The organism is Chromobacterium violaceum ATCC 12472 (genome assembly GCF_000007705.1).
Lineage (GTDB): Bacteria > Pseudomonadota > Gammaproteobacteria > Burkholderiales > Chromobacteriaceae > Chromobacterium > Chromobacterium violaceum.
In genome coordinates this window covers 1,234,996-1,292,666 of record NC_005085.1, presented here as the reverse complement: position 1 = coordinate 1,292,666, position 57,671 = coordinate 1,234,996, and the positions used below count along the sequence as shown (strand labels likewise).

General features: G+C 62.6%; 47 protein-coding genes, 2 tRNA genes and 1 pseudogene (2 of these 50 only partly in view). 20 read left to right on the top strand and 30 right to left on the bottom strand.

Annotated features, from left to right (window positions below):
* From cas1c to CV_RS22725, 10 genes are all read right to left on the bottom strand, one after another.
* Positions 1-860, bottom strand: the 5' portion of a protein-coding gene (gene cas1c, locus CV_RS06005) for a type I-C CRISPR-associated endonuclease Cas1c (protein WP_011134784.1). Its footprint begins 181 nt before the window's first position; the window shows 860 of its 1,041 coding nt (coding positions 1-860); its start codon is at positions 858-860; the stop codon falls past the left edge of the window.
* A gap of 1 nt (position 861) precedes the next feature.
* Positions 862-1,488 (bottom strand): CRISPR-associated protein Cas4, encoded by a 627-nt coding sequence (cas4, locus tag CV_RS06000; RefSeq protein WP_011134783.1) that lies wholly within the window; start codon positions 1,486-1,488, stop codon positions 862-864.
* A gap of 11 nt (positions 1,489-1,499) precedes the next feature.
* Positions 1,500-2,366 carry a type I-C CRISPR-associated protein Cas7/Csd2 gene (gene cas7c / locus CV_RS05995; protein WP_011134782.1) on the bottom strand — a complete coding sequence of 289 codons (867 nt, stop codon included), beginning with the start codon at positions 2,364-2,366 and terminating at the stop codon, positions 1,500-1,502.
* A gap of 10 nt (positions 2,367-2,376) precedes the next feature.
* Complete coding sequence (gene cas8c, locus CV_RS05990) at positions 2,377-4,152, bottom strand: type I-C CRISPR-associated protein Cas8c/Csd1 (RefSeq protein WP_011134781.1); 1,776 nt, start codon at positions 4,150-4,152, stop codon at positions 2,377-2,379.
* Positions 4,149-4,817, bottom strand: a complete 669-nt coding sequence (gene cas5c / locus CV_RS05985; RefSeq protein ID WP_043597473.1) for a type I-C CRISPR-associated protein Cas5c — start codon at positions 4,815-4,817, stop codon at positions 4,149-4,151. The genes cas8c and cas5c overlap by 4 nt, the downstream gene beginning before the upstream one ends.
* A 313-nt stretch (positions 4,818-5,130) precedes the next feature.
* Positions 5,131-7,338, bottom strand: coding sequence for a CRISPR-associated helicase/endonuclease Cas3 (locus tag CV_RS05980; RefSeq protein WP_043595621.1), 2,208 nt, complete (start codon positions 7,336-7,338; stop codon positions 5,131-5,133).
* Positions 7,339-7,993: 655 nt separating this feature from the next.
* Entirely contained in the window at positions 7,994-9,487 is a 1,494-nt protein-coding gene (locus CV_RS05975) for an aldehyde dehydrogenase (protein WP_011134777.1), read from the bottom strand.
* Positions 9,488-9,559: 72 nt separating this feature from the next.
* Positions 9,560-10,306 carry a class I SAM-dependent methyltransferase gene (locus CV_RS22735; RefSeq protein WP_011134776.1) on the bottom strand — a complete coding sequence of 249 codons (747 nt, stop codon included), beginning with the start codon at positions 10,304-10,306 and terminating at the stop codon, positions 9,560-9,562.
* Positions 10,303-10,998 carry a helix-turn-helix transcriptional regulator gene (locus CV_RS22730; RefSeq protein WP_011134775.1) on the bottom strand — a complete coding sequence of 232 codons (696 nt, stop codon included), beginning with the start codon at positions 10,996-10,998 and terminating at the stop codon, positions 10,303-10,305. The genes CV_RS22735 and CV_RS22730 overlap by 4 nt, the downstream gene beginning before the upstream one ends.
* A gap of 30 nt (positions 10,999-11,028) precedes the next feature.
* Positions 11,029-12,324, bottom strand: a complete 1,296-nt coding sequence (locus CV_RS22725) for an MFS transporter (protein ID WP_011134774.1) — start codon at positions 12,322-12,324, stop codon at positions 11,029-11,031.
* Between the two features lie 366 nt (positions 12,325-12,690).
* Between CV_RS22725 and CV_RS05965 the strand changes: the two genes are divergently transcribed.
* Positions 12,691-13,098, top strand: coding sequence for a hypothetical protein (locus CV_RS05965; protein ID WP_011134772.1), 408 nt, complete (start codon positions 12,691-12,693; stop codon positions 13,096-13,098).
* Between the two features lie 26 nt (positions 13,099-13,124).
* Here CV_RS05965 and CV_RS23355 read toward each other — a convergent pair whose 3' ends face one another.
* Entirely contained in the window at positions 13,125-13,355 is a 231-nt protein-coding gene (locus tag CV_RS23355; RefSeq protein ID WP_147296209.1) for a hypothetical protein, read from the bottom strand.
* A gap of 133 nt (positions 13,356-13,488) precedes the next feature.
* Between CV_RS23355 and CV_RS05960 the strand changes: the two genes are divergently transcribed.
* The 3 genes from CV_RS05960 to CV_RS05950 all read left to right on the top strand — a co-directional run bounded on the left by CV_RS05960 (position 13,489) and on the right by CV_RS05950 (position 15,576).
* Positions 13,489-14,442: a DUF932 domain-containing protein gene (locus CV_RS05960; protein ID WP_043597466.1), complete on the top strand. Its 954-nt coding sequence runs from the start codon at positions 13,489-13,491 to the stop codon at positions 14,440-14,442.
* 79 nt (positions 14,443-14,521) lie between these two features.
* The gene (locus tag CV_RS05955; protein ID WP_011134770.1) at positions 14,522-15,016 is read left to right on the top strand and encodes a DUF3768 domain-containing protein; all 495 of its coding nucleotides are present in this window, start codon (positions 14,522-14,524) and stop codon (positions 15,014-15,016) included.
* The gene (locus CV_RS05950) at positions 15,016-15,576 is read left to right on the top strand and encodes a hypothetical protein (protein WP_011134769.1); all 561 of its coding nucleotides are present in this window, start codon (positions 15,016-15,018) and stop codon (positions 15,574-15,576) included. The genes CV_RS05955 and CV_RS05950 overlap by 1 nt, the downstream gene beginning before the upstream one ends.
* An 8-nt stretch (positions 15,577-15,584) precedes the next feature.
* Here the strand turns inward: CV_RS05950 and CV_RS05945 are convergent, their stop codons facing one another.
* Entirely contained in the window at positions 15,585-15,932 is a 348-nt protein-coding gene (locus CV_RS05945) for a helix-turn-helix domain-containing protein (protein WP_011134768.1), read from the bottom strand.
* Between the two features lie 164 nt (positions 15,933-16,096).
* Here CV_RS05945 and CV_RS05940 point away from each other — a divergent pair, with 164 nt between their 5' ends.
* The 3 genes from CV_RS05940 to CV_RS05930 all read left to right on the top strand — a co-directional run bounded on the left by CV_RS05940 (position 16,097) and on the right by CV_RS05930 (position 18,700).
* Positions 16,097-17,107 (top strand): toxin-antitoxin system YwqK family antitoxin, encoded by a 1,011-nt coding sequence (locus CV_RS05940; protein WP_011134767.1) that lies wholly within the window; start codon positions 16,097-16,099, stop codon positions 17,105-17,107.
* A gap of 51 nt (positions 17,108-17,158) precedes the next feature.
* Entirely contained in the window at positions 17,159-17,674 is a 516-nt protein-coding gene (locus tag CV_RS05935; protein ID WP_147296210.1) for a hypothetical protein, read from the top strand.
* A 144-nt stretch (positions 17,675-17,818) separates the two neighbouring features.
* On the top strand, positions 17,819-18,700 hold the full coding sequence (locus CV_RS05930) for a GTPase family protein (RefSeq protein ID WP_011134765.1): 882 nt from the start codon (positions 17,819-17,821) through the stop codon (positions 18,698-18,700).
* Positions 18,701-18,880: 180 nt separating this feature from the next.
* Here CV_RS05930 and CV_RS05925 read toward each other — a convergent pair.
* The 5 genes from CV_RS05925 to CV_RS05905 all read right to left on the bottom strand — a co-directional run bounded on the left by CV_RS05925 (position 18,881) and on the right by CV_RS05905 (position 24,284).
* Positions 18,881-18,957, bottom strand: a tRNA-Met gene (locus CV_RS05925).
* Positions 18,958-19,392: 435 nt separating this feature from the next.
* A complete protein-coding gene (locus CV_RS05920; protein ID WP_011134763.1) occupies positions 19,393-20,019 on the bottom strand; it encodes a VC0807 family protein in 627 nt (208 codons plus the stop codon).
* Between the two features lie 154 nt (positions 20,020-20,173).
* Entirely contained in the window at positions 20,174-20,359 is a 186-nt protein-coding gene (locus tag CV_RS05915) for a hypothetical protein (protein ID WP_011134762.1), read from the bottom strand.
* A 451-nt stretch (positions 20,360-20,810) separates the two neighbouring features.
* Positions 20,811-22,880: a methionine--tRNA ligase gene (metG, locus tag CV_RS05910; protein WP_011134761.1), complete on the bottom strand. Its 2,070-nt coding sequence runs from the start codon at positions 22,878-22,880 to the stop codon at positions 20,811-20,813.
* Positions 22,881-23,024: 144 nt separating this feature from the next.
* Positions 23,025-24,284, bottom strand: a complete 1,260-nt coding sequence (locus CV_RS05905; RefSeq protein WP_011134760.1) for an MFS transporter — start codon at positions 24,282-24,284, stop codon at positions 23,025-23,027.
* Positions 24,285-24,556: 272 nt separating this feature from the next.
* Between CV_RS05905 and apbC the strand changes: the two genes are divergently transcribed.
* The 6 genes and pseudogenes from apbC (at position 24,557) to CV_RS05875 (ending at position 29,111) form a co-directional block, all read left to right on the top strand.
* Positions 24,557-25,708, top strand: a complete 1,152-nt coding sequence (gene apbC, locus CV_RS05900; protein ID WP_080509111.1) for an iron-sulfur cluster carrier protein ApbC — start codon at positions 24,557-24,559, stop codon at positions 25,706-25,708.
* A gap of 8 nt (positions 25,709-25,716) precedes the next feature.
* Positions 25,717-26,496, top strand: coding sequence for a glutamate racemase (gene murI, locus CV_RS05895; RefSeq protein WP_052278771.1), 780 nt, complete (start codon positions 25,717-25,719; stop codon positions 26,494-26,496).
* Between the two features lie 64 nt (positions 26,497-26,560).
* A complete protein-coding gene (locus CV_RS05890; protein WP_011134757.1) occupies positions 26,561-27,004 on the top strand; it encodes a ribonuclease domain-containing protein in 444 nt (147 codons plus the stop codon).
* On the top strand, positions 26,995-27,273 hold the full coding sequence (locus tag CV_RS05885; RefSeq protein WP_043595607.1) for a barstar family protein: 279 nt from the start codon (positions 26,995-26,997) through the stop codon (positions 27,271-27,273). The genes CV_RS05890 and CV_RS05885 overlap by 10 nt, the downstream gene beginning before the upstream one ends.
* Before the next feature lie 394 nt (positions 27,274-27,667).
* Positions 27,668-28,901 (top strand): annotated as a pseudogene (locus CV_RS05880) (dicarboxylate/amino acid:cation symporter).
* Between the two features lie 120 nt (positions 28,902-29,021).
* A tRNA-Ser gene (locus CV_RS05875) sits at positions 29,022-29,111 on the top strand.
* 190 nt (positions 29,112-29,301) lie between these two features.
* Here the strand turns inward: CV_RS05875 and CV_RS05870 are convergent.
* The 5 genes from CV_RS05870 to CV_RS05850 form a co-directional block, all read right to left on the bottom strand.
* On the bottom strand, positions 29,302-30,444 hold the full coding sequence (locus tag CV_RS05870) for an osmoprotectant ABC transporter ATP-binding protein OsmV (RefSeq protein ID WP_011134752.1): 1,143 nt from the start codon (positions 30,442-30,444) through the stop codon (positions 29,302-29,304).
* Complete coding sequence (locus CV_RS05865) at positions 30,444-31,073, bottom strand: ABC transporter permease (protein ID WP_085953310.1); 630 nt, start codon at positions 31,071-31,073, stop codon at positions 30,444-30,446. The genes CV_RS05870 and CV_RS05865 overlap by 1 nt, the downstream gene beginning before the upstream one ends.
* A 29-nt stretch (positions 31,074-31,102) precedes the next feature.
* Complete coding sequence (locus CV_RS05860) at positions 31,103-32,032, bottom strand: glycine betaine ABC transporter substrate-binding protein (RefSeq protein ID WP_043595605.1); 930 nt, start codon at positions 32,030-32,032, stop codon at positions 31,103-31,105.
* Between the two features lie 28 nt (positions 32,033-32,060).
* Positions 32,061-32,777 carry an ABC transporter permease gene (locus tag CV_RS05855; protein ID WP_011134749.1) on the bottom strand — a complete coding sequence of 239 codons (717 nt, stop codon included), beginning with the start codon at positions 32,775-32,777 and terminating at the stop codon, positions 32,061-32,063.
* Between the two features lie 554 nt (positions 32,778-33,331).
* Positions 33,332-33,919, bottom strand: a complete 588-nt coding sequence (locus tag CV_RS05850; RefSeq protein WP_011134746.1) for a HupE/UreJ family protein — start codon at positions 33,917-33,919, stop codon at positions 33,332-33,334.
* Positions 33,920-34,237: 318 nt separating this feature from the next.
* Between CV_RS05850 and CV_RS05845 the strand changes: the two genes are divergently transcribed.
* Entirely contained in the window at positions 34,238-38,380 is a 4,143-nt protein-coding gene (locus tag CV_RS05845) for a response regulator (protein WP_158303301.1), read from the top strand.
* A 3-nt stretch (positions 38,381-38,383) separates the two neighbouring features.
* On the top strand, positions 38,384-39,403 hold the full coding sequence (locus CV_RS05840; RefSeq protein ID WP_011134744.1) for a response regulator: 1,020 nt from the start codon (positions 38,384-38,386) through the stop codon (positions 39,401-39,403).
* Positions 39,404-39,442: 39 nt separating this feature from the next.
* Here the strand turns inward: CV_RS05840 and CV_RS05835 are convergent, their stop codons facing one another.
* Together CV_RS05835 and aroC are read right to left on the bottom strand one after the other, a co-directional pair.
* Positions 39,443-40,870 carry an EAL and HDOD domain-containing protein gene (locus tag CV_RS05835; protein WP_043595603.1) on the bottom strand — a complete coding sequence of 476 codons (1,428 nt, stop codon included), beginning with the start codon at positions 40,868-40,870 and terminating at the stop codon, positions 39,443-39,445.
* 56 nt (positions 40,871-40,926) lie between these two features.
* Positions 40,927-42,027: a chorismate synthase gene (gene aroC / locus CV_RS05830; RefSeq protein ID WP_011134742.1), complete on the bottom strand. Its 1,101-nt coding sequence runs from the start codon at positions 42,025-42,027 to the stop codon at positions 40,927-40,929.
* Between the two features lie 185 nt (positions 42,028-42,212).
* On the opposite strand from aroC, the gene eat reads away from it, so the two are divergent.
* Genes eat through eutC form a run of 3 tightly spaced genes read left to right on the top strand, consistent with a single transcriptional unit; the run spans position 42,213 to position 45,810 of the window.
* Complete coding sequence (eat, locus tag CV_RS05825) at positions 42,213-43,634, top strand: ethanolamine permease (protein WP_011134741.1); 1,422 nt, start codon at positions 42,213-42,215, stop codon at positions 43,632-43,634.
* A complete protein-coding gene (locus CV_RS05820; RefSeq protein WP_011134740.1) occupies positions 43,631-45,013 on the top strand; it encodes an ethanolamine ammonia-lyase subunit EutB in 1,383 nt (460 codons plus the stop codon). The genes eat and CV_RS05820 overlap by 4 nt, the downstream gene beginning before the upstream one ends.
* Positions 45,010-45,810: an ethanolamine ammonia-lyase subunit EutC gene (gene eutC, locus CV_RS05815; RefSeq protein WP_011134739.1), complete on the top strand. Its 801-nt coding sequence runs from the start codon at positions 45,010-45,012 to the stop codon at positions 45,808-45,810. The genes CV_RS05820 and eutC overlap by 4 nt, the downstream gene beginning before the upstream one ends.
* A 336-nt stretch (positions 45,811-46,146) precedes the next feature.
* On the opposite strand, the gene CV_RS05810 is transcribed toward eutC, so the two are convergent.
* The 4 genes from CV_RS05810 to CV_RS05795 form a co-directional block, all read right to left on the bottom strand.
* Entirely contained in the window at positions 46,147-46,776 is a 630-nt protein-coding gene (locus tag CV_RS05810) for a 2OG-Fe(II) oxygenase (RefSeq protein WP_043597445.1), read from the bottom strand.
* A 414-nt stretch (positions 46,777-47,190) separates the two neighbouring features.
* The gene (locus tag CV_RS05805; RefSeq protein ID WP_011134737.1) at positions 47,191-48,462 is read right to left on the bottom strand and encodes a RidA family protein; all 1,272 of its coding nucleotides are present in this window, start codon (positions 48,460-48,462) and stop codon (positions 47,191-47,193) included.
* A 705-nt stretch (positions 48,463-49,167) separates the two neighbouring features.
* Positions 49,168-50,085, bottom strand: a complete 918-nt coding sequence (locus tag CV_RS05800) for an alpha/beta fold hydrolase (protein ID WP_011134735.1) — start codon at positions 50,083-50,085, stop codon at positions 49,168-49,170.
* Between the two features lie 58 nt (positions 50,086-50,143).
* Positions 50,144-51,361 (bottom strand): MFS transporter, encoded by a 1,218-nt coding sequence (locus CV_RS05795; RefSeq protein ID WP_011134734.1) that lies wholly within the window; start codon positions 51,359-51,361, stop codon positions 50,144-50,146.
* A 121-nt stretch (positions 51,362-51,482) separates the two neighbouring features.
* On the opposite strand from CV_RS05795, the gene CV_RS05790 reads away from it, so the two are divergent.
* Both CV_RS05790 and CV_RS05785 read left to right on the top strand, forming a co-directional pair.
* Positions 51,483-53,141 carry an ABC transporter substrate-binding protein gene (locus CV_RS05790; RefSeq protein ID WP_043595594.1) on the top strand — a complete coding sequence of 553 codons (1,659 nt, stop codon included), beginning with the start codon at positions 51,483-51,485 and terminating at the stop codon, positions 53,139-53,141.
* A 108-nt stretch (positions 53,142-53,249) separates the two neighbouring features.
* A complete protein-coding gene (locus CV_RS05785) occupies positions 53,250-53,675 on the top strand; it encodes an Hsp20/alpha crystallin family protein (RefSeq protein WP_011134732.1) in 426 nt (141 codons plus the stop codon).
* Between the two features lie 72 nt (positions 53,676-53,747).
* On the opposite strand, the gene pepN is transcribed toward CV_RS05785, so the two are convergent.
* Positions 53,748-56,366 (bottom strand): aminopeptidase N, encoded by a 2,619-nt coding sequence (gene pepN / locus CV_RS05780; RefSeq protein WP_011134731.1) that lies wholly within the window; start codon positions 56,364-56,366, stop codon positions 53,748-53,750.
* Between the two features lie 94 nt (positions 56,367-56,460).
* A protein-coding gene (locus tag CV_RS05775; RefSeq protein ID WP_011134730.1) for a M61 family metallopeptidase crosses the window boundary here: on the bottom strand, positions 56,461-57,671 show its 3' portion. The gene runs 583 nt beyond the window's last position; 1,211 of the gene's 1,794 nt are visible here — the last part of the coding sequence; its start codon lies off the right edge, out of view; it ends in the stop codon at positions 56,461-56,463.

Genomic DNA, 57,671 nt, shown 5'->3' with positions numbered 1-57,671 from the left:
AGCAGCACGCCGCCGTTGTCCTGGCCGCGGAAATCCTTGGCCGCCAATTGCCTGCGGTTGAACAAGGACAAGGCCAGGCGGTCGGCCAGAACCGGCCGGAACTCCTCCACCAGATCCAGTGCCAGGCTGGGACGGCCTGGGCGGTCCCGATGCAGAAAGCCCACCGTAGGGTCCAGCCCCACGCTCTCCAACGCGGAACGGCAATCATGCGTAAGCAGGGTATACAGGAAGGACAATACGGCGTTGACCGGATCCCGCGGCGGCCGGCGGCTGCGGCCGGCAAAACGCAAGGCGGGGTCGTCCATCCGCAACAAATGCGGAAACACGGCGAAATAGTTCTGCGCCGCCTCGCCTTCCACCCCGCGCAAGGCGTCCAGATCGTCGACATGCCATAGTTTGTCGGCCAGCCGACTCAACCGTTTGCGCGCTTGCTCCAGTTCGCTGCGGGCTTCATTTTTTAGCCCTTCGCCATGGTCTCGCAGCGCGCGCGACAGCACCGCACGCTGGTTGTGCAGCTTGCCTAGCAGCAGGTGCCGCGCCAGCGACGCGCTGGCCGGCCCATCGTCGCTGGCGCGGTATTGCGCGCGGCGCAGCAGCACATTGCCGGAAACCGGCCCTTCCACCCGCGCCAGGAAACGGCCATTTGGGCTCAAATAGCTGATGACGATGCCGCGCTCGGCGCAAAATCCCATCAGCGGCGGCGATACCAGCACGCGGCCGAAGCAAACCAGGCCTTCCAGCATATGCACTGGCAGGCGGGCGCGCTCGCTGCCTTCCACTTCCATCACCAGATTCTCGCCGTCCTTGCGCAGCCACGCGCCTTCCGTGGTGACGTAAACTGTGTTGAGCTGTCGTCTCATCTCAGGCGTCCCATTGCTGTTTTAGCCATTGGTCCACGCTCTGGGCGCGGTCCAGCAGGCGCGGCTGGCAGCGCTCCAACAGCGAGCAGGCGTCGCAGCGGCGCGCCTCGTAGCCCATGCGCGGCGTCTGCCGGCTATCGAACATCGCGCGCGCGGCGGCTATCGTTTCCAGCGTCAGCCGCCGCAAGGCGTTGTCGAACGCAACCGGCCGCCGTCTGCGCGTTTTGCCGTAATACAGCGCGCCTTCCGGTATGGCCGCGCCCAGCATGTCTTCCAGGCACAACGCCTGGGCGCAAAGCTGCACTTCGTCTGCGCGGTGCGCCTTGGGCCGTCCGCGCTTGTACTCCACCGGATAAGCCCGCTCGCCATCGGACCAGTCGTGGAATTCGACGATGTCGGCGACGCCGGCGATGCCCAGCCTGGGCGAGGCCAGCGCCATGGCGCTGGCGGTGCGCACCCCGCGCCGCGTTTCCATGGCCGGCTTATCCGCCCGCTCGTGCAGCAAGCGCCCTTCGGCCGTTTGCGCATTGTCTTCCCACTGCTGCTCCAAGTGGATCAGCGCGCATTGCCGAGGACAATACAGATAGTGCTGCAAGGCGGACAGCGGGAGCAGGTCGTCGTCTTCCATCGAGCGTCCTCCTACAGCAGCTCCAGCACCTCCACGCCTGCGGGAAGGACGGCGCGGTCCAGTTCCACCCGGTAATCGGTGAAACCACGCGCCGGACTGTCCCCAGCGCCGTCCGCCCGGCTCACGCGGACCGAATCGAACAGGCGATGCGCCGGCGCGTTGCCCAGCGCGCACTCGTGCTTGAACGCGATCAGCTTGCGCGCCGTCATTTCGCCGCGCGCGGCCGAGCGGTCGTGTTCGAACATATTGATCAGGCCGCGCCACAGCAGCTGCAAATCTTCCTCGCCGAAGCCGGCGCGCTCGGCCAGCTTGGCGGAAACAAAGCCGTGCGCGCGGTAAAGGCCGTAAGGGACGATGTGTTTGCGGCCCATGGTGCGCTCTTTTTCCAGGTCTTTGTCATTGGTCACCGCCATCCGCGTGATCGACACTTCCAACGGCACCACCGGATCGATGGAGGTGGCGAAAGTGAGCTGGATGGGGCCGCGCACCTGGCCGGCGTTGACTTCGGTGGTCATCACCGCGCCAAAGGCGCGGACATCGAAAAAGTTCTTGCACATCCAGGCGGTCAGCTCGCGGGCCTTGGCTTGGTCCTTGGGCAGTTTCTTCGGCTCCGGCTCCAGGCTCAGCGCCTCGTAAGCGCGCTTGTGCTGGTGGTTCAACACCGATTTTTCCTGCATATAGATGGCGAAGCCGGGCTCGTTCTCCTTCTCCAGCGCCACATAGTTGCGCAGCTTGCGCTTGAGGCAAACATCGGTGACCAAGCCCTGATTGGTTTCCGGGTCCAGCCGCGGCAGGTTGCCGGCGTCCGGATCGCCGTTGGGATTGCCGTTGCTGACGTCGAACAGATAGACGAACTCATAACGGTTGGCGAGGCTCATGTCGGGCTCCTTATTCTTCGGTTTCTTCGCTAGCGGCCGCATCGCCGCCCTTGTTGTGGTAATAGGCGTGGGCCTGGTGGTAGTAGCCGATGGCAAACTGGCCTTGGGCGGCGATCCCCAGATTGCGCGGCAAGGGCGCATCCAGTCCGTGGATGATGTCAGCCAGATCCCGCTCCAGCGTCTTCCATAGACCCGGCTTGTCCTTGCGCAGCCGGCTCAGATGGTGCTGGGCGTTGCGCAGCAACAACGGAAACACATTGGCCGGCGTGGCGGAAGCCGCGCCGTAGTAGCGGTCACGGATGGTGGCGTTGATTTTCTCGCCCAGCGCGCCACGCTGGATGCTTTCCAGCTCGGCGAACAGGCGGCCCAGCAGATAGCCGGGATCTCGGTTGGCAATGTCCAGACTCACGGGTAGCTCCAGGTTGATGCCGGCGACGCCCAGACGCTGATCGCGCCCGAGCACGGCTTTGCACAATGCGACACGCGTGCCGGACAATTCGCCGTCGGCGCGCATGCGCATGATTGCGTTGACAAGTAAACTTCGGGGATAGCGGCCGCCACCCAAAATGGAACGGGCCAGCTCGCCGGCCAGTTGCGGCGGCACGTTCTCGGCCTTGCCCTGGGCTGCGACGGCGTACAGCAGCCGCCAGACGCCGGGCGGCCGCTTCCACGGCAACGGCGCCAGCTCCAGATCGCGATAGTGCGCGGCCAAGCGGGTGGCGAAACTTTCCAAGCGGCCGCATTCCCAAAACCGGATGGACAGGCGGGAGGCGTTAGGCGCCAGACCCAACACGAACAACCGGGTGTCCGGCTCCAGCCGCAGGCCCAGCTCGGCGGCCGGGCGGCCGTCGGCGATGTCCTGCAAGGCCGCCAGCACGCGCTGGGCTTCGGAGGCGTCGTCGGCCGGCGGGTCCAGCCAGTCCGCAAAGGCAGCCTCGGCCGCCACAGCGCCCTCGGCGCTAGCGGCCCGCGCCCAGAACACCACGGTGGCGTCTCCAATCTGTAGCCGCTGGCGGTTATCCTCTTCGCGCCGCAGCAGGTGGTTGAGCGCCGCGGTGTAGGCGAAGGCGGCGAATTCGGAGATGGGAGCGTTGGCGCCTTGGCTTTTCCCGTACGAGGCAAACGACTCCAGGTTGAACGACACGATGGAGGCGCCCGAACTTTGCGCCCCATTGACTCCCTTGATCGCCGGATGCAACCGGGCCAGCGGCGCGGTTTCGCCACTCACCAGGCACATGCCCGTATCGCCTCCGCCTTCGGCCAGCATGCGCGCGCGCAGCTGCTGCGCGGTGGGGCTTTCGTGCACATATTCGCGCCGGCCATCCAACCGGAACACCACATTGGCGTCGCGCAGGCTTTCTTGCAGCTCGGGCGGAAAGGCGTCGAACTGCTCCGGCCGCCAGTCCTGCAAAAAACGGCGCAAGGCGCGCAGCCCTTCATCCTCGCTGTCCGCCAGCCACTTCGCATGCAGCGCCTTGAAAGCCGCGTGCTCGTCGGCCACTCGGCCGCCGGACTTGGCGCCAACGCCCAAGACATAGCCGGTCTTGTCCCATAGAAAGTTGGCCCGGATGCCCGCCGTCCGCTTCTCCGGCTGCGGCACGTTCAATACACGCCCTTCGTAACGCTTACCCTTGGCCACGCGGATGTCGCGCGGCAGGTCGGCCAACTGCCCTGCTTCATTCAGCAACAGCGCGTAGCTGATCTTTTCGCTGCTGAAGCCGAAGCGCGGCACCGTGTCCAGCACGGCCTGGCGCTGGTAGTAATCAAGCAGCTCGGTCAGTATCATGCGCGCGCCTCCCGCCACGGCGGCACCGCGATCCAGCCGTCGCGCATCTCCGCGCGGAAGAAACGCGGCGCCATGCCGTCAGCGAAATCGATGTCGTGCAGCATCCAGCCCAGGTCTCGCGCGCCGGCCAGGCTGGTGTCGGGCTGCGGCCCCGCTTCGCCATCGTCCACCAACTCCAGGCTGGCAGCGAACTCCCGCGTGCCCAGGCAGGGCGCGTGAAAGTGCTGGCCTTTGCGCGCGCGCCGCTTGAAGGTGTCCAGGTGCTTGCCCACGCTGTCGTCCGCCCCGGCCTTGCCGGTCAGTTCGAAATGGGCTTCGATCACATAGCCGACATCGCGCAGCACGGTGGCGGCGCGCTGTTGGCGATCATCGTCCACCAGCATGGCCAAGCCATCCACCCGGCCGGCCTTCATCGCCTTGGCCACGCCGGCGGCGGACAACTTGCTGCCCACTTCGTTGCGGCGTATCGATTCGAAGCGTATCGGCTTCAATACGCCGATGCGGTCCACCACCCAGCGGATGGCAGGCTTCCAGTGCACCGCCTCCAAAATGCCGCGCGCCGCGGATGGCGTGATCACATCGTAAGACACGCGCTCCACCTTCATCTCCGGCCGAGTGAAGCAGGCGCGCGCGCCCCAGACATGGATTCTGATTCCGTAGCTCATCATGCCCTCCTCAAAAAGCAGGCCCATGGATCATTCCATGGGCCTGCTCCTAGTACGAACAGCCTAATTGTTTCAATCCGCACGTTAATTTCTCCACCATGAGACTCCCGAAAGGACTAAGGAAACTAACGCGACAATGCCGGCAACGCGAAAACCAGCCCTCTCAGCAGGAAGTCCAATAGCCCATTACGAATCTGACATCGAAATGTCAACTTCACTTGTTTTCTTTGATCGTCCATACCGGGAGGCACTCCCCATGCAAGCATAAATACACGATAGCCCCTTTCTTAAAAATTTCAATTAAGCTGTGGGTTCACCAAATATTCTTCTCCGCCTCGACAAAGGTCGGATCATCCCAGCTCAAGCCATGCTCGGCGTCGTAGAGCGCCGGATTGAGCAGCTGCATGAATTGGTCGCCGAAGCGGCTGGGATTCACCGGCTGGATAGCGCCCGCCGCGCGCAGCGCGTCGAAGGCCCTGCACGGTATCTGCACCAGATACGGTTGCAGCGCGCGGGCCAACTGGCCGCAGCCCTCGGTGTAAGCCAACTTGGCCAGCGCCTCGCGCGAGGCGTCGTCGAAAGGCACGATGACAGGCTGCAGCGCCGATTCGATCATGCGAAAGTCGCGGTCCAGCCGCTCCATAGGCAAGTTGTACACCCGGCAGGCAGACAGCAGGGCCAGCAGGCCGTTCTTGTCCAGCGCCCGCTCGCCCTTGTCCCAGTAAAGCTGGGTGAAATAGCCACGTATCGCGTCCTGGTCTAGCGGTGAGCCCTGATGATGGCGCAGCGTTTCGGCGGCGGCCTGGGCAGCCTGCCGCAGCTCGGGCGGAGGTGGCCAGGCAGGGTTGCGGAAGATCAGCACTTCGCTTTCCTTGGCCGCTCGCCGTCCCTCCCGATTGCAGCGGCCAGCTGCTTGAGCCACGGCATCCAGCCCCGCCTCTGCGCGCCAGACTGTGGGGAAATCGATATCGACTCCAGCCTCGATCAAACTCGTAGCCACCAATCTCACCGGGCGGCCCTCTCGCAGATCCATCTTGATTTCAGCCAAAGCCTGGGTGCGATGCCGCGCGCACATCAGCGTGGTCAGGTGGCGCACACCGGGCAGATGCCGGATTGCCTGATACAGCTCACGCGCATGGCGGCGACTGTTGACGATGCACAGCGCCTGCGGCGAAGCGGCAAAACGCGCGACAAGCGCAGCGTCGTCCGCCTCTCCAATATGACGCACCGTGACGCGCTCCAATGCGCGGAACAGACGCGCAGGGTCCTGCGCCAGCTCCTCGACCTGAGCGAAGCCGCCGACAAAATCCCTTTCGCTCAAGGCCGGCTGGGTGGCGGTGCACAATACGATGCTGGTTCGATAATTACGCGCCAACTCATCCAATGCAGCCACACAGGGCCGTAACTGAGCCAGTGGCAAGGCCTGCGCCTCGTCCAAAATCACGACACTACCCGCGATATTGTGCAACTTGCGACAACGTGAAGGCCGCGAGGCGAACAGACTTTCGAAAAACTGCACCGAAGTAGTCACCACCACTGGCCAATCCCAGTTTTCCATCGCCTGAGTCAGCTTGTCGCGCGCTTCCGGCGCTTTACCGGGATCATCGACAAAGGCGCTGTGGTGTTCCAGCACCGCTTGCTCGCCCAAATCGCCAAAGGCTTGGCGGAATACAGCGGCGGTCTGCTCGACGACGCTGGTGAAAGGGATGACGAAAATCACGCGCCTCAGGCCATGCATCAGCGCGTGATCCAGCGCGAAGGCCAGAGAGGCTAGAGTCTTTCCGCCGCCGGTGGGCACAGTCAGCGAAAACAAACCCTGAGGGCGGCCCGCCTTACCGCGCGCTGCGTGCAGGATTTCGCCGCGCAAGCGGTTGACCTCACCGTCAACCGGTAGACTGGCCAAATGAGAGTCCAATTGCACCTTGAGCCGAGACAGGCTGAGTGAGGCTCCACGCAAGGGCCTGGGATTGAGATCGAAGCCGCGATAATAGGCCTCAGTATCAAGGAAATCGCCATCCACCACGCAGGAAAACAACATGCGCGCCAAGAAAGACTGCTGAAAGCCACTGCGCGCCTTATCCATCTTGAAGCCCTGTGGCGGAGGCAACGCTTCTGGCAAGGCGATCTCCTGCTGCCATCGCGAGTCCAACGCCGGCCGCTCACTCACCATCCGTTCCCGCAATGACGATCGCTCGCCACGTTCCTCGCCGTTGGCCAAGCCGGCGTGATGGCCGGCAATGCCATACGCGAGCAAGTGACCCAGCGATTGATACTTGCTGCACGCCACCACTGCGCCCCAACTGGCATGGTCCACCGGCGGCCCACCACACAGCCGCTGTTGAAACTCTTCAGTGTATTTTCCCAGGTCGTGCAGCAAGCCTCCTACCTGTCCCATCTCTTCCGCGCCGAATACCTGCGCGAACTCGCCTGCCAGCCTACCTACACTTTCCAGATGGTTAACCAGAGTTTGCCAGTCGGATTTATCGGCAGCACTGCCAGAATGCGCAAAAAACGTAGTCATCCCGGATCAACCAGAAAATGAATAAAGGATATAAGTTATTCCATACCAAAGGCATTTTCAAGACAACTTAGCGATGGAATGAATAAGACTCATTTCGTCCTAAAAATGGCTTCACCAATCGCATCCGAGCTACCTGCTCTGATCTAGAGCAGACCGGCAAGAAGAAACAGATCCCTACGAGCTCTCGCCGGCTGAACTGGCCAATCTGGACCAGGACATGCCGCGGGTTCAGCTCGAAGCTGTGATCGAGTGCGCAATCCCAAAACTGGCAACAGGCACCTGCCTGGTGGCGCTTTCAATTTCTCACCGAAAAAATTACTTTTAAAATTAGCAATGCTATTACTAGCACTACTGCTTTTAGAAAATATATCAAAGCGACTCAAGAGAGTGTGTGAAGATATCAGCCACAGCATAAGTTACACCAGATGGTTCCCTACATTATTCCCCGCCGACCTCAGACATTTTCAACGAAGCAAGTGCTATCGGGCTCGCATCTTTTATCCCTCAGCAGACCTGAAAAGATCACACATACCGAACAGCAATCGGAAACCGACATTTGAAAATATGCATCAAAAAATAGGAAAACTAGCCCCAGGGCATCTATTTAAAGCTCGACAACATAAAAAAGAGAGGCCAAGCCTCTCTTTTACCCAGCTTACAACTTGATCAGAGTACTCTTCAGTTCTGTGTATTTTTCAAGCGCATGCAATGACTTGTCGCGACCATTCCCAGACTGTTTATAGCCACCAAACGGCAAGTTCATATCCCCACCCTCCTCATAGCAGTTGACCCAAACCGTACCGGCTCGCAGTCGACGCGCCACTTTATGCGCGGTCGAAACATTCTGGGTCCACACTGCCGCCCCGAGACCATATTGGCTATCGTTGGCAATCCGCACAGCCTCATCCACATCGTCAAAGGTAATCACTGACAAGACGGGACCAAATATTTCTTCACGGCAGATCGTCAAGTTGGGCTGCGGGCAGTCAAAAATAGCAGGTTCAATAAACAAGCCATTGGGATGAACAGTTTGGACAGCAGCACCACCTTGGAGCAGCTTAGCGCCTTCATTTTGCCCTTGGGTTATATAGGACAAGATCTTATCAAATTGCCTTTGATCGACGACCGCACCCAAGTTCGTTTCAGGTGACAATGGATCTCCAGGACGATAATCAGCCATCGCCACTTTCAGTTCAGACAAGAAGGCTTCGCGTATTTCTCTAGCCACCAAGACACGAGACCCTGCCGTACACATTTGACCAGCGTTATAACAAATTGCACCAGCTGCTGCTTTCGCTGCTTCTTTAAGATCTTTGCAGTCTGCCAAGATAATATTCGGGCTTTTCCCGCCCAACTCCAACCACACGCGCTTGAGGTTGCTTTGCGCTGCATAGTTAGCGATCTGCTTGCCAACCGCCGTAGAGCCGGTAAAGGCGACGCAATCCACATCCAGATGTGACGCCAAGGCCTGGCCAACGTCCCCCGCACCCGGCAAGACCTGAAAAATACCTGGTGGAATACCGGCTGCTTCAGCGAGAGCCGCGACACGGATTGCGGTAAGGGGAGACTTCTCAGAGGGCTTCAGAATGACCGCATTGCCTGCGGCCAGGGCCGGAGCAAACTTCCAGCTTGCCATCATCAAGGGGAAGTTCCACGGCACAATCGCAGCCACCACGCCGACAGGCTCGCGCGTCACCATGCCAAGCAGCGCCGGATCGACAGGCACGACCTCACCCGGAGCCTTATCAATCAACTCGGCAAACCAACTGATGCAGTAAGCTGTATTGGAAATGTCAACGCTTAGGGAGTTGGCGATGGGTTTGCCAACATCCAACGACTCCAAAAGCGCTAATTCTTCAATATTGTCCTGGATGAGCGAAGCAAATCGCTTCAGGATTTCCATCCTCGAACGCGTAGCCAACTCGGACCATGCGCCCCCATCAAATGCCCGCCTCGCTGCGCACACCGCCAGCTCGACATCCTCTTTACCGCACCACTCAATAGATGCCAACACCTTGCCGGTTGCGGGATTGATCGTTGTGAACTCTTTGCCGCTCAGCGCTTTCCGATAAGCGCCATCGATGTAAGCGCGACCTTCAAAATGCAATTGCTCTGCTTTTTTCTGCCAATTGATCGTACCGGTAGACATGTATGCTTTCCTTTTTTGTACTATCTCTGGTTTACGTGCAAAAAATCACAAATCTAAACGATGTATTATTTATCAGGGCTGTTTTACCGCAATCACCCCGACACTATCTCGACCATCATCAGACAAACACTCAACGGGGAAAACACCTTGTCGATTGATGTATGAGGCTTGCTCGATCACAAAGCCATGATCTGTGAATAGTTTTTTAAAACTATCAAGATCAAACAGATGCAAAACATCAGGGATTTGATTCGAAAACGCTATACTGTCGTGCATGCGATGATTTTCGATCAAACCAGGATAAGGATGACCAGCGGCAAGCCTTGCTTCATATTCCGGCCTAAAAGACTTCCAATTAGCAATGAATGGCGTCTCGACAGTTGCATAAATCCGTCCATTGGGTATTAACAATTTAGACATGGCATTCAGCATTTTATCAATGCCTTGGCCATTGAAAAAATGCAAAACCCGGCAACACAGAATGGATGAAATGGAGTTTTCTGTCAGATCAATTTCATCAGGAAAGCTACCATCCATAAATGTAATCCGTTTCAATATTTCAGCAGGCACATTTCTGCTAGCAATCTCCAAATGCTCTTTGCTTAAGTCATTGCATATGACCGTGTGCCCATTTTTCAAAGCTGAAATGGAATTCGAACCAAATCCCGCTCCGATCTCAAGTAGAGGAAAGGCAGATACCGGCTGATTGCAAAAAGCAGTAGAAACAAAATCCTTACTGTCGGTGATGACGCCTGTGTTGTTGAGGGTCATCGCACAGCCAGCAGCTTCAAACAGGGCATGACTATCAGATATCATCATGGCAACCTCATTATGTCCATGTAAACTACACCAAAGTTATCCGAGGCGCGACTATGCAGAAATGGCTGCATATTGTTGGCATTCATTGTTCTGATAATATCGAAGTTATTGCTAATATTGAGCGAAGACTTTATTCTTGCTAGCACCTTAGAAATGGTGGAAACTGAAGCATTGGTAGTAAAAGCAATTTCCTTTGGTTGTTTTCCTGCGCAAAAAAGCTCTAGAATCTTGAATTCTTTGTCAGATAGGCTAGACAGGCACTTAAACACCTTTTCGCGACCACTCTCACTATCTTGCTTTTCCTCATCAATTTTATTTGATGTATCCACCTTCAAATAGTTCAATGTCCTAAAATAAACCCACTCCAATTTATTTGAAGAGGAATATAACGGCTCTTTGATGTAGGTAATTTCATTGTATATCGATCCATTCCGGAAGCAGTGCAATGAAATAACGGGCCGCTCCTCTCTCAGCACAATCCCATCTTCAGCATCATAATCGTGCCCTTCCGAAACTGAATTGATAGGAAGGTCATACGTGTGCCTGCCTAAAATCTCCTCCAGGCATGAAGCTCCCACAACAGAAAGGTATTGACTATGCGCATAAAGAAACTGGTGCGTTTTATTCTTGACGCCACAACTATGTCTTGAGGAGTCTATTTGCGTTTTTATGAGATCTGGCAAATCTGACATTGCAATGTATCTCCATTGATATCATTCATATCAGAAAGCTGCAGCGCGCTGGTTTTCTGTAAAAGCAATGTGAATCACAAAAAGTAAAATCACAGCCAATCCCATAAAGCCGGACATGATTACGATACCAAGCTGCGGGCTTCCCGTTACCTTGATGACGTATCCCATCATGATAGGCGACATAAACCCAGCCAAGCTGCCAATTGAATTGATCACAGCAAAGATGACTGCTGCAGCCTTGCCTTTAAGGAAATTGACTAACGACCAAAATACAGGATAGGTCAGCATAATTGCTGTGGTTGCAACCGAAATTAGCCCAAGCTTTGTTGTCACGCTTATGCCATTAATCAAGATAGCCGATAACGATAAGCACCCAATTCCGTACAACAGGGACAAGACAAAAATTGGCCGTTTTATAGTGCCGATCATCAAAAACGACGACGCTAGCGCGACCAGTGCCAAGCCCCATGGGATGGCATTGATAAAGCCGATATGCAATGTATTGGCAACATTAAAGGATTTGATGATCTGCGGGAGCCAGAATGAAATGCAATACATGGAAAACGCTGAGGCAGAAGTCACGATTGCATATATCCAGACTTTCAAGTCCAACAGCGCTTTCAGCGGTGATCCAATCACAGCTTTGGTTTCTTCCTGTGCTTGTATGTGCGCGCTTAGTTGCAGTTTTTCAGCATCGGATAAATACTTTACAGACTTGATGCTCTCCGGCAGCACAAAGAGCAGTGCAATACCAATAAAGATGGTCATAAGACCTTCTGTCAAGAACAACCACTGCCATGCAGCCATGCCTAAGTAATGCGATTTAGATATCGTTTCCAATAACCAGCCCGAAAATATACTGCCGATCACTGCGGATAGCGGAATCGCGGAGATAAAAAGGAAATTGGTTCTGGCACGATTCTCTATTGGAATGAAGCGCGTCAAATAAAACAATACTCCAGGATAAAACCCTGCCTCACACACTCCAAGCAGAAATCTGACAATATACAGCTGAGTATCTGTGTGGACAAAGTAAGTTGACATCGTGACCACACCCCAGCTGATCATAATTCTTGCCAGCCATCTCCGAGCACCGAATCTAAGCAACAGTAAATTACTAGGAATCTCTGCGGCAATATATCCAGCAAAAAATACCCCTGCAGCCGTTCCAAAAACTAATGGATCAATTCCGAAGGATTTCGCCAAGGAAAACTGTGCAAAAGCCAGGTTGGTTCTGTCGATGTAGGCCATGGTTAGGCAAATGATCAGCCAAGGCACAATTCTAACTGTGATCTTCTTTGCAGCAATCGCTGGTACGCTTTTCATTGCAAGCCTCTGATTGAATTAAGTAGGCGTATCAATATTAGGATGGTTCCATTCGAAACAAATTCGATTAATATTGATCTTTATCTTGAGTTGAAAGTGACTCATGACCACAAAACACTGTCAAGGAAAATTATTTTCCTTGAGCCATCGTCTTATCATTTGCATGATGCGCAAACCCATCCGATGCCGTTTGAATATTACTCAACACCTTATCAGTTTTCATCACGACTGTATATTGGCTAGACAATAATATTTCGCACTAAGTCACTTACTCGACTTATTGATGGCTTAGCAAGCGCAGTCAGCTGGACTGGCGGTAACCGGACAGACAGATGGATTAAAAACTAATAAAACGAGGTGCGGATAATGAACACACAGGAGCTGAATTTAACAAGCGAACTGGCACGGCTTTTGTACTATACGGCTCACATTGCGACCACCATCCGACAGCGTAGTAGGCAAGCCACCGGCCGCACTCACCGCTTAAAAAATGGTAAAGATATTTGGCAGCTCGCGGATACGCTACACAACTTTGACCTGCTGGGCCATGCCATCCTGGCTAACAATCCCCAAACCATGTTGCGGGTTTGCGATTTATTGCTAAAGGACTACCAACGCTACATTGAGCGCTATGCAGTGCCGCTTGCCAATGTAGAAATTTCCGGAAATATAAAAGCAGGAAACTATATGGTGGATTTGCAGGAAGGCATGGAAATTATTACGGAAATAAAAACCAGGGTTAGACCATTCACCAAGATGGCGAGCGCGCATTAAGGTGGCTGACCTTATACCCATTTCAATCACATTTTGATTTCTACCCTTGCCCCATTGCTGCACATGGGGCTTTTTTTCGCTCGGCTTATCTGCTCAAATAACTGCTCTAGCAGTTCCCCCACCTCCGACGAGACAGTTACACCATCGCTACAAACCGAAGCCAGGTACTTTCTCCTTTCTACCCTTTTCACTTCATCACTTCTCCCTTTTAAAATCCTCTCTACTCGGCTGATGGCCTTCTCAAATATGGCTTTCATGCTGCGCTCCTAATCGAATCTAGATTTTTTCAACTACATATCATCGACTTGAACTGGGCTTGATTTGTCCCAAACGTTCTCATCTTTCCCCTTCATCCATTTGAATGGATGAAGCCCCCTCATGGAGTTCGATATGTCGCATTTAGTGGAAACTATGGCCTATGTCGGCCAAACCCCTTGGCATGGCTTGGGCAACTGCCTGCCGGCTGGGCAGCCTGTCGAGGTCTGGCAGCGCGAGGCGGGACTGGATTGGTCGATCCAGGAAGCGGAAGTACTGTTCAACACCGCTGCCGATGCCATCCACATCCGCTCTCACAGCGATGCCAAAGTGCTGTATCGCTCGGATACGCTGGCGCCGCTGTCGGTCGTTTCCAGCCGCTACCAAGTGGTGCAGCCACAGGAGGTGCTGCATTTCTATAACGACCTGGTTCATGCAGGCGGCTTTGAGCTGGAAACGGCCGGCATGCTCAAGGGCGGCCGCAAGTTGTGGGCGCTGGCGCGTACTGGACAGGGTACGCAGGTCAAAGGCCTGGATCAGGTCAATGCTTACTTGCTGCTGGCCACCAGCTGCGATGGCACGCTTTGCACCACCGCGCAGTTCACCTCGGTGCGCGTGGTCTGCAACAACACGCTGCAGTTTGTCGTCGGCCGCGAAGGCGGCGGCGTCAAAGTGCCGCATTCCACCCGTTTTGATCCGAAGTTGGTCAAGGAGTCGCTGGGCATCGGTTTGTCCGCCTGGGATCGCTTCATTGTCGATATCAAGCAATTGGCCAACCGTCCCATCTCGCCCGATGAGGCCAAACAGTATTTCAGCGCTGTGCTGCGCGAGCCGGCGATGGCGTCGCCGGATGACCCGGTTTCACGCGCCATGCAGCAAGTCACCTCGCTGTATGCCGGCGAAGGACGCGGCGCGCTGCTGCCCGGTAGTCGCGGCACCGCCTGGGGCCTGCTGAACTCAGTAACTGAATACGTGGATCACCGCCGCCGCTCCCGCAGCCAGGATCACCGGCTGGATTCCGCCTGGTTCGGCCTGGGCGCGCAGCTGAAAGAAAACGCCCTCAAACACGCTTTACTGCTGCTGGACTGACCCATTCTCTTCCCTCGCTCCCCTGCTCTGGCCTGGCCAGACAGGGGATTTTTTATGCCCGTCATTTGGAGATCTCTTTATGCATCACCACATCGAAACGCTGGACGGCCGCGTTTGTCCCGCTCAAGACGCCACCGGCATCCGCCAATGGCTTGCCGATCTGCTATCTGGCTCGCACCAAGCGGCTCCGGCCACGCTGCTATTGAGCATCAACAAGCTGCCGCAAACCGGCGCCTGGTTGCTGAATCAACTGCGCACCGCCGAACTCAATGATCAGCTGCGCGCGGGATTGCCGTTCTCCACGCACAGCTTGGGCCAAGTGTGCTGCACGCCAGGCTTTGCCGCACTGGCCGAACCTGAGCGCTTCCTCGCCGCGATCCGGGCGGCCCACGTGTTCCATGCCAGCAACGATCCTTATCTGGAGCACGACTTTGGCCAGGTGCAGATCGACGGCGATACCGTGTTCTGGAAGATCGACTACTACGCGCTGGATAGCGAATTCGGCAGCGAAGCCCCCTGGGATGCCCAGCAAACGCGCCGAGTGCTGACCCTCATGCTGGCGGAGGAATACTGATGCCGACACTTCATCCACAAGCAGACGCACACTGGGTCATGGCCATCCCCGTGCTCTCCACCTCGCACATTCGCCAGCAAACCCACGCTTGGTTGCAGATCAATGTCGGCGGCTGGATCGCACTGGAGTACGCCGAGTACAGCCATGGCTTCTTCATCGCCCTGGGTGAAAGCGATAGCGATCCCGCCGAGTGGTTTCCAGATCATCCCGATCTGCAGCACATTGCCAGCTGGGTTAAGTCGAACTGCCCCGCCGCGACCTGGATGCGGCTGGATGCGGATGGCGATGTGATCGACGCCTTGCCCAGTTACGACTGGGAAGAGGGCGATAGGGATAGCCAGGCAGCAACCGGCAGCACAGTGCCGTCCGAGTCGCTAGCGATTCTGGTCGTCATTTCAGGTGGGGAAGTCGAAGGCGTGTATGCCTCGCAGGGGGATTGCGAGGTGAAGATCGTGGATTTGGATGACGCCGACGATGATGCAGAGTATTTCCCGCTGAGCGGCTTCGCGGATCAAACCGCGTTTGCTGCCTACCGCGATCAGCTTCACTGCGTGCGCTAGCGCCGGGGTCAGCACTGCGCCAGGCGGTCGCTCAGTTGCTCCACCATGTCCACCACCAACTGGCGATCCGCCTGCTTCAAACGAGCCAGCAGTTGTTCTAGGTAGCGTGCCTGATCGCCTGGATTGACGCTGGTTTCCGACAGCAGGTCATTCACGCTGCAACCCAAGACTTCAGCCAGTTCCAACAGCCGGACCAAGGTTGGCTTGATGCGTCCGCGCTCCAGGCGCGATATCGCTTCCAAGCCAACGCCCAGCTTCTCCGCCAGGTCTTCCTGGTTCATCCCCAGCGCCTTGCGATGGCGGGCCACGGCCTGCCCGATCCGCTGGTTCAACTGTTCCACATCAAGGTTTGACATTACACGCTCCATTTCAACCTTAATGGTCGTGAACCAACCCATTGACATGAAGTGCCCAAAGAGTTGAAATTCAACCTTTTAAGTAGAATTTCAATGCAAAGGGGCGATATCCCTCGTCATCCCGAATCGCCCGTTCTCTCCTCTATCGAATAAGGAAATCTGTGATGAACCCCCTCCCGCGCATCCTGCTGCTCAGCTGCGCGATGGCTGTCGCGCTAGCCGGCTGCTCCGGACATGTCCTGGAGTTCCGCAACGCGGAAGTCGTCAACGGCAAGATCTACAAAAGCGGCGCCAATGAGCCCTTCAGCGGCAAGGTAAGCAATGTGCCTGCCGCGCAGATCTTCCGTGGTCTGGATGGCATCAGCGCATTTCTCAGCACGACTAAGAACGTTCTTGGCTCTCCGCTGGATGTCTCCTCCCTCTGCACGGTCGAAATTCAGGATGGGATGCTGGACGGCAAGGCTGATTGCCAGCCACCCAATTCCAGCCATCTCGTCATGCAGTTGAATTTCAGCCAGGGCTTGCTGGATGGAAACTTCAAGACCTTCACGCCCGCAGATTCCGATCAGCCGGTCATCAGCGCCACCTTCAGCAAGGGCCGAGCCAATGGAAAGTTGGAAATCTTCAGCCCGCAAACCCACAAGCTGATCTACCACGTGAACTGGGAAAACGGCAGCCTGGTCGGCACCGAGGAAGGCTTCGATGCGAATACCGGCAACCTGACCGCGCGCGCCCAGATAGCAAACGGCAAGCTCCAGGGCGAACAGATCCGCTATGCGCCTGATGGCAAGCGCGTCATTTACCGGGTCAAGTACGTCAATGGCCTCAAGGAAGGCATCGAGGAGGCATACGACCCCGACTCCGGCAAACCGACCTTGCGTGCCGAATGGGCAAACGGCGCCCTGAACGGCACGTATCAGACCTGGAAAGATGGCGTTCTGGATCAAGATGGGAAATACGAACACGGCACCGAAATCCAGCTTAGCTCCGCCTATGACCGGGAACGCGCGCAAGAGACTTCCCAGTCACCCGACGCCCTCAGCGCCTGCCAGGAGGCCTGGGTCGCGGCATTCCGCAAAGCGTCCCCGAATGGCGACTTCGCCTTGATCCGCCAGGATCAGCTGGCTGAATGGGAACAGCAATGCAAACAAGGCAAATCCCCTGCCAATACCTAAACCCTTTTACAAACAGCACGATCTGAGAATCGTGCGCTTACCGTGGAGAACATGATGCGTAAATTGACCCTATTGGCCCTGGCCAGCTTGCTGAGCTGCAGTTCCGCCTTCTCGGCCGGCGGCAAGAACTCCGCCGAGTATCGCGAAGCCTACCAATGCGCTTTAAACGGTTTAAAAGAAGGCAGCGCGGGCGGCGCAGCATTCTGCGTGGGCAATGCCAGAGACCCATCCAAGCTGGAAGAAAAAGCTTACGCCGATGCCGAGCGCGACTTTAAGCGGATGAAGAATGGCGGCACCGCTGCGGCGCAAGGCGGCTGCGCCTTCCACCACGCCACCTGGATCGCCAATGGCACCCATGCCGATGGATTCGAGGAAGGCCTGCAGCAGATCACCAATCTGAAGGCGGCCGCCAATTTGGTTTTCATGCGCGATATGAAGTTTTACGACAGTCGCAATATGGAGATCCCCTGGAGCGTGGCGCAGAAATGGTTTTACAAGAAGGGAGATCGCGGCGTGATCTCGCCATTCGCCAAGAAGACCTGCAATAAAGCCCAGCTAACCGGCTAAAGCCTATTCAGCCGCTTAGTTGGTACCTGGTCCGATGGCCTGCCCCAAGCTGAGCAGCATTCTTTTTGATCCCCTTTGACGGCATAACACCCATCCTCAGCTCACCGAGGATGGGCGTGCTATTTTTATTCCATGGAGAAAATCATGATACCGCCTGCCTCACGGCAAGAACTGGCGCAGTGGCTGCAACAGCCCTTCCAGTCCCATGCCGGCGCATTCAGCGACGAACAGCTGAACAAACTGCGCGAGCGCATCGAAGAGCTGGTGAATTACGAAGCCGCCGTTGGCTTGATGGGCAAAAGCGGCGCCGGCAAGTCCAGCCTATGCAATGCCCTGTTCGGGCAGGACGTGGCCGAAGTCGATGACGTGGCCCCCTGCACCGTCGGCGCTTCCGAATACACCCTGGCCTACCAGAACGGCAAAGGCATCTCGCTGATTGATCTACCCGGCGTCGGCGAACGCCAGGATAAGGAAGCCGCTTACGCCAAGCAGTATCAAGAGATGCTGCCGGAGCTGGATCTGGTGCTGTGGCTGATCAAAGCGGATGATCGCGCGCTGAGCGTGGACGAGCAGTGCTATCAGCGCCTGATCCTGCCCTATCTGATCGAGCACGATATTCCGTTGCTATTCGTGGTGAATCAGGTAGACAAGATCGAGCCTTGCCGGGAGTGGGACTTCATCCACAGCATGCCCGGCCCGCAGCAGCGGACCAACATCAGCCGCAAGCAGATGCAGGTCAGCCAATTGTTCAACGTGCCATTGACCCAGATCTTCGTCACTTCCGCCGTGGAAGGCTACGGCCTGCAGATCCTGATCGAGCAAATCATCCATAGGCTGCCCAAAGAAAAAAAGTGGAGCGTCACGCGGGAGACCCGCGCCGAGTACGTGACGCCTTCCATGCAGCGGGAATCCATAGGTGGGCTCTGGGACACGATCAAGGAGGCCGCCAAGACGATCTTGCGCGAAACCTGGACCACGATCTCGCATCGCGTAGAAAGCTGGTTCAACAAACTGTTCAGTTGGTAGTAGAGAACAACAGGTAGCTTGAGGAAGGGGATGCTAGGCATCGCATCCTGCAGGAACCGCCTGCTGACCGCGTAGATTCACAGCGACCGAGACGGATCGAATCCGCTTACACAGCGGTTACACGGTCCGGAAAAGCAAAAAGGCCAACTTCGAAAAGTTGGCCTAAGTGCTTGCTTTATTTGGTTGCGGGGGCAGGATTCGAACCTACGACCTTCGGGTTATGAGCCCGACGAGCTACCAGACTGCTCCACCCCGCGTCTGAATTCTGTGCTGCGTTTCGTGCAGAGATCCGAACTATACCTAATCATACCCAATCCGTCAACACCTCTGCGAATTTTTCTTTAAAACCTCTCGCGCACCGGCTTCATAATCCTTAACAGATGCCGGCGGCAAAAACATAAGCGGTCAACAAAAAACCGCTACATTGACATCGTGGTCGGCGCCGATGCGTAAGCAAAGGCGGCCAGCTTCCCATCCGGGTCTGCCAACCTGATGGGTAGCCAACCGGCCTTGTGCATTTTGACAGGTATTGCAAGCTGCGTGCGACTGCCAGCGCATACAGCCCAGGCGATGCCTGTTCTCCTAAGTGTTCATCACGGAACTTCGGGCCGCCTTGCGCGGCCCTCTTTTTTTGTCCAACCGGCCGAATTGTATACCAAATAAATACAAAATGCCAATAAGATACCAGCTCTTCAGCCGCTAGCCGCCGCATGCGGCAGGGTGTGGGCCATGCGCTTGCGCATCACCCAAGTCGCGGCAGTCAACACGCCCATCACGCCGTAACTGACCCATGGCAGCAACAAGACTGAACGCTCCACCGGCCAATGCCAGGCCAGCCAGCTGCGCAACGCCATTTCGGCCACCAGGCCGACGCCCCACATCGCCGTCATCGCCCTGATCCCGCGGCGGAAACCCGCTTGCAGCCACAGGCGCTCGCAGCGTTCGCGACCGCCCTCCTCCCGCCTCTCGATCGTGGCCCGGGCGAGGTAAAACACCAGAGGCCTCGGCAACAGCAAGGACAACAGGAAGGCGATGCCGAACAAGCCCGTCAGCAGCGACTCGCGCAGCAACAGCATCTTCTCCCCGCCACCCAGCAACATGGCCAGCAAGGACAGGGCGATGCCCAGCAGCACCATCATGCTCAGCGCATCCACGCGCCGCGTCCGCCAGAGCTCCCACAGGCTCCAGACGATAGGGGGAATGGCGGAAAACAGCAGCCCGCCCACCTCGCCCCAATGCGGCTTGGCCCAGCGGTAACAAAGCCAGGGCAGCAGGAAATTGACAAGCAGCTCGAGCAACAGCAGAACGCGTCGCGACATGGCGCGGACTCCAGATTGAAACCGCTACAGTGCAGACCGGCCATGCAATTGTCAATGAGCGGCGTACCGCGCCGCAAAAACCAAGCCCCGCTCAAGGCGGGGCTTGCGTGCGCCGGCACGTCGCGCCGGCGATGGCGGAATCGGGAAGGCCAGCTTAGGCGGCGGCCTGGATGAACCCGTTGGCGGGATACATCGCGCTGGCCAATCCCAGCGCAGACTTGAAAGTCACTTCAAACATCTTGCCGACCTGGCGTACGCTGACCACTTCGTAGTGGACCACGCCGCCGCAGTCCTTGTGTTCGAAAACTTTGTAGCCTGGCTTCAGTTGCGAGATTTTCATGATTCAATCCTTATTCTTTTTCTCGATAAAAAACAGATAGATATTCGGTGTTTGTCAGCGGCCGCAGGAAAAAGTTCCAGTCAGCGCCATGACGAAGCAACCGCCTGCCTGCAATCTAGCAGGCAAGGATGACAGCCCCGTGACGAAATCCGCCATCAGCCACCCTCCATTTAAGACGAATCCGCGCGGTACGCCTCCGCATCCGCGCCATCCGTCCATGCTACGGCATGCCCGCCATCCACCGCCCCCGGACTTTTGTCAGTTTTCGCCGCGCGGCGGTGACAAGAGCCCGTGGCGACTGGGAAATGCGCAGGCAGGCCGCCTTGCTGCCGGGTAAAACAAGACCCCAGTTACCAATATGGCAACCGGGGCCAGGATAACCAAGCATCATCAAAATACCTGGTGATACTACTTATCTGCCATGACCTAGGTCAATGGCGGACGGCGCAAATCAGCCTACGCGCATGCCAGGCTTCACGCCGGCGTCCACATCCAGCAGGAACAGGCCTTCGCTGTCGTCCACGCCGGACGCGCAGACGATCATGCCCTGCGACACGCCGAAGCGCATTTTGCGCTCGGCCAGGTTGGCGACCACGATCACATGGCGGCCGACCAGCTTTTCCGGCTCCTGATACGCCTTGCGGATGCCGGAGAAGATGTTGCGGGTCTCGAAGCCCAGATCCACCTTGAACTGCAGCAGTTTGTCCGAGCCTTCGACGAAATTGCATTCCAGCACCTTGCCGACGCGCAGGTCGACCTTGGCGAAGTCGTCGATCTTGATGGTTTCGGCCAGCGGCTCGTGCGCGGCGGCTGCCGGCGCGTCTTGGATAGCTTGCATATTCTGTTTGTTCGCTTCTATCAGTTTGTCGATCAGCGCCGGGTCGATGCGCTGCATCAGGTGCTGGTAGGCATTGATCTTCTTGCCCAGCAGCAGGGTTTCCGCGTCGTGCCAGGACAACGGCGCCACGTCCAGGAAGGCTTCCACGCCTTCGGCCAGCTTGGGCAGCACCGGCTTCAGGTAGATGGCCAGCAGGCGGAAGGCGTTGACCAGCACGGTGCAGACGTCCTGCAGGCGCGCGTCCTGGCCTTCCTGCTTGGCCAGCTCCCAAGGCTTGTTGGCGTCCACGTAGCCGTTGACGATGTCGGCCAGCGCCATCACGTCGCGCAGCGCCTTCGCGTACTCGCGCGCTTCGTAGGCGGCGGCCAGCTCCTCGGCCGCGGCCTGCAGCTTGGCCAGGATCTCGCCGTCGGACACCTGGGCGGCCAGCATGCCGTCGAAGCGCTTGGCGATGAAGCCGGCGGAGCGGCTGGCGATGTTGACGAACTTGCCGACCAGGTCGGAGTTCACCCGCGCGACGAAGTCGTTCAGGTTGAGGTCGATGTCCTCGATGCGGCCGTTCAGCTTGGCGGCGATGTAGTAGCGCATCCACTCCGGATTCAGGCCGCAGTCCAGGTAGCTCTTGGCCTGGATGAAGGTTCCGCGCGACTTGGACATCTTCTGGCCGTCCACGGTCAGGAAGCCGTGGGCGAACACGCCGGTCGGCGCGCGCAGGCCGGAGTAGTTCAGCATCGCCGGCCAGAACAGCGCGTGGAAGTACAGGATGTCCTTGCCGATGAAGTGGTACATCTCGGTCTGGCTATCCTTGGCGAACCACTCGTCGAAGTTCAGGTTCAGCCGCTCGCACAGGTTCTTGAAGCTGGCCATGTAGCCGATCGGCGCGTCCAGCCACACATAGAAGTACTTGCCCGGCGCGCCGGGGATCTCGAAGCCGAAGTAAGGCGCGTCGCGGCTGATGTCCCAGTCCTGCAGGCCGCCGCCTATCCACTCGTTCATCTTGTTCAGCGACTCTGGCTGCAGGTGCGGCTGCACCGCGCCGTCGGCGCGGCGGCTGGCGCCGCTGGTCCAGGCCTTGAGGAAGTCGGCGCATTCGCCCAGACGGAAGAAGAAGTGCTCGGAGGTTTTCAGCACCGGCTTGGCGCCGGACACCGCCGAGTAAGGGTTCTTCAGCTCGGTCGGGGCGTAGGTGGCGCCGCAGACTTCACAGTTGTCGCCGTACTGGTCCTTGGCGGAACACTTCGGACATTCGCCCTTGACGAAGCGGTCTGGCAGGAACATCTGCTTTTCCGGATCGAACAGCTGCTCGATGGTGCGGCAGGCGATCTTGTCGTCGGCCTTCAGCGCCAGGTACACCTGCTCGGCCAGCGCCTTGTTTTCCGGACTGTTGGTGCTGTAGTAGTTGTCATGGCCGATCAGGAAGCCCTGCGAATCGGCGACGTGCAGCTCGCGCACCTCGTTCACCAGCTGTTCGGGAGTGATGCCGCGCTTCTCGGCGGCCAGCATGATGGGCGCGCCGTGGGTATCGTCGGCGCACACATAGTAGCATTCGTGTCCGCGCATCTTCTGGAAGCGCACCCAGATGTCGGTCTGAATCTGCTCCAGCATGTGGCCCAGGTGCAGCCCCGCGTTGGCGTAAGGCAGCGCGCTGGTCACCAGAATCTTGCGTTTGGTCATTCGGATCATTCCCCAGTAAGGCAATCTCAAGCGGTCGATTATAGAGACAGAACAGACGGGCGGCCATCTCGCCGCGCCGCCGATATTGCCGCGCACAAAAAACACAAGCCCGGACGCGCGGCGCCCGGGCTTCTAACGGTTGGAGCGGACAGCTCAGGCGCCCTGGCCGGCCAACTCGCCCTGTTGTTCCGCCGGCGCGGCGCGCTCGGCCATCGCGATGCCCACCATCTTGCGGCCCAGCAGCACGTAAGCCAGCGAGAAGCACAGCGCCAGCACAGCGAAGCCGGCGAGGCCGGTCGCCTGGTAAACCTGGCGGAACAGCTCGATGCCCACCGCGTAGCCGGCCATCGAGATCATGCTCATGCTGGCCGAGATGGTGCCGCGGCCGGCCTTGTCGCAGGACATCAGCGCGAAGCGGTACAGCACGCCGAAGGCCATGCCTTCGCCGAAAGCCATCAGGCTCATGCCGGCCACCATCCAGTATTGGGGAAGCGACGAGGTCAGCACGCCGCCCACCATCACGGCCAGGCCGCCGACGATGGGCCACATGCCCACCAGGGCGGAGCGGCCCAGCGGCCAGCGGTCGGCGATCACGGCCAGCGCCAGGTTGCCGGCGATCAGGCCGCCGAACACCGGGATCTGCATCAGGCCGTACTCGACGGCGCTCATGTGCAGATCGCGCACCAGCAGCACCGGCGACAGCGCGATCCAGCCCATCAGCGGCAGCGCCAGCAGCGGAATGCACAGCGCGGCCAGCACGAAGCGGCCATGGCCGAACACCTGCAGGTAATCGCGGCCCATGCTGGACAGCGGCAGCTTCTCATGGCTGGGCTCGACCGTTTCCGGCATGCGCAGGAACAGGCCGATCAGCGCCAGGAAGGACAGGCCGGCGATGAACAGGAAGCCGGTGCGCCACGGCGCCAGCTCCAGCAGCGCCGCGCCGGCCAGCGGGCCGACCAGCGGCGCGATCAGCGCCACATTGGCCATCAGCGCGGTGACGCGCACGGCGGCGGTTTCCTCGAACGACTCCTGCAGCGAGGCATAGCCGACGGCGTTGATGAAGCACAGGCCCACGCCCTGCAGCAGGCGCAGCGCGATGAAGGCCTCGATCGAGCTGACCAGGTAGGTGGCCAGGCAGGCGATGGTGAAGTAAGCGACGCCGAACAGCAGCACCGGGCGGCGGCCGATGCGGTCGGACAGCGGGCCGGTCAGCCAGGGCAGCAGCGCGCCGCCGACCAGGAAGGCGGTCATCGAGGTCGGTGCCCAGGAGGCGTCGACCAGAAACTCGCGGGTGACGGCCAGCATCGCGGGCTGGACCATGTCGTTGCAGATGTAGACGGCGAATTCGAACAGGACCAGGGCCAGCGGGAACAGCAGATTGGCCCAGGTAAGCTTGGCGTGTTTGGACTGCATAAAGCGGAGAAAGCCTTTCGATCAAAGAGCAGGGCCCGCGGCCTGACGGGGCCGAGCCTTGGAACGAGCGCCGCGCGTTTGCGGCGGCGAACCGGAAATTCTACGCTTTTCAAAGACTTTTATCAAAAAAAACTTATAAACCAAACGCTGATACGCAATAAATTCCCTGCCCGGCCACGACGCGCAGGAGTAAGATACGAAGATCGCGGGGCGCGATGCGCCCGGGAAAGAATCCGATTAAAATCGTCGGATATCCCCATCCGGACTTCCGCATGCTCTCCAAACTCACCCGCCTGTTCGGCGGCCAAGCCGACCGGGCCACCCAGAACGAAACCATGGCACAGCTCGAAAACCAGATCCTCGAAACCCTGAAGCCGTTGATCGACGCCAACACCGGCAAAAGCTACGTCGCGGCCAAAAACGTCAAGAACCTCAAGTGCGGCGACGCCGAGATCAGCCTGGACGTGGTGCTGGCCTACCCTGCCAAGAGCCAGTTCGATGCCGTGCGCCAGCAGTTCGAGGCGGCGCTGGCGCCGCTGGCCGAAGGCCGCGCGATCAAGATCGCGGTGAGCGCCCAGATCGTCAGCCACTCCGCCCAGCGCGGCGTGCCGCTGCTGCCCGGCGTGAAGAACGTGATCGCCGTCGCCTCCGGCAAGGGCGGCGTCGGCAAGTCCACCACTGCGGCCAACCTGGCGCTGGCGCTTGCGGACGAGGGCGCGCGCGTCGGCCTGTTGGACGCCGACATCTACGGCCCGTCGCAACCGCTGATGATGGGCCTACAGGGCCAGCGCCCGGAAACCGCAGACGGCAAGCTGACGCCGCTGTCCAACCACGGCATCCAGACCATGTCCATCGGCTACCTGGTGGACGCCGACCAGGCGATGGTGTGGCGCGGCCCGATGGTCAGCCAGGCGCTGCAGCAACTGCTGAACGACACCCGCTGGGACGATCTGGACTACCTGGTGATCGACATGCCGCCGGGCACCGGCGACGTGCAACTGACGCTGTCGCAGAAAGTGCCGGTCACCGGCGCGCTGATCGTCACCACGCCTCAGGACATCGCCCTGCTGGACGCGCGCAAGGGCGTCACCATGTTCCAGAAGGTGGGCGTGCCAATCCTGGGCCTGGTGGAAAACATGGCCATCCACGTCTGCTCCAACTGCGGCCACGCCGAGCACATCTTCGGCGAAGGCGGCGCGGTCAAAATGGCGCAGGACTTCGGCGTGGAGCTGCTGGGCTCGCTGCCGCTGGACCTGGCGATCCGCCAGGCGGTGGACGAAGGCAGGCCCAGCGTGGCGGCTGATCCGTCCGGCAAGCCGGCCGAACTGTACCGCGCCATCGCCCGCCGCGTGGCGGTGAAGGTGGGCGAAAAGGCCCAGGACTTCTCCGGCAAGTTCCCCAAGATCGTCATCCAGAACAACTGAGCGGCAACATGATAGCGATGTACGATTCCGGCCTGGGCGGGCTGTCGGTGTGGCGCGCGGTGCGCGCCGCCCTGCCCGACTGGCCGATCACCTACCTGGCCGACCAAGCCTACTGCCCGTACGGCCCGCGCAGCCGCGAGGAAATCATCGCGCGGGCGTTGAAGGTCGGGCATTACCTGGTCAGCCAGGGCGCCACCCTGCTGGTGGTGGCCTGCAACACCGCCACCACCGCCGCCATCGCCGCGCTGCGCGCCGAGCTGTCGCTGCCCATCGTCGGCATCGAGCCAGCGATCAAGCCGGCGGCGGCGATGAGCCGCACCGGCCGCATCGCGGTGCTGGCCACCGAGTACACCTTGGCCAGCGAGCGGGTGAAGACGCTGCTGGACGACCATGCCGGCGACGTCGACGTGCTGCGCCGCGCCGGCCACGGCTGGGTGGAGCAGGTGGAGGCCGGCGAGCTGTCCAGCGAACGCACCCGCGCGCTGGTGCGCAAGGTGGTGGAGCCGCTGATAGACGAGAACATCGACCACATCGCGCTGGGCTGCACCCACTACCCCTTCCTCGCGCCGCTGATCCGCGAGGTCACCGGCGACGGCATCCAGCTGTACGATCCGGCCGAGGCCATCGCCCGCCGCGTCTGCGACCTGCTGCGCCGGCACGGCTGCGACAGCCAGGGGGACCGCTACTATCGTTTCATCACCACCTCGGACGACGCCGGCGAGATGGCGCTGCGGCTGCCGCAGCTGATCGGCCATCCCTATCCGGTGGAGTCGCAGCCGCTGGACTGAACGCTTCTCCCGCCTCCGCCGCCCGGCTAGAATGGAGCGGCACCCTTTGCCTCCAGGTTTCATCATGAAAACAAGATTGCTGTTACTGCTGCTGTCGGCGCTGAGCCTCCCCGCGCTGGCCGCGCCGTCCTGTCGCGACGTCGCCGCCAAGGTCAATCAGCAAGCCTCGCGCCAGCTGGACGCGGCCGAACTCGGCGACGTGCTGCAAAGCCTGGGCCGCGACGGCCGGCTGCCAGGCAAGTTCGTCACCAAGCGCCAGGCCCAGGCCGCCGGCTGGAAGCCGGGCCGCAACCTGTGGAGCGTGGCCGGCCTGCAAGGCAAGTCCATGGGCGGAGACCGCTTCGGCAACTACGAAAAACGTCTGCCGCCCGGCCAATGGCAGGAGGCGGATTTGAGCTATAAAGGCGGCAAGCGCGGCGCCAAGCGCCTGCTGTTCAGCCGCCAGGGCCAGCGCTTCGTCACCGTGGATCACTACAACAGCTTCATCGAGGTCCCGCCATGCCAGTAAAAGTGTGCGAGCTGCGCCATATCCGCAGCCTGGATCAACTGTACGACGAGCTGCAGCGCCAGCTGCCGCTGCCCGGCCATTTCGGCCGCAATCTGGACGCGCTGTACGACAGCCTGGCCAACGATGTCCAAGGCCCGTTCGAGTTGCTTTGGCGCGACACCGAGGAAGCCCGCCGCGGCATGGGCGCCGACGTTTACGCCACCGTGCTGGAAATTCTGGAAACCGTCGCCGAAGAGCGCGGCGACGTCACGCTCGACATCCACCACTAAGCCCGGCCCGCCGCGTTGTCGCCGCGCTACACGCGCGGCATGAGCGCCGCGGGCTTTTTCATGCCTGCCGCCTCTTCAGCGCATCATGAAATGCTTAAGTCTTTAACTTCACTACAAAATATTCGAATTCGAACTGCAATTGTCGAAATCCCGTCAAGACAACCTCGTACTAACACTCTATAATCGCTTACCTTCAGCCGGCTGCTCCTGTCGGACAACAACAGGTACAAGGCCCTGAAAACGGGCTTAAAACAACAAAGTAGCCCGGCCACTACATGGCGAAACATGCCGGACACACGGCACGCACACATGACCCCATCCACTGACCGCATGTCATGTCATGAAAATGCGACGCTCGTTTGAAAACGTCTCAAGAACAGGCAGGAACAACTGAATGAAGTCGAAAAAACTCACGGCCTTGATTCTGGTCGGAATGCTGCTGGGCATCCTGGTAGGCTATCTCTTCCGTCAGCACGCAGGCGATGACGCCGCCGCGATCAAATCCTTCGTCGATGGCATGTCCATCCTCACCGACATTTTCCTGCGGCTGATCAAGATGATCATCGCCCCGCTGGTGATCTCCACGCTGGTGGTCGGCATCGCCAAGATGGGCGACGCCAAGTCCGTGGGCCGCATCGGCGGCAAAACCATGGGCTGGTTCATCCGCCTCGCTGGTGTCGCTGACCCTGGGCCTGATCATGGTGAACATCCTGAAGCCGGGCGTGGCGCTGAACCTGCCGCTGCCGGACATGCACGCCGAATCCGGCATCAAGGCCAGCGCCATTTCGCTGAAGGACTTCGTCACCCACGCCATCCCCAAGAGCGTGTTCGAGGCGATGGCCAACAACGAGATCCTGCAGATCGTGATCTTCTCGGTGTTCTTCGGCAGCGCGATGGCCGCGCTGGGCGAACGCGCCAAGGCGCTGATCGACGTGATCGACGTCGTCGCCCACGTGATGCTGAAGGTCACCAGCTATGTGATGAACTTCGCGCCGCTGGCGGTGTTCGGCGCCATCGCCGCCACCGTGGCCAAGGAAGGCCTGTCCATCCTCGGCACCTATGGCAAGTTCATGGCGCAGTTCTATTTCTCCATCGGCATCCTGTGGGCGCTGCTGATCGCCGTCGGCGTGCTGATCGTCGGCCCGCGCCTGTTGCACCTGATGGGCATGATCAAGGAACCGCTGCTGCTGTCGTTCACCACCGCCAGCTCCGAAGCCGCCTATCCGAAAACCCTGGAACAGCTGGAGCGCTTCGGCGTGTCCAACAAGATCGCCAGCTTCGTGCTGCCGATGGGCTACTCGTTCAACCTGGACGGCTCGATGATGTACTGCACCTTCGCGGTGATCTTCATCGCCCAGGCCTACGGCATCGACCTGACGCTGGCGCAGGAAATCTCCATGCTGCTGATCCTGATGCTGACCTCCAAGGGCATGGCCGGCGTGCCGCGCGCGTCGCTGGTGGTGATCGCCGCCACCCTGGCGCAGTTCAACATCCCGGAAGCCGGCCTGCTGCTGCTGCTGGGCATCGACCACTTCCTGGACATGGGCCGCTCCGCCACCAACGTGGTGGGCAACTCCATCGCCACCGCCGTGGTGGCCAAGTGGGAAGGCGAGTTGAAGCGCCACTGAGCCCGCTTCGCCCCGCGCCAACGCCACCCTTCGCGGTGGCGTTTTTCATGGGCGGAAAACTGCAAGAAACTATTGACAGTACGGGCTCGCACCGACATAATGCGCTCCTCGACTGACACCGGAGAGGTGGCAGAGTGGTCGAATGTACCTGACTCGAAATCAGGCGTACGTGCGAGCGTACCGAGGGTTCGAATCCCTCCCTCTCCGCCAGTAGAACGCAATCAAGCCCTGAGCAATCAGGGCTTTTTTGTTGCCTGCTTTGCTCGCATTCCCGCGCGGGATGCTCTCCGCGTTCGGCAGCGAAACGCGCCCAATCCAGTCCAGCGCCTCCCCTAGAGCGCCGTCCGCGGACGCAAAAAAGGCGCAAATATCGCGCCCTCCTCACCCGCCCGCAACCGCATCAAGCCAACGCGGCTTCCTTTCTGCGCGTGCGGCCCGAATGCAGGTAATCGGCGATATAGTCTTGCGACACTTCCCCGCAGTAACGTTCGGCCTCGTCCACCACCGGCATCCAGGTGAGGTTGTGCTCGTACAACCGGGACAGCACGATGCGCAGGTTCTCGCCGACGCCGGCCGTGACTTCGATCCGATTGAGCTTGTCGCGGCAGCGGCCGTCGCCGGATTTGGCGTCGCGGCGCTTGACGAAGCCCAGCGGCTCGCCGGCCTCGCCCACCACGGTCAGGTGCAGCAGATCGGCGTCGTCCATCATGCCGTAGGCGGCGGACAGCGGCGTGTCCAGCCGGGCGGTCAGCGTCTCCCGCTGTTCGGCCACCTCGCCCGCCTTCACCAGCAGCAGCCGCTTCAGCGTGCGGTCGTGCCCGACGAAGCTGGCGACGAAATCGTCGGCCGGCCGCGCCAGCACTTCGTCCGATCCGGCGCACTGCACCATCCGCCCCTGGCGGAACACCGCGATGCGGTCGCCCAGCTTGATCGCCTCGTCGATGTCGTGGCTGACCAGCATCACCGTCTTGCCCAGCTGGCGCTGCATCTGCAGGAATTCGTTCTGGATCTGTTCGCGGTTGATCGGGTCCACCGCGCCGAACGGCTCGTCCATCAGCAATACCGGCGCGTCGGCCGCCAGCGCGCGGATCACGCCGATGCGCTGCTGCTGGCCGCCCGACATCTCGCGCGGATAGCGCTGCAGGAAGCGGTCCGGATCCAGCGCCACCATATGCATCAGCTCGCGGGCGCGCTCGCGGCAGCGCTTCTTGTCCCAACCCAGCATCCGCGGCACCACCATGATGTTTTCCTCGATGGTCATATTGGGGAACAGGCCGATCTGCTGGATCACGTAGCCGATGTGCCGGCGCAGCGTCACGGTGTCGATGCCGGCGGTGTCCTCGCCGCCGATCAGCACCTTGCCGGAGGTGGGTTCGATCAGACGGTTGATCATCTTCATGGTGGTGGTCTTGCCGCAGCCGGACGGGCCGAGCAGCACGCAGATCTCGCCTTCGGCCACCTTCAGGCTGACGTTGTCCACGGCCTTGAACACCTGGCCGTTCTTTTGGGTGAATTGCTTGCAGAGATTTTGCAGTTCTATCATCAGCGGATTCCTTTCGGTGTCAGCGCGCGCTGGGCGCGCAGCAGCAGCCAGTCCATGGCCACGGCGAGCAGGCTTACGGCGAGGGCGCCGGCGATCAGCTTGCGGATGTCGCTCTGGCTGATGCCATGCAGGATCAGCGTGCCCAGGCCGCCGGCTCCGACGATGGCGGCGATCGCCATCACGCCGATGTTCAGCACCACCGCGGTGCGGATGCCGCCGAAGATCACCGGCACCGCCAGCGGCAACTCCACCCAGCGCAGGCGCTGCCAGAAGGTGAGGCCGATGCCGCGGCCTGCCTCGCGCACGCCGGGCTCCAGCTGGGTCAGCGCCGCGTGGGCGTTGCGCACGATGGGCAGCAGCGAATAGAGGAAGGCGGCAGTGACGGCCGGCACCGCGCCGATGCCGTGGCCGATCAGCGAAAACAGCGGAATCATCAGGCCGAACAGCGCGATGGCCGGAATGGTCAGCAGCACGGTGGCCAGGCTCAGCACCGCATCGGCGGCGGCGGGAAAGCGCACGATGGCGATGCCCAGCGGCACGCCCAATACGACCGCGAGGCTGACGGCGACGCCGACCAGGGTCAGATGCTGGCCGGCCAGCGCGCCGATATAAGACAGATTGGCCAGCATGTAGCGGCCGGTTTCCAGCAGGGTTTCCATCACGCGCCCTCCTTCGCCAGGCCATGGCTGCGCAGAAACTCGGCCGCCACCTCCTTGACCGGGCGATGCCGGATATCCACCTCGGCGTTCATCGCCGACATGGTGTCGTTGTCCAGCAAGGACGCCAGCCGGTTCAAGTCGTCGGCGAGGCCGGGATTGCGGTCCAGCGCGGCCTTGCTCGCGACCGGCGTCGCCGCGTAGGCCGGGAAGAAGTTCAGGTCATCCTGCAGCACCAGCAGCTCGAAGCCCTTGATCCGGCCATCGGTGGTGTAGACCAGGCCGGCGTCGACAAAGCCGTCGCGGACCGCGTTGTAGACCAGGCCGGAATCCATCTGCCGGATCTGCGGCCGCGACAGCTCCATGCCGTACAGCTGCTGCAGCGGCTTGAGGCCGTCCGGACGGCCGGCGAACTCCATGTCGAAACCCAGCTGCCAGCGCTTGTCGCCGCCGTTGCTGCGGTTCACCGCCCGCGCCAGGTCCGACAGCGTGCGCACGCCTTCGGCTTCGGCGCGCTCGCGCTTCATCGCCAGCGCGTAGGTGTTGTTGAGCGCCGCCGGATTCAGCCAGATCAGCCCCTTGGGCTCGTCCAGCCGCTTGACGGTGGCGTAAGCCTCCTCATTGCTCATCTTCTGCTGGATGCCGTGATGGATGATCAGGCCGGTGCCGGTGTAATCCCAGGCCAGGTCGATCTGCCCGTGCTCCATCGCGTTGCGCAGGATGACGGTGGCGAGGTCTGGCTTCTGCGCCACTTGATAGCCCTTGCCGCGCAGATACTGCGCGGTCAGCTCGGACAGCAGGTGCTGCTCGGTGAAGTTCTTGCTGCCCAGCGTCAGGCCGGCGGCCGCCGCCGGCGCGGACAGCGGCGCCAGCGCCGCGGCCGCCAGGCAGACGACTGCCAGCCAGTTGCGAAAAGACGCGATCATTTGCATTGGAAACCTCTCATTCATGCCCGGCTCCTCAGGCGATGCCGCGCGCGGCGGCCAGTCGGCCGACCAGCGCCACCGACTGGTCCAGCGCCAGCGCGATCAGCGCGGTGCCGCCGGCGCCCAGCAGCAAGGCGGTGTGGTTGTTGAGATAGATGCCGGGGAAGATCAATTCGCCGTAGCTGCTGGCGCCGATCAGAAAGGCCAGCGGCGCGGTGCCGACATTCAGCGCCAGCGCGACGCGCACGCCGGACAAGATCACCGGCAAGGCGTTGGGCAGCTCCACCCGCCACAACCGCTGCAGCGACGTCATGCCGATCGCATCGGCCGCCTCCAGCATGGCGGGCGGCAAGCCGGCCAGGCCGGCGTAGGCATTGCGCACGATGGGCAGCAGGGACGCCAGGAACAGGGCGGCGATGGCCGGCGCGTCGCCGATGCCCACCACCGCCATGGCCAGGGCCAGCACCGCCATCGGCGGCAGGGTGTTGCCGATATTGAAGATCTGCATCCAGGACTCGGCGCTGCGCCGCAGCCGCGGCCGGCTGAGCAGGATGCCGCTGGGCAGGCCCACCGCCAGCGCCAGCGCCATCGAGACGCCGACCAGGTAGAGATGCCGCCCGCCCAGATAGATCAGGTCTTCGCGGTATTCCGCCCACACGGCCGGGCCAAGGCCGTAATACAGTCCCGCCGCCGCCAGGGCGGCCAGGATCAGCCAGATAGTATTGCGCTTGCCAAACGCTCTTTTGTGCATCTGCGTCCTCCTTGGCGGATGGCGACGATGAAACCGTCGGCGATCCGCTGTAATGATCGCGACAACCAGAGAGCTGCCAGTAGATTTTCAAGACATCCGGCCAAGCCGGATACGGGGCGCGTAAAGCGCGGGAACGGGCGCAAACCCGAGATTGAGCGGCGCACCAGGCGCCGAAGAACGAAAAGACTATAACATCGCCCAAATCAACATGCAAACAATCTAATATTCAAAAACACCATAACAATCTTGATATTGCAAGATAAAAATCCAAATAAATTCATTTTTTTGATACTAATGTACTAAACAGGCTTCCCAGCCGGCAGGCTTCGCGCTGACGCCCATGCAGCCGGGCGGCCGCATCCGCAGACGCGCAAAAATTCATTTAAAAACAATCATCTACTCTCGATTTTTCCGTGCTGGGCCGATCCATCGCTCAGGCTTCCCATGCCCGCCTCGACGTTTCCCAAAGGCATAAAAAATCGGAAGCCGAGCTTCCGATTCATTGCCTCGATGCTGCCCCGGCGCCGGCCGGGAACGGGATCTTCCTCCACGCGTCAAAGCACGCCGGCCAGGTAGCCCGCGCCCAACAAGGCGATGCCGCCGCCCAGCGCGCGCGCGTACCAGGCGCTGCGACGCTTGAAGAAGGCGCCGATGCCCATGCCGGCGACGTGCAGCATCATGGTGCCCAGCACCATGCCGGACAAGGCGGCTACGGCCTGGCCGGCCGGCAGCTCGCCGCCGTGGGCGATGCCGTGGAACACGGCGAACAAGCCCACCACCGCCATGCCCCAAGGCAAGGCCATCTTCACCCTGGCGCACACCAGCAGGCCCAGCACCAGCAACGAAGCGGCGATCATCGGCTCCACCGCTGGCACCGCCGCGCCGGTGAAGCCCACCAGTCCCCCGACCAGCAGCAAGGCGGCGAAGGCGAACGGCATCGCCCACACCTGGCGGGTGGCCAGCACGCTCCACACGCCCACCGCCAGCATGGCGGCGAAGTGGTCCAGCCCGGTGAACGGGTGGACGAAGCCCATGAAGAATGCCGAGCCATGGTGGATGCCGGCGTCGCTGCCGATGTGGGCCACGGCCAGGCCCGGCAGCAACGCCAGCAGGGGGAAGGATAGCCAGGTGCGTGTTTTCATCTTGTTTGCCTCATTGTTCAATCCAGAAATCCGGCTTGGCCGCCGGTATGGGACATGAATCGTACAACGGCGCCGCCCGGCGCGCCAAAATCATCGTCCCGGGGCGCGCCGTCCTGGTCCTGGCTCTGGTCCAAGCCCATGCTCTCAAACCTTTAAAATTCCATCCACATTTCCCACCGATTCATTCATACGTCTTGATTCCGGCCAAAATACCATCCCATTCGACCTCCCCCCCATGCCAAAAGGCATGGCGATGAACTAATTTGAATGGGTGAGGCGCCCCGCACCCAGATGGCGGAGCCCGGAATGGAGCCCGTGATGACAGAATCACAGTCAAAAAGACTGTTCGGTTTCGACAGACGGATCGCATTGCTTGGCCTGCTGGCGTGGGGCCTGCTGGCCATGGCCGTCACCTGGGTCGCCGGCGAGCACGAACGCGAACGCGCGCTGACGTCCATGCACAACCGGCTTGCCTCGCTGGCGCAGCTGAGGCTGGAAATGCTGAGCCAGAGCCTGGAGCGCTACAGCCAGAGCGTGCGCTTCCTGGCCGACACGCCCCCGGTCGCCGGCTTGGCGCGCGCCAGCCTTGGCCAGGATTTCGACGCTGAGGAACAAAGCTCGGGCGAATTGTGGCGTCGGCGCATGACGGCGATTTTCCAGGCCTTCGCCGCCACCGCGCCGGAAACGCTGCAATTGCGGCTGATCGGCGCCGCCGACGACGGCCGCGAACTGGTCCACGTGCTCAACAGGCCCAACGGTGCGGTCAGCCTGCCGCCATCCGCGATGCAGCGCAAAAGCGCTTCCGACTACTACAAGCAGGCGATCCGGCTCTCTCCCGGCGAGGTCTACCTGTCCGACATCCGGCTCAGCCGCGACCGCAGCCGCGACGAGAAAGAGCCGCCCTTGCCCGTCCTGCGGCTGGCCACGCCCATCCATGATCCCCGCGGCAAGCTGTTCGCCGTGCTGTCCATCAATCTCGACGCCCGCCACCTGATGTCCTATCTGCGGGTGGGCAGCGGCGAAAGAAACGTCCGCGTCTACATCAGCAACCAGGATGGCGACTTTCTCGACCATCCAGATCCAAACAAAACCTTCGGGCAGGACCGGGGCAAGCGCTGGCGCTGGCAGGACGAGTTCCAGCCCTTGCCTGCTCCCGAGGGCCACGACGGCCTGCAGCTGCTGCGCTCCCCGTCCGGGAACGTCTACGCGGTGACCCGCCGCCTGGCGCTGGCGCCGCAGAAACACGATGGACGCAGCCTGGTGATCACCGAGGCGCTGCCCGAATCCGTCGTCGCCAACGCGGTGGACACCGCGCGCCGCGACACGCTGTTGGCGATGTGCGTGGGCGGGCTGCTGGTGGCGGCGCTGGCCTGGATACACCAGCGCCAGCGCAACCGCCTGCACGAGCGGATACGGCAGATGAACGCCTCGCTGGAAAGCCAGGTGCGACAAGGCACCCAGGAAGTCCGCCGCTACGCCGCGCTGCAGCGCGCCATTCTCAACGACGCCAGCTACGCCATCGTCGCCACCGATCAGACCGGTTTGGTGACCTTGTTCAACCCGGCCGCGGAAACGCTGCTGGCGGAACGCGCCGACGAAGTGGTGGGCCGCCGCCGCCTCACCGACTGGCTGGACGCGTCCGAGCTGGAACGGCGCTCGCTCCAGCGGGCCGAAGACAGCCACCTGCCGCCGAAGGAGGCCTTCGAGACGCTGGTCTCCCGCACCCGCGACGGCCAGGCCAGCCAGCAAGAATGGACGCTCACCGCCAGCGACGGCCGCCGCATCCCGGTATCGATCGCGATGACCGCGCTGCGCGGCGACGACGGCGAGCTGCAGGGCTTCCTCGCCATGGCCGCGGACATTTCGGCCCAGCAGCAATACCAGCGCGAACTGATGAGCGCCCGGGACCAGCTGGCCACGGCTGCCGACGTGGCCGAGCTCGGCATCTGGATCTGGCAGCTGGCCGACAACGCGCTGGAGTGGAACGCGCGGATGTTCGACATCTATCAGCTGCCCGAGGCGCTGGGCAAGGAGGGCCTGAACTACCGCCATTGGCGCGACCGCGTGCATCCCGACGATGCGGACGAGGTGGAGCGCCTGCTGAACGATGCGGTCGCCGGCCGCGGCGTCTATGCACCGACATTCCGCATCGTGCTGCCGGATGGGCGGATACGCCACATCCAGGCCGCCGCCCTGGTCGAGTTCGACGACGACAATCGGCCGTATCGCGTCACCGGCATCAATCGCGACATCACCATCCAGCACGACATCGAAACCGCGCTGCGCGAATCCAAGGAGAACGCCGAGGCCGCCAGCCGGGCCAAGGCCAACTTCCTGTCCAATATGAGCCATGAGATCCGCACGCCGATGAACGCCGTGCTGGGCCTGGCCTACTTGCTGGAAAAACACGGACTCCCCGCCGAGGCGCTGGACCTGGTGCACAAGATCCGCGTCGCCGGCCGCTCGCTGCAGGCCATCATCAACGACATCCTAGACTTCTCCAAGATAGAGGCCGGCAACCTGGAGATCGAACAGGCATCGTTCCGCCTGGCCGACGTGCTGGACAACCTGTCCACCATCATGAGCGCCAGCGTCGGCAACCGCGACATCGAGCTGATCATCGCGCCGCCGCCGCAGGACATCGACTACCTGCGCGGCGACGCGCTCCGGCTGGAACAGGTGCTGATCAACCTGACCAGCAACGCGATCAAGTTCACCGAGCACGGCCACGTCAAGGTCAGCATCCAGCCGCTGGAGGCCAGCCCCAGTCAGGTGCGGCTGCGCTTCGCCGTGGAAGACACCGGCATCGGCATTCCCAAACCGAAGCAGCGCGAACTGTTCCGGCCCTTCACCCAGGCCGACGCCTCCACCACCCGCCGCTTCGGCGGCACCGGCCTGGGACTCGCCATCAGCCAGCGGCTGGTGGCGCTGATGGGCGGAGAAATCGGCCTGTACAGCGAGCCCGGCCAGGGCAGCGCCTTCTGGTTCACGCTGCGCTTCCCCCGCGAGCAGGGCATCAGGCTATCCTCGCCGGAAATGGCCGATCTCAACGTGCTGATCGCCGACGACAACCCCATCGCGCGCGAGACCCTGGGCGTCACCGCCAGCGAACTCGGCTGGAAAGTGCGCTCGGTCGAGTCCGGCCGCCTGGCGGTGGAAAAGGTGATGGCCATGCTGGACGGCGATCAGGCGGTCGACGTGGTGGTGCTGGACTGGAAAATGCCGGACATGGACGGACTGGCCGCGGCCCAGGCCATACGCCAGGCCTGCCGCGGCAAACGCATGCCCATCATCCTGATGGCCACCGCCTACTCGCGGGAAGTCCTGCAGGCCGAGCCCGCCGCCGAGCTGGTGACCGAGGTGCTGAACAAGCCGGTCACGCCGTCCGGACTGTACAACGCCGTGGCCCGCGCCTTGCGGCCGCAGACCGCGCCGCCGCCGCAGATTCAGCACGGCAACCGGCTGCAAGGCCTGCGGTTGCTGGTTGTCGACGACAGCGACATCAACCGCGAAGTGGCGCAGCGCATTTTCGAGGACGAGGGCGCCTCCGTCGCGCTGGCCAACGATGGCAAGGAGGCGCTGGACTGGCTGGGTTTGCACGGCGGCGAGGTGGACATCGTGCTGATGGACGTGCAGATGCCGGTGATGGACGGCTACGAGGCGACGCGGGCGATCCGGGCCACGCCGGCGCTGGCCCACCTGCCGGTGGTCGCGCTGACCGCCGGCGCCTTCCTGGCCCAGCAGGACGCCGCGCGCGAAGCCGGCATGAGCGACTACATCGCCAAGCCTTTCGACGTGGAAATCGCCATCGGCCAGCTCCGCCGCCTGGCCGGCCGGCAAAGCGCCGCCCCGGCAGGCTCGGGTCCCATCCAGGCGGCCGCGCCGGCCGACCTGCCTGGACTGGCGATCTCGCGCGGCCTGCAGATCTGGCGCGACCCCGAGGTCTATCGGCAATACCTGCGCAAGTTCGCGCGCGACTACGGCGATTGCGCGTCCACCATGCGGCTGGCCGGCAAGGTGGTCGCGCAGGCGCTGGCCCACAAGCTGAGGGGCGCAGCCGGCAACCTGGCGCTGGACGAGGTGTCCTCGCGCGCCGCCGACGTGGAGAGCCGGCTGCAGGCCGGCAACGATGCCGGGCCGGCGCTGGATGCGCTGCGCATCGCGCTGGCCCGGGCGCTGGACTCCATCTCCCGTTACGCGCCCGTCTCCGCGGCCGGCGGCGCCGAGGACGCGCCGCCGATGGACGCCGGCCAGCTGGGCGCCTTGCTGCACCAGGCGGTGCGGGCCTTCAACCAGGACGATCCGGCCGCAGTGGAGCCGGTGCTGGCGCAACTGGACGCCTTGCTCAGCGCCGCGCAGATGGCGCCGCTGCGCGACGCGGTGGAAAGCTTCGATTTCCGCGGCGGGGAAGCCGCCGCGCAAGCCCTGGCCGAAACGCTGGGGGTTTCCGAGGAAAGGTGAAACATGCAGCTCTCCCCTCCCTTGCTCGTCGTCGACGACGAACCGCAAAACCTCGCGGCGATGCGCCAGGTGCTGGCCCCGCAATATCCGTTGGTGTTCGCGCGCAACGGCGCCGAGGCGCTGGCCGCCACCGCCAAGCATAATCCCTCGCTGGTGCTGCTGGACATCGAGATGCCGGATATGGACGGTTACGAAGTGTGCCGCCGCATCAAGAAGGATCCGCAGTCCTCGTCGACGCCGGTGATCTTCGTCACCTCGCTGGGGGAAATCGGCAACGAGGAAGCCGGCTTCGAAGCCGGCGCGGTCGACTACCTGATCAAACCGGTTTCGCCGTCCATCGTGAAGGCCAGGGTGCGCACCCATTTGTCACTGGTGCAGGCCACCCAACTGGAAAAGAGCCACCGCGACGCGATCTACATGCTGGGCCAGGCCGGTCACTTCAATGACACCGACACCGGGGTCCACATCTGGCGGATGGCCGCCTACTCCGCGATGCTGGCCTCGACCAGCGGCTGGGACGCGGCCGCCTGCCACCTGCTGGAACTGGCCGCGCCGATGCACGACACCGGCAAACTGGGCATACCGGACGCCATCCTGCGCAAGCCCGGCGCGTTGACCCCGGACGAATGGGAGGTGATGAAGACCCATACCCGGATCGGTCACGACATCCTGATCCGCAGCGAAGCGCCCGTCTTCAAGCTGGCGGCGGAAATCGCGCTGCGCCACCATGAAAAATGGGACGGCAGCGGTTATCCGGACGGGCTGGCCGGCGAGGCGATTCCGGAATCCGCCCGCATCGTTTCATTGGCCGACGTGTTCGACGCGCTGACAATGCGGCGGCCATACAAGGATGCCTGGCCGATGGAGAAGGCGCTGGCCACGCTGCGCCAGGGCAGCGGCGTCCATTTCGAGCCCAGGCTGGTGGAGGTGTTCGACGCCGCGCTGCCCAAGCTGCTGCAGATCAAGGAAATATGGGGCGACCTGTCGCAGCAGGCCGAGCATGACGTGCTGATGCTGTTCTGAAACAGCCGGCTGCGGCCCGGCGCGCGGAGGCAGAGCGGATCAAACCGCCTCGACGTTGTTGTGCACCTCGCTGTCGCGCAGCACCACCTGCGCCCACACCACGGAATCCAGGTAATACTGGTTCGCCAGATCCAGGTCGAAATCCAGCACCTTGGCCAACGCCTCGATCTGGACGTTGTCGCCCTGTTCGCAGGCCATGGCCAGCGCCAGGTGCGGCGCGAAGATGCCCTTGCGCTCGACCACCGCCTCCCGCACCGTCAAGGGCAGCTCCAGCGGGTCGAGCACGTCGGGGAAGGGCTGGTTGAGCAGCACGTCGAGCAGCGAGAACATGCCGGTCAGGAACAGGTGCTCCGCTTCCAGCTTGTTGCCGCGGTAGCCGCCCAGCTTCTCCATGAAACGGGCGCGGATCAGCGACTTTTCCAGCAGCGAGAGCGCGGTGCCGTCCTCCTTGCGCGAGGTGAACAGCAGCATCGACAGCCATTTGAACAGCGTCTCCCGCCCCAGCAGCAACAAGGTTTCCTCTATGGTCTGCACCTTGCGCGACAAGCCGTGTATCGGAGAGTTGATGAAACGCAGCAGCTTGAACAGCAGCACCGAATCCAGCTTGAACTGGGCTTCCACTTCCTTGGGATCGGCGTTGGTGCGCAGCAGGCGCATGATCTGCAGCACGCGCGTCTGGTTGGTGTCCACCTTGCCGCCCTCCAGCGCGTGGGCGGTGGTGACGAAGGGGCCGTGGAACAGCGCGAAGCGGTTGTGGCCCGGCGCGCGCAGGCAGACGTCCATGTCCTCTGCCGTGCCGACGTTGCGCGCCAGCCATCGCGCGCCCGGATAGCGCTTGGGCAGTTGGTCCAGTATCGGCGCCAGCACCCGGGTGGAGGGTCCGGCGAAATCCAGCACCATGAAATCGACGCGGCTGAACAGATCGGCCTGCAGCGCCGGGCTCAGCATGTTCTGGTCGTAGGCGGCGGGCTCCAACGCGAAGCGCAGCCCGAGCTTCTGCAGCTCGTCCAGCTGGCGCAGCATATGCTCAGCCACCACCATGCCCGGCAGCGGCTCCAGCACGAAAATCACGCTACCGGCGGGCATGCCGCGCAGCTGCGGGTCGTCGAGCGAGGTCATCGCGATGTGGACAAAGGCGCGGCGGTAGGCCAGCAGCCGGAAGATGTCCATATTGTGCAGCGTGGCCAGCAGCAGCCGGTCGAACTCCTGCTGCTTGCCGGCCTCGATGTTGCGCTTGCCCTGGCGGACGAAGAAATCGTAGGCGACCACGCGCTGCTGGCGGTCCATCACCGGCTGGTGGGAGACGAAGCCCAAGGTGGCGGGCAGCTCGGCCGGCTCATCCTCCGGCGGAGGCGGCGGGATGACTGCGGCGGGCGTTTCCGCGGTTTCCTCCAGCGGCGGAGCCTCCTCATCATGCGCATTCTTCTTCAGACGTCCGGCCAATCCATCTATCAGATTTTTCAGCATGGTGTCATCCCAAGGTTGAACTGGCCGCAGCCCTGCCCGGCCGGTATATCTGCATTCTAGCCGATATGACCTGCAATTCTCGGCGTTTCCACCCTCACGTCGCCGCACTGGGCGCGGTGCCGCAACGCATGGTCGATCAACACCAGCGCCAGCATCGCCTCGGCGATCGGCGTGGCGCGGATGCCGACGCAGGGGTCGTGGCGGCCATGGGTTTCCATCGTCACCGCCTCGCCCTGCTTGTTGATCGAGCGGCGCGGCTGGGCGATCGACGAGGTCGGCTTGATCGCGATGGAAACGTCGATCTGCTGGCCGGTGGAGATGCCGCCCAGCACGCCTCCGGCGTGGTTGCTGGCGAAGCCCCGCGGCGTCAGCTCGTCGCCGTGCTCGCTGCCTTTTTGCGTCACGCAGCCGAAGCCGGCGCCGATCTCCACGCCCTTCACCGCGTTGATGCTCATCATGGCGTAGGCGATGTCGGCGTCAAGGCGGTCGAACACCGGCTCGCCCCAGCCCACCGGCACGTTGTCGGCCACCACGCGCAGCCGCGCGCCGATGGAATCCAAGCTCTTGCGGATGGAGTCCATGTATTCCTCCAGCCGCGGCACGATGTCCGGATCGGCGCTGAAGAAGGGATTGCCGCCCACGTGCTCCCAGCTTTTGAACGGAATGGCCACTTCGCCGATCTGGGTCATATGGCCGCGGATCACGATGCCGTACTTCTCGTTCAGCCACTTCTTGGCGATGGCGCCGGCGGCGACGCGCACCGCGGTCTCGCGCGCGGAGGAGCGGCCGCCGCCGCGCGGGTCGCGGGTGCCGTACTTGTGCCAGTAGCAATAGTCGGCGTGGCCGGGGCGGAAGGTGTCGGCGATGTTGCCGTAGTCCTTGCTGCGCTGGTCGGTGTTGCGGATCAGCAGCGCGATCGGCGTGCCGGTGGTCTTGCCCTCGTAGACGCCGGACAGGATTTCCACGGTATCCGGCTCGCGGCGCTGGGTCACGTGGCGGCTGGTGCCGGGCTTGCGGCGGTCCAGCTCAAGCTGGATGTCCGCCTCGCTCAGCGCCAGGCCCGGCGGGCAGCCGTCCACCACGCAGCCTATGCCCGGCCCGTGGCTCTCGCCGAAGGAGGTCACCGTAAACAATCGTCCCATGCTGCTGCCTGACATCTGCGTTCCCCTGCTGCTGATTGCGTATCGTCATCGATTCTAGCATGGCGCGCGCCGCAAGCAGCCATGCTGCGGCGCGCATTGAAATCGGCGGCGGACACTGGCATTCTTTTTGCATAAACGGGCGATGCGGGCATGCCCGCCCTTCCCCCGCGGAAGGCCATCCAATCGGACAGGAGTCTGCCATGAACGCATCGACACCCGGCCTCGCGCGCAAGCTCGGCGGCTGGCAATTATGGGGCATCGCCGTCGGCCTGGTGATATCCGGCGAATACTTCGGCTGGAGCTACGGCTGGGCGCAGGCCGGCCCCCTGGGCTTTCTGTGCGCGACGCTGTTCGTCGCGCTGATGTACACCGCCTTCATCTTCAGCTTCACCGAGCTGACCACCGCCATCCCGCACGCCGGCGGGCCGTTCGCCTACGCCCGCCGCGCCTTCGGCCCGCTGGGCGGCTTCGTCGCCGGCTTCGCCACCTTGTGCGAATTCGTGTTCGCCCCGCCGGCCATCGCGCTGGCGATAGGCGCGTATCTCAATGTGCAGTTCCCGTCGCTGGCGCCCAAGTGGAGCGCCTGCGGCGCCTACCTGGTCTTCATGGCGCTGAACATCGCCGGGGTCGGCATCGCCGCGATGTTCGAGCTGGCGGTGACGCTGCTGGCCATCTTCGAACTCTTGGTGTTCATGGGCGTGGTGGCGCCGGGCTTCAGTTGGGCGCACTTCATGCACCAAGGCTGGGCCGGGCAGAACGCCTTCCACTGGGGCGCGGTCGGCGGCATGTTCGCCGCCCTGCCGTTCGCGATCTGGTTCTTCCTGGCGATAGAGGGCGCGGCGATGGCGGCCGAAGAGGCCAAAGACCCGGCGCGCACCATCCCGCGCGCCTACATCGCCGGCATCCTCACCCTGGTGGCGCTGGCCTTCGGCGTGATGGTGATGGCCGGCGGCGCCGGCGACTGGAGCCGGCTGGCCAATATCAACGACCCGCTGCCGCAGGCGATGAAGCAGATCGTCGGCGCGCACAGCGGCTGGCTGCACATGCTGGTGTGGCTGGGCCTGTTCGGCCTGGTGGCGTCGTTCCACGGCATCATCATGGGCTATTCGCGGCAGATCTTCGCCCTGGCGCGGGCCGGCTACCTGCCGCGCGCGCTGGCCGCCGTCCATCCGCGCTTCAAGACGCCGCACCGCGCCATCCTGGCCGGCGGCGCGGTCGGCATCGCCGCCATCTTCAGCGACGACTTGGTGCAGATCGCCGGCCAGCCGCTGACCGCCAACATCGTCACGCTGTCGGTGTTCGGCGCCATCGTCATGTACATCGTGTCGATGCTGGCGCTGTTCCGGCTGCGCGGCCGCGAGCCGGCGCTGCCCCGGCCGTTCTCCGCGCCCTGTTATCCGTGGCTGCCGGCGCTGGCGCTGGGCTGTTCCGTCATCTGCCTGGTCGCCATGGTGTATTACAACCTGCTGCTGGCCGGCATCTTCGCCGCGATGCTGGCCGCCGGCTACCTGTATTTCCTCGCCACCGCCCGCCAGCGCGCCGCCGCCGCCGACGACGCGCAGCTGCAAGGTTTGGCCGAGCCGCCAGCCGAGCCAGCCCCCTCCGTCCGGAGTCCGACATGAGCCACGCCATCGCCATAGGCCCGCGAACCTACCGCTTCGCCGACTTGAAAACGCTGCTGGCGCGCGCCAGTCCCCTGCGCTCCGGCGACCAGCTGGCCGGCGTCGCCGCCGCCAGCGCCGAAGAGCGGGTGGCGGCGCAGATGTGCCTGGCCGACTTGCCGCTGAAGGTCTTTCTCAACCAGGCGGTGATTCCGTACGAGGAGGACGAGGTCACCCGGCTGATCCTGGACAGCCATGACCAGGCCGCCTTCGCCGCCGTATCGCACCTGACCGTCGGCGGCCTGCGCGACTGGCTGCTGTCCGACGCCGCCACCGCGGAAACGCTGGCGGCGCTGGCGCCCGGCCTCACGCCGGAAATGGCGGCGGCGGTGTCCAAGCTGATGCGCAACCAGGACCTGGTGCTGGCGGCGAGGAAATGCCGCGTCGTCACCGCCTTCCGCAACACCCAGGGACTGCCCGGCCGCATGGGCGTGCGGCTGCAGCCCAATCATCCGGCCGACGACGCGCGCGCCATCGCCGCCGCGACGCTGGACGGCCTGCTGTACGGCGCCGGCGACGCGGTGATCGGCATCAACCCGGCCGGCGACAGCCCGGACGACATCCGGAGCTTGCTGACGCTGCTGGACGAGGTGCGCCAGCGCTACGCCATCCCTACCCAGAGCTGCGTGCTCACCCACGTCACCAGCACGCTGGACCTGATGCGCCGGGGCGCGCCGGTGGATCTGGTGTTCCAGTCCATCGCCGGCACTCAGAAGGCCAACGCCGGCTTCGGCGTCAGCCTCGCCGTGCTGGACGAGGCGCATCAGGCGGCGCGGGAGCTGAAGCGCGGCACGGTGGGCGACAATGTGATGTATTTCGAAACCGGCCAGGGCAGCGCGCTGTCGGCCAACGCCCACTGGGGCGTGGACCAACAGACCTGCGAGGCGCGCGCCTACGCGGTGGCGCGGCGCTACTCGCCCTTGCTGGTCAACACCGTGGTCGGCTTCATCGGCCCGGAATACCTGTACAACGGCAAGCAGATCATCCGCGCCGGACTGGAAGACCATTTCTGCGGCAAGCTGCTGGGCCTGCCGATGGGCTGCGACATCTGCTACACCAACCACGCCGAAGCCGACCAGGACGATATGGACGCGCTGTTGACGCTGCTGGGCGCGGCCGGCGTGCATTTCATCATCGGCGTGCCCGGCGCCGACGACATCATGCTGGGCTATCAGAGCACCTCCTTCCACGACGCGCTCTACCTGCGCAATGTGCTGGGACTCAAGCGCGCGCCGGAGTTCGAAGACTGGCTGGAAACGATGGAGATCACCCGCGGCGGCAGGCTGCTGCCGCAGGACAGGCGGCAACGGCTGCTGGCGATGATGGAGGGCGTGGCGTGAAAGAAAAGCAAAATCCCGTCACCGAAGACGGCTGGGGCGAGCTGTCCCGCCTCACCGCGGCTCGCATCGCGCTGGGCCGCGCCGGCAGCAGCCTGCCCTGCCGCGAGACGCTGCGCTTCGCGCTGGCCCACGCCCAGGCGCGCGACGCGGTGCACACGCCGCTGGACGCCGCCGCGCTGGCTGGAGAACTGGCGGCCAACGGCCATCGCGTCATCGACATCCGCAGCGCGGCAAGCAGCCGCGCCGAATACCTGCAACGGCCGGACCTCGGCCGCAGGCTGGACGACGCCAGCCGCGCGCGGCTCTTAGCCGAAACGGACAAGGGCTGCGATCTGCTGATCCTCATCGCCGACGGCCTGTCTTCGCGCGCGCCCGCCCAGCACGCGGTCCCGCTGCTGCGCGAGCTGCTGCCGCGGGTGCGGGAGATGGGCTTGCGCGTCGGCCCGCTGCTGATCGCGCGCGAGGCGCGGGTGGCGCTGGGCGACGAGGCCGGGGAAATCATGGGGGCGAGAATGACGGCGATGCTGATAGGCGAGCGGCCGGGTTTGAGCTCGCCGGACAGCCTGGGCCTGTACCTGACCGCCGCGCCGCGCGCCGGCCGCAGCGACGCCGAGCGCAACTGCATTTCCAATGTGCGGCCGGACGGCCTGCCCTACCCGCTGGCCGCGTTCAAGCTGGCCTGGCTGATAGACGCCGCCTTGCGCCAGCCCACCGGGGTGGCGCTAAAGGATGGCAGCGCCGCCGATCCGCGCTGGGCGGCGCTGGCCGCGAGGCAGGCCAGCTTGGTCAGAAACTAGCAAAAGAAGTCAACCACGTATCCAGCGCGCCCCAACTCCCTTCAAGCCTGCCGCCGGGTGGCAGGCCCGAGGTTTTAAGCGGCTGCTTGTTTGAGCCCCGCGACGTTAGCGCGCATCGCTGAGCGAATCTGGAAGATTCGCACGCAGAGAGTTCAGCCGCGCCTCGGGCCTGGCGGGATCCGGCGGGGAGCCGAAGGCCAGGCTTGTAGGGTGGCCTTTAGGGGTGGAGGGGATATTTGGCCACGCAAATATCCCCTCCCTGCTCGCCGGGCAGCCCCGGCTATGAAAACCCATCATCCGCGCAGCGGATTCAAATGATAAGAACCGTGAACACACTCACCACGGCAAACTGCCGCCCTGGCGGCGATACCAGCCCGTGACGGACAAGCGCTGCCGCTTGGCCGGCAATACCTCGTGCCAGAAGCGGTCGGCCAGGAACAACACCAGCGTGCCGGCTTCGGGCTCCACGTCGACGAACCGCTCGCACGCGTCGTCCAAATACAGGCGGATCTGGCCGCCGGCCTCGGCCGGCCAGTTTTCGTTGAGGTAGAACACCGTGGTCAAGGTTCGCGCGTCATCGTCCTGGAAACGGTCCAGGTGCTTCTTGTAGAAAGCGCCTTCCGGGTAGACGGCGAAGTGGGACTCCAGCTCGACCAGGCCCAGGTACAGGCCGCGGTTCACAGCCTGCATGATCTCGTCCATCGCGGCGTTATAGGCCCGCACCGCCGGCAGCTCCGCCACCTGGTCCAGCCACAGCACCGAATCGGAGCGGATCTCGGCGCGGCGCGCCTGCCCCCCGGCGCGGCCGGTGGCGGCCTCATGGAAGCGCCCCTCGTCCCATACCTGCAGGCAGGCCTCGCGCAGATTCGCGGTCAGCTCCGCCGGCAGCGCTCGGGGAAGCACAATCCAGCCTGTGTCGGCCAGGGTGTCGAGAACGGTATCGAGATCGAATTGCAGCTGGGTCATGAATTTCATCGCGGAATGAACGGACTGACGCTTTCTACCATAAGCCAGCCGGCAAGGCGAATGCGCGCGGTCAAACTTCTCGGGCTTGCGTTCCCCCCACCATGGCGCGCTTGCCTCGCGCCATGGATGCGCGTGCCGGCAGCCCAAGCGCCATCTCGGCCAGCGCCGGCCATGGCCGCTTGCGCCGCAGGAAACCAGCTCCCCCCGCGCCCAAACCAGCCGCTTGGGGACGATGCGGTGTCGGCGCGAAGCCATGAAAAAAGAGAGCCGAAGACAATTCAGCTCTCTTTTCCAAACGCTAAGCGTGGCTAACAAAACTCAGTTTTACGACTGAGGCCAGGCGCGCCGCCGCAAGCAAGTACGGCAAGTCGGCGCAACGCAGCATCAGGGGTTTTGTGAGCCGCTCCAAGCCATTTACGCTTTTGGCGGCGTGCCTTCGGCATTGGCCACGACTGCATCGATTTGAATCATGGCGCCATGAGGCAAGGCGGACACGCCCACCGTCCTGCGCGCCGGGATGCCGCCCGGGAAGAAGGCCAGGTAAACCTCGTCCACCGCGCCCATATCCTCGATATTTTTCACGAAGATATTGACCTTGACCACATCGTCCAGCGTGTGGCCTATGCTCTCCACGATGGCCTTGATGTTTTTCAGGCACTGCTCGGCCTGCGCCTTCACGCCGCCGGGCACCACGGCCTGGGTCTCGGGATGCAAAGGCAGCTGGGCGGAAAGATGGTTGTAATGGGAGAAGGCCACCGTTTGCGTCGCCAGCGCGCAGCGGGGAGCGCGGTCGGTGTTATTCGCCCAGATAACGATGCCATGCCGGTCTTCGACCGCCTGCGGCGGCGTGCCGTCGCCGTGGGATACCACCGCCTCGATTTGGACCAGAGCATCCATGGGCAACGCGGCCACTTCCACCACGGTGCGGGCCGGAACATAAGCTACCGCGCGGGCGATGGCCGAATCGGGAAAGAAAGCGCGGTAAGCGGCATCGACGGAATCGATATCGGACAAATTCTTCAGGAAAACATTGATCTTGACGATATCGTCAAACGGCACGGCGATGCTTTCCAAAATAGCCTTGATGTTCTGCAAGCATTGGGCGGCCTGTTCTCGCGCGCCGCCCGCCACCAATTTCCCTGATTTGGGATCAATCGGCAGCTGGGCCGAGAGATTGTTGTAGTGGGAAAAAGCGACCGACTGCGTGGATAAATGGCTGGTCGGCGCATTCATGGTATTGCTGGCGATTTTGACCAGATCGCCGGCTTGCGGCGCATTGGGAATGGTGCCCTCGCCGTTGGAAAGCAGGGCCTCGACCTGCAGCAAGGCGCCCATCGGCAAAGCGGCGACCGCGACCGTGGTCAAGGTTGGCATATAATCAGTGAAGAAGGTGGCGTATACCTCGTTTACCACATGCATGTCCGCGATATTCTGCAAGAAGATGGTGATTCTCACCACATCGCTCAACTCATGGCCGATGCTTTTTACAATTGCCTGTATATTTTGGAAGCAACGCTCGGCCTGCTCTTTCACGCCGCCGGCCACCAGGCGCCCGGTCGCGGGATCCACCGGCAATTGAGCCGACAGATTGTTGTAGTGCGAAAAGGCTACGGTCTGGGAATATCGTCCCATTCCAGACGGCGCATTTTCCGAATTTCTTGCCAGTACCGCGTTGAAGCTAGTCATGATGGTAATTACCTGTTCCGTTCGAATTCATCCGCAGCATGGCCGCACATACATTACTTCGCCATAAACAGCCGCCGCGCCAATGGCATTACCAGTATTCAATCCACCGAAGCGCCGGATAAAGCCTAGACTGAAACCGAAAATTCAATCAAGGCCGCTCAAGCAGCGAGTGGAAGCAATGCAATCAAGATTCCGGATTCTATCGGCTCACGGTCCAGGGCTGTCAACACGGTTGGCCAATAAAACCAGGCCGGAAAAAATAATTCGAATCGGGTAAAAGGCCGCCATCACTGAGCATAGCCATTCATCATGTCACATATTTGAATAAACCTGCTCTTTAACATTAATATTCAACACCCGCCAATATTGCTGCATTTTCACACACCACCTCTTTAAAACCGCAAGCCCAAACATACTCCATCAAAGCAGGGATTGATCACGGTCAATATTAGCAAGGCGCGGCCCAAGATAATTTTTCGTTTATTGCGCTTTAAAACGAGCAAAGAATATCAGCCCTGCAGCGCGGCCAATGACTGACCAGCTTGGCGGAACGACGCCTAATGAGGAATTCCGCGCTTTGGCGGAAGCGGATAAGGCCGCCCCTGCGGACACATAGCGCCCATGGATCTCTGGCATGCGGGAAGCGAGCCGGAACGGGCCATGGGGTCCAGATGCCCATCGCCCGTCCCGCGAAGCCGGACAGGCTCAATAATTCTCCGCCACCGCGTCATAACGCCCCGCCAGCCAATCCAGCGCCAGCGGGAAGTGGTCGCGCGGGGCGTCGGGGTGGGTCAGCAGCGACACGTGGTTATAGTCGTGCAGATGGCCGGTTCGCCGCCCCAGCAGGTGCAGGCGCGACAGGTGCGGGCCGGATTCGTCGCGGAAACGGCGCACATCCTCCGGGTGGCCGCGGCAGGGATCGTTGGCGGCGGCGAAATACAAGATCGGCGGCAAATGGCCGGCTTGCGCCGCGGCCGAGTAGTCAAAGCCGTCGTCGCTGTCCACCCAGGGTTTGGGCTGGGCCCACAGCTTGCTCTGCAGGTGGCTCTTGTCGCTCTCGTCGTCGGCGCCCAGGCGGATCCGCCGCGCCGGCAGATAACCGCAGGCCTTGATCAGCCAGCGCGCGGCGGCGCCCCACATGAAGTCCACTTCGATCAGCTTGTTCAGGTTGCGCACCCGCACGCTGCGCTTGGAGCCGAAGTACACCGCGCTCGCCACCTGGGCGGCGATGTCGGGGAAGCGGACCAGGCAGCTGGTCATGTGCACGCCGCCCCAGGAGTGGGCGATCCAGTGCACGCGCTGGCCGCCGCTCTTCCTGCGGACGAAGCCGTGCAGGGCCGGCAGGTCCTCGCAGATGGTCTCGGTCTGGCCGTGACGGCTGTGCGGGCCTATCTTGGGCGTGCTCCTGCCGCGGCCGCGCAGGTCGGCGACATAGACGTCGTAGCCGGCGTCGGCCAAGTAGTGGGCCAGGCCCTTGCCGGACTCAGTATAAAAGGTGCGGCCATTGGCCATCACGCCGTGGACCATCAGCACCGGCTCGCCGCCCGCGCGGCCGATCCGCTTCAGATACAGCCGCTCGCCGTCGCCCACCGGCACCCATAAATCCTGCTGCAGTTTCTCCATGCTCTCCTCGCTGGGTCGTGCCCTCGCCGTCTGCGCGGCAATTCAAGCAAACGCTTGATCATGACAAAGAACCCGGCAAAGCGGAAGCATCGATGCGGTTGGCCAGCCGCAATCCCCTCAGGCGCAGGCGCTCGCTGTACAGCGCCAGTCCCGCGCCGGCCACGCACAGCAGCGCCAGCGCGGCGAAGACCACCCAGGACGGGCCGCGGGACAACAGCGCGCCGACCATCGCCGGCCCCAGCGCGCCGCCCAGCGAGGCCAGGTTCTGCGCGCCGTAATAGCTGCCCTTCAACGCGTCCGGCGCGATGGCGTCGATGTACAGGTACTCGGCCGGCACCAGCACGATCTCGCCCAGGGTGAACAAGGCGATCGCCGCGCACATCAGCGGCAGGCTGTCGACATTGCCCAGCCACAGCATGCCGGCACCGATCAGCAGGAAACCGCCGACGATGGCCCGCATCAGCCGGTTAGGCTTCAGCAGCCGGCCCAGCGGGTATTGCAACAGCACCACCACCACGGCGTTGCAGCTGATCAGCGCCGACATCCAGCGCATCGCCTCCGCCTCGTCCATGCGCGTCAGCAGGAACAGCGGCAGGTAGCCGGAAAAACGGCCGTACACCACGTAGGCCAGCAGGCTGCTGACAGTGAACCACACCAGAACCCGGTCGCCAGCCAGCGTGCGCAGCGTGGCGGCGAAGCCGTCGGGCAGCGCCGCCGGGTCATGCCGCCGCTGCGGCAGCCTGGGCTGCGCCGCGAGGCCGGCCAGCGCCAGCAGGCCGCCCAGCCAATAAGGCGCCGTCTCGTGCCAGAACAGCATGCCGGCGCACAGCATCGGCCCCAGCGCCCAAGCCACATTGGCCAGCGTGTATCGCATCGAGAACGCCTTGCTGCGCCACCTCTCGGCCACCACGTCGCTGAGTATCGCCTTCACCGCGATGCTGTAGACCACCATCGCCAGCTCGCCCGCCGCCAGCGCCGTCACCACCGTCGCGTAGCCATGGCCGTAAGGCAGCAGCACGCTGCCCGCCGCCATCAGCAGCGCCGCGCCGCGCAGGGCCGGACCGCGCGGCAGCCGGTCCAGCCAGTAGCCGCCATACAGGCCGAACAGCGCGGAGCCGAGCAGCACCAGGGCCAGCAAGGTGCCGGTGGCCTGCACCGACAATTGCAATTGCTTGCCCAGCGCCAAGACCAGCAAGGGCGAGATCACCGCCCGCGACAGGGACAACAGGAAAGAAGACAGCAGCACGCGCCGCACCACGGGAGAACGCAGATCCACGACAACACCTTGTAAAGCGAAGGGAACCGCTGCAGTATTGCCGATAAAGCGGAATGTAAAAATGGATGAAAGTCCAAATAAATACTTCCGCTTTTATGCCGTCATTCACCCGGAAGCCCAAATGCGCCTGCAACAGCAATACGAGCAACTCTATCTGGCTTACGGCGACGCGCCGTCCCAGCCCGGCCTGTCCCAATTGGCCGAGCTGTGGCGGTGCAGCGAGCGCAACGCGCGGCTGCAACTGGCCAGAATGCGCGAGCAGGGTTGGCTGGAATGGCGGGCCGGCCGCGGCCGCGGCCATCGCTCCACCCTCAGCCTGCTGCGGCGTCCGGACGAGCTGGAATGGCAGCAATTGCAGCGCATGCTGGCGCGCGGCCAGCTGGAGCAGGCGTTCTCCCGGCTGGAGCCGGCGCGGCAGCAACGGCTGCTGGCCAGCCTGCCGCAGCACCTGGGCGCCGGCGACAGCGGCCGCAGCCTGCGCATTCCCATTCCGCACGCGCCGCTGACGCTGGACCCGCAGCGGGTCAACGCCCGGCTGGAGTCCCACCTGGTGCGGCAGATCTTCGACCGGCTGTGCCGCCACGACAGGCTGGGCCAGGTGTTGCGGCCAGCGCTGGCCCATCATTGGGAGGCGGATCCGGAAGGCAGAAACTGGCGCTTCTGGCTGCGGCCCGGCCTGCGCTTTCACGACGGGGGACCGCTGGATGCCGAAACCGCCGCCGCCAGCCTGCTCAGGCTCAAGCAGCCGGACAATCCCTATCACGCGCTGTACGCCCATCTGCGGCGGGTGGATGTCCACGACGCGCTATCGTTCAGCTGCCGGCTCACCGAAGCCGATCACCTGTGGCCGCAGCGGCTGGCCACCGCCAACGCCTCCATCGTGCCCATGCGCCGCAGCCAGGATTTCGAACGCATGCCGGTGGGCAGCGGACCGTTCCGCGTCGAACTGCACAGCCCGCAGCGGCTGAAACTGGCCGCGTTCGAGCAGCATTACCGCGAGCGGGCGCTGCTGGACAGCATCGAGCTGTGGATCATTCCCTCCCCGGCGGAGCAGGATTTCCATCTGCGGCTGGAATACGGCAGCCAGCGCGGCGCCACCATGCTGCAGTCCGCCTGCACCTACCTGATGCTGTCGCCGACCAGCCGCCGCATTCCGGCCGGGCAGCGGCTGCCGCTGATGCGCTTCCTGGCCGAACCCCATCCTGTGGCCGCCTGCGACGAGCGCGCGCCGGCGCTGGGCCTGCAGCCGGGCTGGCGCCATCCTCGCCCGGCGCCGTCCCCGCCGCCGAGGCTGGACGCGCAGCGGCTGACGCTGTTCCACTACGACCTGCCCTGCTTTCCGCCGCTGGCGGCGGCGCTGGCCGAGCGCCTGTCGCGGCTGGGCATCGGGCTGGACATCCGGTGCCTGACGCGGCGCGAGTTCTTCGACAGCGCCGCCTGGCGCGGCCAGGCCGACCTGATCCTCAGCAGCGAGCTGCTGCACGACGACCGCGACTACGGCATGTTCGAGTGGCTGAGCGGCTGCAGCACGCTGCAGCTGGGCCTGTCGCCCGACGCCTCCGCACGGCTGGAACGCGATATGCGCGGCTTGAAGGCGGAAGCGGAACGCGCCGCGCGCCAGGACGGCTACCGCCGCGCCGGCGACTGGCTGGTGGCCGAGGGCTGGATGCTGCCGCTGTCGCACGAGACGCTGGGCCATGACGCCAGCCCGCAGCTGGCCGGCCTGCAGCTGGGCGGCAACGGCTGGACCGATTTCGCCGGGCTGTGGCTGCGCGCTTGACGCCGGTCAAATCCCGGTTCGGCGGCACTTGAATCCCGGGGGCACCGTCCCTATCTTCGACAACAGGACGGCATCCGCCGTAAGCCCATGAACTGAAAGGAGAACCAGATGAGCATGCTGCCTGCCCGCCATAGCCTGTTTGACGAGTTTTTCCGCGATTTCACCCCGGGTTTCCTCGTCAAGCCGCTGCACGGCGACGCGCTGCCGTCGCAGATCAAGATGGACGTCAAGGAAACCGGCGAGGCTTACCAGGTGGAGGCCGAACTGCCCGGCGTCGGCAAGGAGGACATCCATGTCGAGATCGACGGCGCGCTGGTGACGATCAAGGCCGAGATCAAGCAGTTCGACCAGCAAGGCAAGGATGAGCGTTCGCTGCGCAGCGAACGCTATTACGGCCTGGTGTCGCGCAGCTTCCAGCTGCCGCAGGAGATCGACCGCGACGCCGCCGGCGCCAAATATGAGAACGGCGTGCTGAGCCTGACCCTGCCCAAGCGCCGCAACAGCGGCGTCGGCCAGCGGCTGAGGATAGAATAAGCGCCTCGCCCATGGCGGAAATGCAAAACGCGCCGGATAAACCGGCGCGTTTTGCATTGCCTGGCGCAGCGATCAGGCCAGGATCTTGGACACGATCTCGTACACGTCCTTGGACAGCTCGGCCTGGGCCATGCGTTCCAGCTCGGCGCGCATCAGCGCCCGGCGCGCCGGCTCCAGCTTCTGTAGCCGCCGGAAGGCGCGGGTCAGGCCGCTGGCGGCCTGCGGATTGATAGTATCCAGCTCCAGGATGCGGTCCGCCAGGAAGCGGTAGCCGCTGCCGTCGGCGGCGTGGAAGTGGTACAGGTTGGCGCCGAAGGCCCCCAGCAGCGAACGCACCTTGTTCGGGTTCTTGATGCTGAACGCCGGATGCTGCAGCGCCGCCTCCACGCGCTGCAGCGTGCCTTCCAGCTGGCTGCCGCCGATCAGCATGAAGAACTTGTCCATCACCAGCGCCTCGTTCTGCCAACGCGAGGCGAAATCGGTCAGGCAATCGTCGCGCTCCTGGCCGTCGCGGTCGCGCAGCGCCAGCAGCGCGCCCATCTGGTCGGTCATATTGTCGGCGTCGCGGAACTGCTTGGCCGCCATTTCAGCCGGCCAGGCGTCGTCCAGCCGGTTCAGCATCCACAAGGCGCGGTTCTTCAGGCTGCGCTTGCCGGAATCCTGGGTCTTGTACTCGCGGGTGAGGTTGAGCTCGTAAGCCTCGCGCCATTCGCCGCGCAGCGCCTGCGCCAGCTGGTCCAGCACGAATTCGCGCACCCGGTGGATGACCGCCGGATCGGCGACCTCCACCATTTCCAGGATTTCGCCCTCGGTCGGCAGGTTCAACATCAGCGCCTTGAACGCCGGATCCAGGCCCAGATCCTTCAGCACCGCGCGGAAGGCCCCAATGAAGGTGTCGGACAGCTTGAGTTCGCGGCCGGCGGCCACGTCGGCGATCAACTGCCGGAACAGGCGCTCGGCGAAGATCTGGCCGGCTTCCCAGCGGCAGAAGCTGTCGCTGTCGTTGGCCATCAGGAACACCAGCTGGTCGTCGCGCCAGTCGTACTCCAGCTTCACCGGCGCGGAGAAGCCGCGCAGCAGCGAGGGCACCGGCTCGGCCGGGATGCCGACGAAGGTGAAGCTCTGCTCGGCGGCCTTGACGTCCAGCACCCGCGAGGTGCCGACAGCCTCGGTTTCGCCGGCCAGGCGCAGCGGCAGGTCCTGGCCGTCCGCGCCCACCAGGCCCAGGGCCAGCGGGATGTGGAAGGGCAGCTTGTTCTGCTGCCCCGGCGTGGCCGGGCAGCTCTGCTTGACGGTCAGCGTGTAGCTTTGCTCGGCCGGGTTGTAGCGCGAGGAGACGGCCAGGCGCGGCGTGCCGGCCTGGCTGTACCACAGCGCGAACTGCGACAGGTCGACGTCGTTGGCGTCGGCCATCGCGGCGCGGAAGTCATCGCAGGTGACGGCCTGGCCGTCATGGCGCTTGAAATACAGGTCCATGCCCTTGCGGAAGCCGTCGCGGCCCAGCAGGGTTTCATACATCCGCACCACTTCCGCGCCCTTCTCGTACACGGTCATGGTGTAGAAGTTGTTCATCTCGATGTAGCTGTCCGGGCGGATCGGATGCGCGGTCGGGCCGGCGTCTTCCGGGAACTGCGCCATGCGCAGGCCCTTGACGTCCTCGATGCGCTTCACCGCGCGGCTGTAGATGTCAGCGCTGAATTCCTGGTCGCGGTAAACGGTCAGGCCTTCCTTCAGGCTCAGCTGGAACCAGTCGCGGCAAGTCACGCGGTTGCCGGTCCAGTTGTGGAAGTATTCGTGGCCGATCACCGCCTCGATGTCCTCGAAGTCGGAATCGGTGGCGGTATCCTGGCGGGCCAGCACGTACTTGGTGTTGAAGATGTTGAGGCCCTTGTTCTCCATCGCCCCCATGTTGAAGTCCCCGACCGCGACGATCATGTAGATGTCCAGGTCGTACTCCAGGCCGAAGCGCTCCTCGTCCCACTTCATCGAGTGCTTGACCGACTCCATCGCATGCGCGGTCTTATCCTGGTCGGCCGGCTCGGTCCAGATCTCCAACGCCACTTCGCGGCCACGCATGGTGACGAATTTGTCGCGCAGCGCCGTGAGCTTGCCCGCCACCAGCGCGAACAGATAGGACGGCTTGCGGTAGGGATCCACCCATTTCACCCAGTGGCGCTTCTTGTCCACCATGCCCTCGCCCACCTTGTTGCCGTTGGACAGCAGCACCGGGTACTTCTGCTTGTCGGCCTTGATGGTGGTGGTGAACTTGGCCATCACGTCCGGACGGTCCAGGTAGTAGGTGATCTTGCGGAAGCCTTCCGGCTCGCACTGGGTGAACAGATTGCCGCTGGACGCGTACAGGCCCATCAGGCTGGTGTTGGCCGCCGGATCCAGCTCGGTTTCCACTTCCAGGATGAAGCTGTCCGGCACCTGGCGCACGGTCAGCACGTCCTCTGCCAGCGCGTAGCGGCTCTCGTCCAGCTTCTCGCCGTCCAGCAGCACCGCCAGCAGCTTGGCGCTGCCGTCCAGCTTCAGGTCGCGCTCGGCGGATTCGCCGTTGCGGGTCACCACCAGCCGCGACTGCACGCGGGTGGACTCGTCCTCGACGTCGAACACCAGGTCGACGCGGTCGATCAGGAAGGCCGGGGCCTGGTAATCCTTGCGGTACTTCACTTCCGGCTGTTGAGCCATTCGTGTCTCCTTGCGGTCCGGCTCGTGGCCGGTCTCTTTCATAGACGGCGCGGCGCCGGGTCGGCGCCGCTCTTGGTCGAAATAGGCCGTTCTGTCAGCGGCCTGCAATCCATTTGCCGCCGCCCGCGTCCAGCTTGAGGCGGCAGGTATCCTCGGGCGCGGCTTGCGGCGCGACCTCGAAAGTCATCAGTTCGTCGCGGCGGAAAGCGTGCAGCTTGATCTTGTCGCCCGCCGCGAAACGGGCAATCTGCTTGTCCAGATCGTAGGCGCGCAGCTTGTCCACCGCCACCACCACGTCGCCGCCGGACAGGCCGGCCGCCTGCGCGGCGCCGCCATCCAGCACCTGGAGCAGCTTGACGCCGGCGGCGTCGGCCGCGGTCTTGACGCCCAGCGTCAGCGGCGCCGGCTTGCCGGCGAAGGCGTCCACCACGCCGCCGCGGTCGGACGCGCCCTGCGCGGCTTCGAACTTCAGCTCCACGCCCTGGCTCTTCAGCAGTTCGGCCAGCGGCAGCTCACCGGTGCTGCGCAGCGCCAGGTCGAAGAACGGTTTCAGCTTGAGGCCGGTGGTTTCGATCGCGATCTTTTCCCATTCGCCTTCTTCCAGCCCCTTGCCGTCGGCCAGCCATTTGGCCCACAGCGCGCGCATCACGTCGTCCAGCGACTGCTTGCCCTTGCTGTCGCGGCGAATCAGCAGGTCCAGCGCCAGCGCGGCCAGCGAGCCCTTGGTGTAGTAGCTGACGATGCTGTTGGGGCTGTTCTCGTCCTGGCGGTAGTACTTGGTCCAGGCCTCGAAGCTGGACTGCTCGAGCGTCTGCTTCAGGCGGCCGGCGCCGCGCTGCACGCCGGTGATGGTTTCGGCCAACAGGCCCAGGTAGCGCTTCTCGTCGATCAGGCCGCAGCGGACCAGGGTCAGGTCGTCGTAATAGGAGGTGATGCCCTCGAACGCCCACAGCAGGCGGGTCATGCCTTCGCGGTTCAGGTCGTACGGGGTGAACGCCGCCGGCTTCATCCGCTTGACGTTCCAGCTGTGGAAGTATTCGTGGCTGATCAGGCCCAAGAGCTTCAAGTAGCCGTCGCCGATCTCGGCCGCGCCCGGCGCGGGCAGGTCGTCGCGGTTGGCCACCAGCGCGGTGGACGCGCGGTGCTCCAGGCCGCCGTAGATGTCCTTGCCGACGAAGAGCATGAACACGTAGCGGTCGAACGGCGCCGGCTCGCCGAACAGCTTGATCTGGCATTCGCAGATCTTGCGGGTGTCTTCGGCCAATCGTTTCAGCTCGCCCTGGAAGCGGCCGGAGACGACGAACT

Excerpts from the sequence above, each read along its gene's own strand:
- CV_RS05950 (WP_011134769.1), top strand. The coding sequence starts at position 15,016 with ATGCCGACACTTCATCCACAAGCAGACGCACACTGGGTCATGGCCATC.
- CV_RS23355 (WP_147296209.1), bottom strand. The coding sequence starts at position 13,355 with ATGAAAGCCATATTTGAGAAGGCCATCAGCCGAGTAGAGAGGATTTTA.
- cas8c (WP_011134781.1), bottom strand. The coding sequence starts at position 4,152 with ATGATACTGACCGAGCTGCTTGATTACTACCAGCGCCAGGCCGTGCTG.
- CV_RS05885 (WP_043595607.1), top strand. The coding sequence starts at position 26,995 with ATGCCAGTAAAAGTGTGCGAGCTGCGCCATATCCGCAGCCTGGATCAA.
- CV_RS05940 (WP_011134767.1), top strand. The coding sequence starts at position 16,097 with ATGAACCCCCTCCCGCGCATCCTGCTGCTCAGCTGCGCGATGGCTGTC.
- CV_RS05965 (WP_011134772.1), top strand. The coding sequence starts at position 12,691 with ATGAACACACAGGAGCTGAATTTAACAAGCGAACTGGCACGGCTTTTG.
- eat (WP_011134741.1), top strand. The coding sequence starts at position 42,213 with ATGAACGCATCGACACCCGGCCTCGCGCGCAAGCTCGGCGGCTGGCAA.
- CV_RS05860 (WP_043595605.1), bottom strand. The coding sequence starts at position 32,032 with ATGCAAATGATCGCGTCTTTTCGCAACTGGCTGGCAGTCGTCTGCCTG.
- CV_RS05955 (WP_011134770.1), top strand. The coding sequence starts at position 14,522 with ATGCATCACCACATCGAAACGCTGGACGGCCGCGTTTGTCCCGCTCAA.
- apbC (WP_080509111.1), top strand. The coding sequence starts at position 24,557 with ATGCTCTCCAAACTCACCCGCCTGTTCGGCGGCCAAGCCGACCGGGCC.
- CV_RS05855 (WP_011134749.1), bottom strand. The coding sequence starts at position 32,777 with ATGCACAAAAGAGCGTTTGGCAAGCGCAATACTATCTGGCTGATCCTG.
- CV_RS05840 (WP_011134744.1), top strand. The coding sequence starts at position 38,384 with ATGCAGCTCTCCCCTCCCTTGCTCGTCGTCGACGACGAACCGCAAAAC.
- CV_RS22725 (WP_011134774.1), bottom strand. The coding sequence starts at position 12,324 with ATGAAAAGCGTACCAGCGATTGCTGCAAAGAAGATCACAGTTAGAATT.
- cas7c (WP_011134782.1), bottom strand. The coding sequence starts at position 2,366 with ATGAGCCTCGCCAACCGTTATGAGTTCGTCTATCTGTTCGACGTCAGC.
- CV_RS05865 (WP_085953310.1), bottom strand. The coding sequence starts at position 31,073 with ATGCTGGCCAATCTGTCTTATATCGGCGCGCTGGCCGGCCAGCATCTG.
- CV_RS05905 (WP_011134760.1), bottom strand. The coding sequence starts at position 24,284 with ATGCAGTCCAAACACGCCAAGCTTACCTGGGCCAATCTGCTGTTCCCG.
- cas5c (WP_043597473.1), bottom strand. The coding sequence starts at position 4,817 with ATGAGCTACGGAATCAGAATCCATGTCTGGGGCGCGCGCGCCTGCTTC.
- CV_RS05850 (WP_011134746.1), bottom strand. The coding sequence starts at position 33,919 with ATGAAAACACGCACCTGGCTATCCTTCCCCCTGCTGGCGTTGCTGCCG.
- CV_RS05930 (WP_011134765.1), top strand. The coding sequence starts at position 17,819 with ATGATACCGCCTGCCTCACGGCAAGAACTGGCGCAGTGGCTGCAACAG.
- CV_RS05805 (WP_011134737.1), bottom strand. The coding sequence starts at position 48,462 with ATGACTAGCTTCAACGCGGTACTGGCAAGAAATTCGGAAAATGCGCCG.
- CV_RS05785 (WP_011134732.1), top strand. The coding sequence starts at position 53,250 with ATGAGCATGCTGCCTGCCCGCCATAGCCTGTTTGACGAGTTTTTCCGC.
- CV_RS05915 (WP_011134762.1), bottom strand. The coding sequence starts at position 20,359 with ATGAAAATCTCGCAACTGAAGCCAGGCTACAAAGTTTTCGAACACAAG.
- CV_RS05975 (WP_011134777.1), bottom strand. The coding sequence starts at position 9,487 with ATGTCTACCGGTACGATCAATTGGCAGAAAAAAGCAGAGCAATTGCAT.
- CV_RS22730 (WP_011134775.1), bottom strand. The coding sequence starts at position 10,998 with ATGTCAGATTTGCCAGATCTCATAAAAACGCAAATAGACTCCTCAAGA.
- CV_RS05935 (WP_147296210.1), top strand. The coding sequence starts at position 17,159 with ATGATGCGTAAATTGACCCTATTGGCCCTGGCCAGCTTGCTGAGCTGC.
- CV_RS05920 (WP_011134763.1), bottom strand. The coding sequence starts at position 20,019 with ATGTCGCGACGCGTTCTGCTGTTGCTCGAGCTGCTTGTCAATTTCCTG.
- CV_RS05810 (WP_043597445.1), bottom strand. The coding sequence starts at position 46,776 with ATGACCCAGCTGCAATTCGATCTCGATACCGTTCTCGACACCCTGGCC.
- metG (WP_011134761.1), bottom strand. The coding sequence starts at position 22,880 with ATGATCCGAATGACCAAACGCAAGATTCTGGTGACCAGCGCGCTGCCT.
- CV_RS05820 (WP_011134740.1), top strand. The coding sequence starts at position 43,631 with ATGAGCCACGCCATCGCCATAGGCCCGCGAACCTACCGCTTCGCCGAC.
- CV_RS05945 (WP_011134768.1), bottom strand. The coding sequence starts at position 15,932 with ATGTCAAACCTTGATGTGGAACAGTTGAACCAGCGGATCGGGCAGGCC.
- CV_RS05980 (WP_043595621.1), bottom strand. The coding sequence starts at position 7,338 with ATGACTACGTTTTTTGCGCATTCTGGCAGTGCTGCCGATAAATCCGAC.
- CV_RS05800 (WP_011134735.1), bottom strand. The coding sequence starts at position 50,085 with ATGGAGAAACTGCAGCAGGATTTATGGGTGCCGGTGGGCGACGGCGAG.
- pepN (WP_011134731.1), bottom strand. The coding sequence starts at position 56,366 with ATGGCTCAACAGCCGGAAGTGAAGTACCGCAAGGATTACCAGGCCCCG.
- CV_RS05960 (WP_043597466.1), top strand. The coding sequence starts at position 13,489 with ATGTCGCATTTAGTGGAAACTATGGCCTATGTCGGCCAAACCCCTTGG.
- CV_RS05870 (WP_011134752.1), bottom strand. The coding sequence starts at position 30,444 with ATGATAGAACTGCAAAATCTCTGCAAGCAATTCACCCAAAAGAACGGC.
- CV_RS05845 (WP_158303301.1), top strand. The coding sequence starts at position 34,238 with ATGACAGAATCACAGTCAAAAAGACTGTTCGGTTTCGACAGACGGATC.
- CV_RS05790 (WP_043595594.1), top strand. The coding sequence starts at position 51,483 with ATGCGCCTGCAACAGCAATACGAGCAACTCTATCTGGCTTACGGCGAC.
- murI (WP_052278771.1), top strand. The coding sequence starts at position 25,717 with ATGATAGCGATGTACGATTCCGGCCTGGGCGGGCTGTCGGTGTGGCGC.
- CV_RS22735 (WP_011134776.1), bottom strand. The coding sequence starts at position 10,306 with ATGATGATATCTGATAGTCATGCCCTGTTTGAAGCTGCTGGCTGTGCG.
- CV_RS05835 (WP_043595603.1), bottom strand. The coding sequence starts at position 40,870 with ATGCTGAAAAATCTGATAGATGGATTGGCCGGACGTCTGAAGAAGAAT.
- aroC (WP_011134742.1), bottom strand. The coding sequence starts at position 42,027 with ATGTCAGGCAGCAGCATGGGACGATTGTTTACGGTGACCTCCTTCGGC.
- CV_RS05890 (WP_011134757.1), top strand. The coding sequence starts at position 26,561 with ATGAAAACAAGATTGCTGTTACTGCTGCTGTCGGCGCTGAGCCTCCCC.
- cas4 (WP_011134783.1), bottom strand. The coding sequence starts at position 1,488 with ATGGAAGACGACGACCTGCTCCCGCTGTCCGCCTTGCAGCACTATCTG.